Raw genomic sequence first — 57,671 nt, 5'->3', positions numbered from 1 at the left:
GAAAGGACTTCTCCCTGCTCAGTAATTTTCACTCCATCACCAATCGTTTCTGCTGGTTGTGAAAGCAAGCTTTTGTTTAGTGGGCCGCCTCCGCGACCTAGGGAACCTCCACGGCCATGGAAAAATTTCAATCCAATGTGATACTTGTTTGCCATCTCATGAATTTCAAGCTGCGCTTTATAGAGCTTCCAGTTAGCCGTTAACGTACCGCCATCTTTACTTCCGTCTGAATAACCAAGCATGATTTCCTGTTGGTTGTTCATCACATTCAAATGATTACGATACACAGGCATATTAAATAAAGTTTCCATAATTTTTGGACCAGCTGTTAAGTCTTCAATGGTTTCAAGTAATGGTGCTACATTTAATTGACTTTCCACAGTCCCATCCGTATGAAGTCTGTAAATTCCTGCTTCTTTTGCTAAAACTAGAATTTCAAGTAAGTCACTTGGAGATTTTGTCATACTGACAAGATAAACGGAAATCGAGCGTGCTCCAAATTCTTTCTGAGCATCTCTTATCATATTAAATACCTGAATCATTTGCTGCGTTTCCGGTGTATAATCTTCGTTTAATAGTAGAAGCGGCCGTGGGTCCATTAAAATATTTTCTAATATTTTCACCTTTTCATCCTCTGAAAGCTGTGCATAATCATCCGAAATTCGTACTTTTCGCAAGATTTCTGTAATAGCTGCCTCATGCTCGCCACTATGATTGCGAATATCAAGTGTTGCTAAATGGAAACCGAAGAGCTGTACTTGGCGTATCAACTTTTGGATTGTTTTTAACTCATGGGCTGCAGGATGATGGTTATTTAAACTTCTTTTAACTACAAATAAATCTTCTAATAATTCTTCTGAAGAACGATAACCTAAATCAGATTTACCAACTTGTTTTAAACGTTCGATGATAATAGCAAATTTACGGCGATACACTTCTGTTTTAATTGGCCATTTCTTATCCTCTGTTAAAAACTTGTTTTCTTCTTCCTCTAGTGTTTGGGTAAGTTCTAGACTGACTTCCACTCTAGTTGTGGAATGACTGTAGCGTTTCATTAGATCCACAAGGACATTTTTATATTTTTTTAAGACAAGCTTGCGCTGCTTATGTAAAGTCTCCCATGTGACCTCTGGAGTAACATTTGGATTACCATCCCTGTCGCCTCCAATCCATGATCCAAATTTAAGAAAATTAGGAACATCCCAATTTTTAGTAGAGTAGTTTTTTTCTAAACAATCTTCTACTTCCCGATGGATTTCTGGAAGGACTTCAAATAAAGTCTGATCAAAATAATACAGCCCGTTTCGTACCTCATCTAATACAGTCGGCTTATTATGGCGAAGTTCATCTGTCTGCCAAAGAATCGTAACTTCATTAAACAAACTCTCTTCTAGCTTTCGACGTTCTCTTTTTGTTAATAAAGGATGATCAAGCTTCTTTAAAATAACTGCAATACGTTGTTGAATTTCTAAAATTGAACGCTTCGCAGCCTCTGTAGGATGCGCCGTAATAACCAGCTCAAGTGACAATTTGTTTAAGACATCCTGAATCATATCTTCATCAATATTGTTTTCCTTAAGGGATAGAATCGCACTCTCGATAGAGTCGGGTTGAACGATTGTATCGTCTTCTAGGTGATATTGGTGTCTTCTACGTATACGATGATTTTGTTCAGCAATATTTATTAAATGGAAATACATTGAAAATGCGCGAATAACTTGTTTTCTCAATGGGCTGTTGAGGTTTGTTATCTCTTGTTTTAATTCTGAATATATTTCATGATCAAAATGGAACCTTAGCGTTTTACACATGAGCCTGATTTTTTCCACTTTATCTAACAATTCAGCCCCGCCATGATTGACAAGGATTTCACCAAGAATTTGACCAAGTAATTTAACATCGCGACGAAGTGGAAGACTGCTGTCATTCACCTTCAATTCTGTAGTCATACTTTCACCTTCCCTGTACTAGTTGATTGACTAAATTTTTTATTTATTAATATAACATATCTTTTGGGCTCATGTTAAAAGTTTTTTAAATAATAAAAAAAAACAATCCGAAATTTATCCGGATTGTTCATGTGAAATTTTTACCTTTGGTTGAATTCTTCGAGTTTTGAAGAGATGACGGTTGCCACTTCTTCTGTTGATTTTGGAATCGCATTTTTAAAAAGCGAATTAGCCAATGAACCTAGTGCCCCACTTGCATTTATTTCAAGAAATCCTATCAACAATGTTTTATTCTTATTTAATGCTTGAGCTTCAAAATATCCTTCACCTATATACTTTTCATTGGCACGCCTCAGTTCAAAGCTTACCTTTTTTGGTTCATTCCACTCTTTTATGTCTATAATTAGACTTACCTTTTTTTTCATTATTCCAAGGTCACTCTTAAATTCCCATGTTATTAAGCTGTCATTAATTTGCTCATGTTGTATATAACCAGGCACAAGTGGCGCCCAATTATTTGCATCCCTGATGAAGTCCCAAATCACGTTTATCGGGATAGCTAATTCTATTTGTTGCATTTCGCTAGGCATTTGGTATCCCTCTTTCTTTTTAAATGTAAAAGACCTTCAATCGGCTGAAGGTCTTTTTTAGATTTATATGATTAATAATGTCTTTATAGAAGAATGAAATTACTTTACTGAAATGTCCTTACCGTGCATATTCCATCAAGAATTTATGAAAGTTTTGATTATTATTAATTTTTTTATTATTCTACCGTAAGAGTAATAAATTGATTGATTATTAATTTGGTATCTTTTAAAATTTATAGATATATATAAAATTCAGATAAGAACTCATTATCCTTGGAGGTAACTAACTAGTGAAAGCCATTCAGTATTTATTATTTTTCTTAGGATTGACCTTCTTCGGTTTAGGGAATGCCATTGCCGTAAAGGTGAAATATGTTGGTTTACATCCCTGGGAGGTTTTAAATGTAGCCTTGTATCAGCATTTTGGACTTACCATAGGGACTTGGGGAGTTATATGCGGATTATTCCTAATTGTCATATCCTTTTTTACTGCTCGAAAGTATATTAGCATTGGAACTTTCCTAAATGCCCTATTAATTGGACCCATTATGGATTTTTTTCTATGGTTAAAAATTTTACCTGAGGCTACAAATTCCTGGATTGATTATCTCATTTTACTCGGTGCAATTGTCATTACGGGTATTGGCGGAGGAATGTATGTTGCGGCAGGTCTTGGTGCCGGACCACGGGATGGTTTTATGCTTTCAATTTCGAATAAAACAAAATTATCTGTTAGTCAAGCACGTATCCTTGTCGAAAGTTTTGTGTTGATCATTGGTTTTATATTAGGTGGACCAGTGTTTATAGCTACCTTCCTCTATACTTTTATCCAAAGTCCAGTTTTCCAGAAATCTTTAATGCTCTTTAATAGTTTGGTTGAAGTAATGAAGGATAAGAAAAAACAAATTAGAGAAGACGTGTATCTATAGAAACACCACTTCTCTAATTTTAACTAGATAACTTCCACTCTATCAGTAGTAAAATCTTGATAATAATTTTGGGAAACAAGATTATTGATACTTTCCTCATTTGCTTCCGCAAAATAGGATGATAATTTTCCTTCATAGACTAATTTTAATGAAGCTGATTCTTTTATATCATCTGGAGTAACAAGCGATAGCGGCTTTTGTTTATTGATTTTAACTCCTGACTCCTCAAGAAGTGCCGCTACGAAATGGGAACAAAAAAATGCATTTTTCCGATCTAACTCCAAATTGAACATGACGGCGAATAGACCTAAAAGATTGTAGCGATACTCCCCCTTATTTTTCTCAATCTCCTCAATTTTTCGACAAATTGCATCATATTGTTTTTCTGATATTGTACAACAATAAATAGCACAATCAGCATTCCGAAAAATTCCACCACGGATATTTTCTCTGACAAAACCAGCTAGGAAAGGATTGCGAGGTCTTTTTCTTCCAAAACTATAGACATCCCATAATTGGTCATCTAAGGCAATAGAAGCATGATTATGCGGCTTCTTCGTATATAGTTTAATAATCTTTGTTAAAACCGTCCCAGTATCAGTAAGAAGTACGTAAACCTTCCTCATCCTATATTCCCCCTTCATTTTTCTATAGGAAGGGATTCCTCTCGTTATATCCCTCAATAAATGTCTTTTACTTTATTTTAACGTGTATGTCTACGGGCTTACACAATCTCGAGAATTATTTTCAACTAAGACTTAAGACTTATCCGTAAACGGGATTTCTCTTTATGCTCATAAATTATAATTTACTAAATTAAATTCCTCATAGAAACTCATTTCTCCTGTTTTTTTATAAAAATTTCCCATTTTTAACAATTGAAGCATAAAATAATACATTCATGATGTAAGGGGTGTAAAAAATGGGATTATATATTAACAATGGCAAACATCTTAAAGTATATAAAAATAAAAAGAAAATAACTGAGCCAAACCAAAAGTTTGTTAGGAGGGATTATCTTACAGAAGTAATAGACGAACAGCAAAAGGCAAATGTTTCACTAATTATTTCCATAAATGAGATGAAACACCAATTTCTCAATCAAGAGGTTGTACAAGCAAACCACTGGGATAAAGTCACCAATCAATTAAATGAACTTAGAACAAGTAATTTACAACATAAGGAATATGAAGAATTAATTATCCATTTGTTAAAAACTCAAGAGGAATTACAAAAACAATTATCCGAAAAGATTAGTAAACAAGAAGAGTTTCAAACTGGGGTATTAAATCGATTGGATCAGCAAGAAGCATTGACAGAGAAAATTGCTCGTCAATTAAATCATATTCGCTCAATCCTTTTTGAACGGACTAACTACCTGGCAGAAAAAATTGATGAAGGATATAAACTTACTTCTTCATATGTTTATAATCTAATGACCGGATCAGACCAGCCTATTACCTTATATTTAATGAACAGTAAAAAAGGAGAAAAACAGAAATAGTTCCGGTGCCATTAAAACATGGCGCCGGTTTTTTCACTATGTAAAGCGTCTAACCTAAATGGATTTTACTTTTCCATAATTTTGGACAAAGTTTTTTAGTATCTCTTTTCCACATGTCGTTAATATCGATTCAGGGTGAAACTGAACACCTTCGAGTGGCAGCTCTTTATGACGTATCGCCATAATTTCCCCATTCTTTGTCCAAGCCGATATCTCAAAACAGTTTGGCAGTGTCTCCCTCTTCACAATTAATGAGTGATACCTCGTGGCTGGAAATGGATTCGGCAATCCTTTAAAAATTGTTTTTCCATCATGGTAGATATCAGAGGTTTTTCCATGCATTAATTGCTCAGCAGGTACAACGTCACCCTTGTAAGCTTGAGCTATCGATTGGTGCCCAAGACAAACTCCCAAAATCGGAATAACTCCTGAAAATTCCTTTATTGCCGCTAGGCTTATTCCCGCCTCATCAGGATTGCCTGGACCTGGTGAAATCATTAAAAACTCAGGATCTAACGTTCTTATTTCATCTAAGGTTGTTTGGTCGTTCCGTTGTACGACTAACTCCTCCCCCAGTTCCCCTAGGTATTGAACTAAGTTAAAGGTAAAAGAATCATAATTATCGACCATGAAAATCACAGTTGCTCACCTATTTCCCTTCAGACAATACATTTCTCTTCAATATCAGCTTTTTTCATCATACAGGAATATCAAAAACAAAAGAAGCCCTATCTAATGAGAAAAGGGCTTCCAATATAAATAAAGTCTGTTAGAAAACTTTTTGCTATGAAATTTTCTTTAATTCCTCAGATAACTTGAGGAAAGCTTCCTTATTTCTTTCTTGTAAGGAGAGGTCGATTTCCTTACGGAGCACATCTCTTCTAAATTCAATCAAGGCGTGGTTTAAAAACATTTCAGCAATTACAGAATCATTGTTTTCGTCTGTCTGTTGTGGTGAATTTAATAATCTCTTTTCCATGGAAATCAACTCCTTGAGCTTTTTCTTATTATACTGTTAGTTTTCTAAAAATTCAAATATTTTATTCGTTATAATAAAAAAAATTTTCTTGCCACTTTATTTAAGAGAAATTTAATAGTTTATTTAGGTTACTTTTATAACCTCTTATTAGACTAAACATCGTTTTCATTAATTCGGTGACAGGCACCACAAAAAGACACTGTCCACTCCAGGTGGACAGTGTCTTTTTGTGTTAGTGTATTTGGCTTTGGAATAGTGTGTTTCTGTTGTTGAATTTAGTGACCAGTTTTATTAGGAATAGGTTGCATATTAGTAAAACAGCGCCTATTAGGAATAATGTTAATGGGCTTAAGAAGAACATTCCACTTGCTTGGCTAATTACGATTCCAACGATTGGTAACACCAGGATTCCGCCAAATTGCTGGGCTTCTTGGAACGATTTGACCTTGGCTGAAATCAAGACATTCAAGATGATATTAAACAGAACTAATATTGGAATTACCCAAAACATTAAAATAATCCAGGTTGAGTTAAAATACAAGATCACTTCAAAGTGCGGATAAGTGATTACATTAACAATAATTAAATTAATGATAAATGCTGCAAAGGAAATACTTAAGGTTGGAATCAGGGATGCTACTACTTTTCCAATAAATAAGTCTTTAATTGAAATAGGCGCAAACAACAATGTTTCTAACGTATTTCTTTCCTTCTCACCTACAAAACTATTCGATGAAGTAACCATCGAATTAATAATGGCCAACATCAAGAAAAAGGGAATCATCATAAAGGTTAAGAAAAAATATACAAATTTATACCCAAGAGTTGGCAATGCTATTAGAGTATTTCTCATATCCTCATTAGGAAAATTTTCAATAAATGCATTTATTGGTTTTTCTATATCTTTTGCAGAATTCCCAACAATATCAAAGTGGATTCCGAAATAGGCAATACCCGCGGGAACTACAATACATAAGAGTAAGGCAACGATGATCATTGGAACCCAAACCTTTTTGGATGAAAAAGTAGCTTTCATATCTTTCCTTGCAATAGTTAAGATTAAATTTTTATTCAACTCCTTTTCCTCCCCGAATATTAAAATAAAGCGCCTCAAGACTTCTATTGGTTATCTCACAATTATGAACCCATGTTTCATTAAGAATACTAGCTAATAAAGGAGTAATCTCTTCTTTTGAGGCAAGGATAAATTCTAATTGATGGGTCCCTCTTCTACTGTATGTGTATCCCTTGTAAGTTTGGGTATTAAGCGGATTAAGCCCCGTTTCTACTAATAACTTAATTTCATTTAAATATTTATCCTCTAATTCCTTCTTTGCTCCTTTTTCAACTATCCTGCCCTCATTCAGGAACAAATAAGAATCACAGATTGTTTCTAGCTGATGGAGAACATGTGAGCAAATTAGGATGGTTACACCTTCTTCTTGATTCACTTTATGTAAATAGCGAATTACCTCATTTATTCCCTCAGGGTCTAAACCATTTGTCGGTTCATCTAAAAATAAAAGTCTAGGTTTATGTAATAAAGCCTTTGCAAGTGAGATTCTTTTTTTCATACCTGTAGAAAAGCTCCCAACTAATTGGTCCTTATAGGCAAGCATATCGAATTGCTCAAGCAAATGTGTGATTCGCTTCGTATCGTATTTTCCATATATTTTTGAAAAGAAGACAAGATTGTCCCATGCCGTCATATCATGATAAAGACTTGCACTTTCTGTAACAATTCCTACTCTTTTTCTAATCTCATCGCCCTGTTTTTTGGGGTCAAAACTCATCACCTTCATCATTCCAGTTGTTGGATCAATGACCCCATTTAATAGACGGATAATCGTTGTTTTCCCTGCCCCGTTTGGACCAAGCAGCCCATTAATACTTCCTTCTTTAATTGAAAAAGAGACATCTTTTAATATTTCACGCTGATTAAACTGTTTGCTTACTTTATTGACCTCAATGATATTTGCCAAAATTTCTCCCCCCATAAACCTTCATCCATCTGTATAACGATTGAAGATGGTTATTCGTTCACAAAATATTAATATTTTTTTGATTAACATGTTTAATAAAGTATGACCATATGTTCGAAAGGTTTTTATCTTAATATTGCCGAATAGAATGTAGAAATAAATATAGAGGAGAATCCAAATGTCCACAAAAAAAGGGAGTATTTTGGTTGTTGAGGATGAAGAAAAGATTGCAAGAGTATTAGAGCTTGAACTTGAATATGAAGGATATTCAGTAACAAAAGTAATCGACGGCCTTGAGGCTCTAAGAGCCTATCGTACCGGAAGTTGGGATTTAATCTTATTGGATGTCATGCTGCCAGGATTAAGCGGGATTGAACTTCTTCGTCGAATTCGAAAAAATGATCTCCATACTCCTGTCATACTTTTAACAGCAAAAAGCTCTGTTGAAGATAAAGTGTCCGGTCTAGACCTTGGGGCGAACGATTATATTACAAAGCCCTTTCAAATTGAAGAACTGTTAGCGAGAATACGTGCTGCCTTACGAATGAAGAAGGTGGAACAACCTCAGAATGAAAACGGTGACCTGCTGCGCTTTGCTGATTTAAGCATTGATCAAAAATCAAGAGAAGTGATACGGGCTGGAGAACCTATCGAATTGACTCCAAGAGAATTTGATTTACTAGTTTATCTTATGGTTCATAAACGTCAGGTTTTGAGCAGAGATCAAATTTTAGACGCAGTATGGGGTTATGACTTTTTTGGAGATACCAATGTAGTTGATGTTTATATCCGGTATGTTAGGAAAAAAATAGACCTGCCGCACTTACCCTCATTAATTCATACTGTTCGCGGTATTGGTTATGTCATGAAGGATGCCAAATGAAACTGAGAAATAAAATTAACCTTTATACAGCTTTTTTGTTTGCCCTGCTGCTGCTGATCTTAAATATTACTGTTTATTATACATTCAGCACGTTACTTCTCGACAGCGAGCTTACTACCGCACATAAGGAGATGGAGAAGATATCCGATAATTTCGGAGAATCTCTTGGAAAAATCCCCAATGATTCCCTACTTAGATCCTACGTTCCTATAAACGGTATGATACAAATTGTGACTGAGGATAACAACAATCCCCCTGCGTTTACTAGCGCTGGCGAGCAAAACCTTAGTAAGAGGAAATCAGTATTTTATAGAAGTGAAGTCAGCAAAACGATAGAATCCGAGAAACGTCACTATACCTTTGAATCAATGCCAATCATCATGCAAGACGGTAGTGTTGCCAATCTTCAGATAACCAAAAGTATGGAGACAGCAACGAAGATTTTATCTATTCTTCGTCTAGTCTTAATCTTGGTCACACTGCTTGCGCTGATTCCTGTCTTAGTTTCCAGCCGGTTACTTAGTAACTTTATTACAAAGCCCGTCACATCTATGATTAAAACAATGACAGAAATAAGGAAAAGCGGAACGTTTAAGCGTCTAAAGCTAGAAAGTAAATCGAAAGATGAGCTCTTTCAAATGGGTCAAACCTTTAACCATATGATTGATCTTTTAGAAATGAACTTTGAAAAACAGGAGCAGTTTGTTTCAAATGCATCACATGAACTTAAAACCCCTTTGACCATAATTGAAAGTTACGCAAGTCTATTAAAAAGAAGAGGCTTAAGGGAACCACAGCTATTCACAGAATCGATTGAAGCCATACACTCTGAAGCACTCCGTATGAAGGAAATGACCGAGCAGCTGTTGATGCTAGCAAGGCACCATGAACAGTGGAATATCGAGATTAACCAGGTAAATCTCAATCAGTTAATAGACCAAACTGTAAATGCATTCAGGAACGCTTACAATCGTGAAATTAAATTCGCTGCTGTGAATGAAGCTCCCTTATTCTTTGAAACTGATGAAAAAAAGCTCAAGCAGCTGTTGTTTATTTTTTTAGACAATGCACGGAAATATAGTGATGACATCATTTCAGTGGAACTAGGGAAAGAGAACAATGAAATTTATATCAAAATTATCGATCGTGGAATAGGCATCCAAGAAAGCGAACTCCCAAAGGTTTTTGATAGGTTTTATCGAGTAGATAAAGCTAGAAGCAGAAAACAAGGCGGTTCTGGTCTTGGGTTATCGATTGCCAAGGAAATTGCCGATGCAATTGGAATAGGAGTACAACTGGACAGTGCAGCTGGTATTGGAACTACTGCCACTCTTCTTATAAAAAAATTTGAAAAATTATAGGAATTCTCATCACTTTCTCATTTTAATATAAGAAAATAATTGTAGATAAGGTGGTGAATTTAAAATGAAAAAAATATCTTGGTTTTGGCTGGCGATTTGCTCTATAATCTTTGTAATTGTTGTTGTCAGCTTTCAGCAATTTGGAAAACTTACTCCGTCAGCGGACATGTTAACAGAAGAGGAAGCCGAGAAGCTCGTTAACGGGCGCTATCAAGGAAGGGTCTCATCAATAAAATTAGCCAATCAACAGTATCATATAGAACTTGAAAAACAAAATCATTTTTACACCATTAAGCTAGATTCCTCTAGTGGTAAAGTTTTATCTTTCACACAAACAGATACTGAAACATCAAAGCCAACGCCATCACAATCTCCCCCCAAAAAAGTTGAATTAACAGAAGAAAAAATAAAAGAAATTATCCGCTCTCTGGTTGTGAATGGAACAATTGCTTCATTAGAAAAAATAGATAACGGCTCTGATTCATTTTATAAGGCCATTGTGAATGACATAGAAAATCAGACAACGATTACAGTCGATGCTGTTTCAGGCACCGTCCTCTCTTCTACCTCAATATCAATTAATCAACCGCCTAAAACTTTGACAGAAAAAGAGGCTGTAGAAATTTCACGTACACAGGTTCAGGGCGAGGTTGATGATATTTGGCTTGAAACTGAAAATAATCAAACCTATTACCTTATAAAAATAGAAACAAACGATGATCGTGAAGCAACCGTTCAAATTCATGCTATTACAGGGGGTGTAATGTCAGTAGCCTGGGATGACCACGAAAATAAACAGAAGGAAAAAGACGATGATGATGACGAAGAGTGATAAGGCGCAGGAAACTATTATTTTTCTCATTGATTTCTAATGTTTCTATCCTTTTACTCTCATTTTTGGTGGATATACTGAAAGTGTAGAAAGGTAATAACAAAAAGGAGGAAAAGAAAATGAAAAATAAAGCTTTGATAGGTGTTGTGTCATCGTTACTAGTTTTGGGAGGAGCAATTGCAGTAGGTGCATCTAAAAATGATACTCGTCCGGATGATTCCGTTCATGTAGATGATAAAAATTCATTCATTAATCTTGGTACACAAAATCTACCTGAAATTAAACCAGGTCAGGAAATTGAGTTAGAAACAGAGCATGGTCAAACATTTTACAAAGTAGAATCATATGATGACGACAGTAATTCTTCATCTACCCAATCAACAAACACTTCCACGCTTTCCGTTGAAGAAGCAGCAAAAATCGCTACCAATGAAGTTAACGGCAAAATTACAGAGGTTGAAAAAGAAATGGAACATGGCAGACTTGAATATAAATTTGAGATTCAGTCAGATCGAGGCGAGGTTGACGTTCGAGTCGATGCTGAAACTGGGAAAATCACCAGAGTAAAGTTTGATGATGAGAGCAGAGATGATCGGTATGATGATGATGATGATGATGATGACGATGATGACAAGGGTAGAGGCAGTGATGACAGCGGGATCGATGGATAAATATAAGGAAGGACAATCGCCAAGTTGATTGTCCTTTTTTATGTCCAGATATATGTAATTTACACCTATTGGTAATATTATGCAAAGAAGAAATATATAATATGTTAATTACAACATTATACCTGTTTACACTATCCGAATTATGGCAAAAAAGTTAAATATGACAGACCATAGGAGGTAGTTTATTTGGGTGAGTTATTTTGTGGAATACCGTATATACGAATGGGTGCTGGTGAGCCTTTGGTTTTTATTCATGGACTTGGCGAAATAAAGGAAGGCTGGTCCAACCAGTTTGAGTTTGCAGAACAGTATGATCTGATTATTCCAGATTTAAGGGGACATGGAGAGTATATTACCAATGAGGAAATTTCCATTTCAAACTTTGCACTCGATGTTATTTGCTTGTTAAAGGGTCTTGGGATTCAAAGCGCTCACATCTGTGGGTTATCAATGGGCGGGATGGTTGCTCAAGAAATCTATCGTCAGGCACCAGGAATGTGTCGGTCCCTTATGCTCGTAAGTACTTTCCATTATGCACCAAAACATATCGGAGAGATATTTTTAAAATTTCGCAAGCTACGATCAGAATCATTTTCCATCGAGGAGCAAAAAAATATAGCAGCACGAGTTTGCCTCTACTCATGGACTGACGAAAACATTGAGAAGTTCAAAAAATTTTATCAGCCTAATCGTGAATATTACCTCCCTTCAATGAAAGCATGCCTTAAGGTAAATAATTTATGTTTGCTCCCAATGATAAAGGTTCCGACTTTAATTATTGGTGGTCAATATGATTCAGTCACACCTGTTTGGATACAATTATTAATGCATAAACAAATTAGGCACTCTGAATTTGTCATTTTTAGAAATACAGGACATATTGCTAAGCTCGAGGCAAAAGAAGCCTTTAACGAGGTGCTTCGTAACTTTTTAAATAAACATAAAAAAGCAAGTTAAGGGAAGGACCATCCTTCCCTTTCTCCCTAAACATTATATAAGCTTGCACTTACCTTTAGTACAAAAATTTACAGCGGATTTGAACGAGTTGAAGCCCACTCATCCACAACTACTGCGAACAATCCGGTTAATGCTAAGGAAACATGACCTGCTTCAACCAACTTGTACGTCTTATCCTCACTAGCAACTAAATCCATAATTGGCAAGCTTTGTTGTTCTAAAACTAAATTATCGTTTGATGAGGAAATAACAAATAAGTTCGATTTAATATTTTTTAAATCAGCATTTTTATTTCCAATCATTAATTCGCCTTTAACAAGCTTGTTCCCCTTAAAAAGGTCATTCGTTAATTGTCTAAATGCCTCACCCGCAAATGGAACCTGATCTGTAGTCCATTTATTCATTCGACGCCATTTATCCACATATCGAGGATCATTGGCTCGATTCAACAGCATTGTATAGTGACTAAAATAAATTGGAGCTGATACAGCTCGAAACATAGCTTCCACATAGGATGACGGAAGGTTTCCATAAACGTCAATTAAGCGATCAACATGAAAATCACCATTCCTTAGACCCTCTGCCCATTTATCTGGACCAACAAAAGCTGTAAAATCTATGGGAACAGTTGCAACAATCAAGTTTTTAATCGGTTCTTCAGCAATCGAAGCATATATCGAAGCAATAGTCCCGCCTAGGCAATAACCAACAAGTGTAATCTCTTCCGCACCAGAATGGCGGATAGCACGCTTAACTGCAGTCCTTAAATACTTTTGGATATATGTATCCAGACCCATATTTTTATCTTCATACCCTGGAGTACCCCAATCTAATAAATACACATCATACCCACGGTTTGTAAGTCCCTCAATCACGCTGGCCTTCGGGGCAATATCAAGAATGTATGGTTTATTAAATAAGGAATAGACGAAAAATAATGGAATTCCATATTTTTTTTGTTTTGCTGGATAATACCATAAAACTGATTTATTTTTTTTCCAAACATCTGTCCTAGGAGTATGACCTATTTTCGGTTCAGGTTCATTTAATAATTGAAAAACATGCTTCCAGCGTTTCAATTCTTTTTCAGATTCTAATGGTGGAAATAAATCCTTAAATGGTGTTTCAACTGCCACTTCTTTAGCCCCCCTTTATTACTTATTTTGTTGAGCCAGCTCCTGTTAAGTCGGGTTCTTTTTGATTGTCTTTTTCAACGTGGCTTTTAAGTATCTCTATTTCATCTTTAAGATTATTTAATTTATTTAGCTCGAACTTTATCTCTTGTAGTTCACTTTGCAGATCCTTTGAATCTGCTAGTTCCTTTTTCGTTTTTACTAACTCTGTTTTTAGTTGTTTTGTTAGTTTAATAATTTCCTTGGATACCTCTACAACAGTTTCAATTTCTTTACTTTGTGATTTCACTGAATCCTGTAAATCCCAAATGTGTGCCTCAAGGGATTCAATTTTTTCTTCCGTTTGAATTGTTAACGAAGCTACATTTGCCAAGTCATTTTTAGTTGGAATATTGAGTACACCTGCAAGTGCCTCTTGATTCTTTTTAAATGCTTCTAGGTATCGAGAGTGTGCCTCAGTCCCTACTTTTGACATTTTGACAAATTCATTGTTATTTGACAAAAGAAAAAGAAAATCATTTATTTGTTTTTCCCACATTTCACTATACCTTTTGAAAGAATCATATGGATCATACGGTCTTTTAGTCGACATCTGGTTCACCTCAAAAAAGTTATGATTATTTTGACTCCGTAGCATTCTTCATATATTGCTGAAAAGGTAAAAGTGCAGATTTTACTTGCTTTTCAAATAGATTAACGAATATTTTTTGATTTTCATATAAAATATTGGTTGTACTCTTCACACCTTCAATATATTTCTCTCGACTTTTCTTTCTAAAAGAAATATATTGTTCAACTGTGTCTAAATACTTGTCAAGGGCTTGTCCATTCGTTAATGTACGAATTGGTGTTGATAATAGAGATGTAGTTTTATTCTGAATGTCATCAACGACTTGGTTGATCTCTTCATAAGATTTAACAGGGAAAAAATGTTGAATGGTAGTCGTGGTCATGAGTAATTCCTCACGAGCATATTTTTCCCACTCAAGAAGCTCTCTCCTAAATTGCTCCGTAATGGCTTTGCTATTTTCCTGATTTCTTTTAATTCTCTCAACATATTGCTTAGTAGCATTTAAGAATAAATCATCATGATGGTTTAAGCGCCCTGCCCATTCATCCACTTCTTCATAAGCAGCTCTCCACATTAATTCAAAACTTGAAAGTTGATGATCCTTGATACCTTGATTTTCCACTTCTGATTCATTTCTAATAGCCATATTGTTTTCTCCTCCAAATGTTTATTCATTAAATAACTTCTTCAAATCCTTTAGTTCAGTCTTCAATGTTCTTATTTTATTGGCCTTTAAGTCCTTCACTTCATTTTCTAATAAACAAAGCATATCACTTAGAGATTTATTAAGTTTTTTTAACTCGGAATTGTCCTTATTCAAACCCAAATTTAGCATATAAAGTGTTTCTTCAAGATTATCTATCTTATCCTCACAATCAACTTTACTTTCTGCAAGATCAGCAAAATCATCTTTCGTTGGAATATCAAATACAGTTAACCAATTGTTTATTACCTTTTGTTGAATCACAACATGGTCTAAGTGGTTTTCAATTGCTTTTCCAAAAGCATGTGTAAAGGTTTGACAATTGGTATGTGCATGAATCCGCTTGTTCCACTCTTTTTCTAGATTTTTGTAATAAATCACAGGATCGTGATGACTGAATTTCATAAACACCCTCTCATCTAACCGGTTAGTATGTTGCTATATGAATAAAGAGATTGTCATTTTTAGTCAATCTAAAATGAATATTACTATAATTCAAATTATTATAATAAAATGCAAATTTGTAAACCCACCATTTTCGACAAATTTCACCATTTTGTTAAAAAACACTCTAAAAAATATATATTTTCCAATAAGGATTTACCGTTTTTTCTGATTCCTTTTTGTTCTTTAGTAATGTGAGGTTTCATATAAATGACAATATTAGTAATTAAGGAGTTGTTTAGCATGCCTATAACTAAGGCTAATGGAATTGATTTATATTATGAAGTTCATGGTGAGGGTGAACCCCTGCTATTAATTATGGGGTTATCACTTACTTCTAAATCTTGGTTTCGAACGATCCCGGCTCTAAGTGAACAATATAAGGTGATAGTATTTGATAATCGTGGTGTTGGTCTAAGTGGGAAGCCGAATTCTCCCTATTCGATCGAATTAATGGCCGATGATGCTAGAGCCGTTCTGGATGCCGCCGGAGTAGCGTCTGCTAATGTATATGGAATTTCAATGGGAGGAATGATTGCCCAAAGAATTGCATTGAAATATCCAGAGCGGATTAGGTCCCTAATCCTAGGCTGTACAACTTCAGGTGGGGAAAAACATGTTCAACCTAGTGCCGATGTCTCCATGCTGATGCTGTCTAGAGCATCTTCTATAGCCACACCGGAAGAAATGGCTTGGGCGACTGCGCCAATCCTCTACAGTCAATCTTTTATTGAAAATCATAGGGACCTAATAGCTGAAGATGTCCAAAGGAGAATTGAGATACCTGTCCTGCCATATGCCTATATGCTGCAGCTTCAAGCATGTCTTGCTCATGACACTTACAATGAAATCGACCAAATAAGAGTACCTGTCTTGGTGATTCATGGAGATGCGGATAAATTAGTTCCATATGAAAATGGTGTTACACTGGCTGAAAAAATACCAAATGCCGAATTCCTTACTATCAATGGCGCAGGTCACATTTATGTAACTGAAGCGAATGATTTAGTTACTAGTCGCGTACTTGAGTTTCTAAAAAATCAATAATAACAAAAAATGCCTAATCATTTGACTGGGCATTTTATATTATTATTGTACACTAGCACTTGTCCCGCCATCTACAACAAGAATATGACCGTAAACATAATTAGAAGCTAAAAATAATGCAGGTCCTTTCATATCATTGTCTGATCCAAATCGTCCTGCAGGTGTGGTTTTTGTCGAATGATTGTATAGTGTTCACAGAATTGTAGGAAATCTACAAAAAAAAAGAATCCACTAATATGGATTCCATATCTTATCTATTCAATTATTTATGGTTAAATCAATGGTTTTATAAGCTATGAAAAACGTAACTAATGAAAAAACAGCTTCCTTCAAACCGTATATGAAAATAGATGTGCTAAATATAAAAAAGTTAAAAAATAATACAATTTGTCCAATTGAAAAAGGGATTCGTTTACTAAATAAAATAGCCAAAACCTCTGTACCATCTAATGACCCTCCAAATCGGATAACTATGCCTACACCTAATCCTAAGATAATCCCTCCTATGATTATTACTAAAAATGGGTTATTGGTTATGGAAGGATATGGTTCTAGAACATAGGTACCCATTGAAAGCACAGAAATAGCAAAAAGGCTTAGAATAAGAAATCTTTTACCCAGATATGAATATCCTAATAAGAAAAAGGGTGTATTTAGTAGTAGGAGAGACAAACCAATCTCAATACTAGAAATATGCGAGAGTATAATACTTACTCCAACGATACCACCATCAATTACATTATTCTTCACTAAAAACATCTGTAATGAAATGGCAACAAGTGAAGCGCCGCAGAAGACGTATAATAATCTTTTATTTATAGATATATAGGCAGATCTGCTATAACTTAGATAATATTTAACTCTCTTCTTATACATATTCCGCCCCTTTTGCTTGAATGATATCTCCTTTGTATAGTTCATTATATTCTTCTTCATAAGAAAAATGCCCGACCAATTGGTCAGGCACTCTACTTGGTTTACTCTTTTTATGCTTTTATTTCAGCTCTTTATGTCGAAGTACTCTTCTTAGTACCTTACCTTCCCGATTTAAAAATAGAATATAAAAGTAACAGGAACATTGTGGTGGCAATCCCAAAACCGATTTCGATTACTGGCAGTTTATATAACATGATGGATGGTTGTCCTGATAATGAAGCACCAATAATAATTCCTACCAAAATAAGGCTAAAGGATAGTAATACAATACTGAAGGAGAGTCTGTTGCTTATCTTATTAAGTTTTTTAAGGAAAGGTTCTATTTCCGGTGTTGTTATTTCAATTTGCATTTTCCCATTTTTCATAACAGATGACAAATCCTTAATGGTTTTTGGGAATTCTTGAAGGATATCTCCGTATTCTGTAAAGTTTGACCATGCAAACTCAGCCACATTTTTCGGCTTAAAGCGATCCATAAGCAGTTGTCGTCCAAATGGTTCTGCTACTGCTAAAATACTAATTTCATGGTTAAGCTTTTCAACTGTGCCCTCCAATGTCAGCAACGTTTTTCCTAATATTGTTAAATCGGTTGGGATCAAAATCTTATGCCGATAGGCAACAGAAAAAAGTTCATTGACAGCAGTACCTACACTCATCTGACTAAAAGGAACATCCAGGTACTTTTCCCTAAGCTTTTCCACATCTCCATGTAATTGTTTTACATTCACATCATCTGGTACAAGCCCCATGCTTGTAATTGCCTTCACTACTTCTGGTGTGTTTTTACGCATTAATGCAATGACAAAGGAAGCAATATGAGTCCTCATTTCAGGAGTGATCCGCCCCACCATGCCAAAATCCATAAAGGCAATAACTTGACCTGGGAGTGCAACGATATTACCTGGATGGGGATCTCCATGGAAAAATCCATCGATTAGAATTTGATGAAATAAAGCATTTACTACTTTTTCACCTAATACTTTTGTGTCGTATCCCACTCGATGAAGTTTTTCTATTTCATTTAATTTAACTCCATCGATAAATTCCATCGTCAATATCTTTTTAGTAGTGTATTCCCAATAAACCTTTGGAATGTGGACTTTTGGATCACTATGGAATTGTTTAGCAATCTTTTCAGCGTTTCTGCCTTCATTTTCATAATCTAATTCTTCACGAAGTGACCTTGATAATTCTTCTACAATTGTACGAATTTGGTACCTTTCCACCCAATCGATTCTACTTTCTGCTAATCTAGCGAGGTCCTGAAGGATTTCTAAATCCGTTTCAATTACACTAATAATATTGGGTCGTTGAATTTTAACTGCTACACGTTCTCCAGTAAGCAATACGGCATAATGAACTTGACCAATGGATGCAGCAGCCAGCGGTGTTTCACAGAACTCTGCAAATGAATTTTTCAGAGAATCAGCCAATTCTTGTTCCAGTATTCTTTTAACTTCATCAAATGAAAAAAGGGAGACACGGTCTTGAAGCTTTACCAACTCATGAAGGATTTCAGCAGGAATAATATCGGGTCTCGTGCTGGCAATTTGACCAATTTTCACAAAGGTTGGACCAAGTTCCTCGAGAAACATTCTAATTCTTTCACCTGTTGTTCTGCTTTTCAGTGTTTTATTTCCTTCAACAAATACCTTCTTCGGTACCGCTAAAAGGTCTAGGAGCCCTAATTCTTTCATCACAAAACCAAATCCATACTTGGTAAAAGCATATACAATGTCACGGTAGCGTTGAATATGGCGAATTTTTTTCTTAATCATCTGCTCCCTCCTGTTGGGAGTAATTTTTATTTTATTTTTCCTCGATTCAAGATTCTCATTTTTTCCATGGATTTACAAGGTCATTCGACTAATGTTCGTTTAAAAAACAAAAAGACGCATCGTTATCCGATACGTCTAGTCACCATTATTATTTTTTTAACATTTTAAATACCTGTTCTACATCTTTGTCTCCGCGACCTGATAGGTTGACGACCAGGACATCATCTTTCGATAATTCTTTTGCTAGTTTTATAGCATAAGCAACGGCGTGTGAGCTCTCTAACGCTGGAATGATTCCCTCGGTTTTGCTGAGCTGCAGAAATGCCTCTAATGCTTCCTGCCCTGTAACCGTAACGTATTCCGCTCTTCCGCTCGTTTTCAAGTGGCTATGCTCTGGTCCAACACCCGGATAATCCAATCCGGCTGCAATCGAATAGGTCGGTTGTGGATCTCCATTTTCATCTAATAATGTTAAACATTTAAAGCCGTGGATGACGGCTGGAATTCCTTTTGTTAAGGTCGGTGCTTCCTCCGGCTCCACGCCAATTAAACGTACATATTTTTCATCTATATAGTGTGCAAAAGCACCAATGGCATTACTGCCGCCGCCTGCACAGGCAATTACCGCAGTTGGCAGCTTGCCTTCTTTTTCAATAATTTGGCGCTTTGATTCTTCACTAATAATGGCTTGGAAGTATTTAACCATGGATGGGTATGGATGAGGCCCCACTGCTGATCCTAATAAATAAAAGGTATTTTGATAGTTTTGAACTAAGTCTGCTAAAGCTTCATCTACTGCATCCTTTAATCGACCCTGCCCTTTCTCTACTGGGATAACTTTCGCCCCTAATAGTTCCATTCTAAAGACGTTAAGCGCCTGACGCTCAGTGTCAAGCTTACCCATATAAATAATACATTCCATTCCAAACATGGCACAGGCAGAAGCAGTTGCTACACCATGCTGACCTGCTCCTGTTTCGGCTATAATTCGTTTCGCACCCATTCTTTTCGCTAATAATATTTGACCAATTGCATTATTTATTTTGTGGGCCCCAGTATGGTTTAAATCTTCTCGTTTTAGATAGATTTTTGCTCCGCCCATTTGTTTCGTTAAATTTTCTGCATAGGTCAACGGGTTTTCACGCCCAACATATTCCTTAAGGTAATAGTTGAATTCCTCGATAAAATCCGGGTCATCTTTATACTTTAGGAATTGTGTTTCCATCTCATTTAGTACTAATTGAAGCTCCTCTGGAACAAAACTTCCTCCAAACTCACCAAAATAACCTTTATTTTCAACACTAACCTTTTCCATACTCAGCTCGTCTCCTTTTATACTTTTATTTGACTCAGGTAATATGGTTTTAAACAATTATAGATTAATATAATTGAATATTCAAATAATAAGAAAAATAAAAAAGAAGGATGAAAATTTTTCCCATCCCCGATGATGCTATTCATATCTTAGTGATTCAATTGGGTCTAATTTAGATGCCTTGTTTGCTGGCAGCAGTCCAAACACAACACCGATCACCATCGAAAAGACAACACCGCCTAACACTACCTGCCAAGATATCAAAGATGGCCATCCAGCAAAGAAACTTACAATACTTGCCGTTCCCCATCCAAGAAAAATTCCGAGTATCCCACCAATTAATGTTAGCGTCATCGATTCAATTAGGAATTGTGTTAAAACCTGTCCTCTCGTGGCACCCAGCGCCATTCGAATTCCGATCTCTCTTGTACGCTCAGTTACTGAAACGAGCATGATATTCATCACACCAATACCGCCCACGAACAGCGAGATACCTGCAATGCTGCCAATAATTAGCGTCATGATTCTTGTAATCTGCCCAATCCCAGCGGCTATTTCTTCCATATTGAGCACTTGATAGGAATCTTCTGTATTATGCATATTGTTTAATAGTCTGGCGGCCTTTTTACCTGCACTCTCAAGCTGGTCTGAAGTGTCTGCTTGAAGAGTTACCTGGGTAAAGTCACTACTGCCATAAATCGTTCGCCATGTTTGAAAGGGTAGATAAACCTCCATAGAACTAAAAGAAAGGAGACCTGTCGGTTTTTCTAATACACCAATGATTTCAATCGGCTGATTTGCCACTGTGATGACTTCTCCAACAGGATTTTTGCCCTTAAATAATTCCTCCTGGATAACATGACTTACTAGACCTACACGACGACCACCTAGAAAATCTGAAGTGGAAAAACTTCTCCCTTTTTCAACTTTCATTTCATTTAATTTAACATAAGCTTGATTAATACCTGTGGATGACACATCAGCGGTTTCCTGCTGAAATCTAACAGATGACATTTGTGTGCTAGATGCAACAATGCTTTTAATCTCTGGTATCTGCTCAAGAGCCCGAATATCCTCCTGTTTAAACGGGGCCTGCAAGAAAATATTTGGATTGGCACGAATTTCTTCATCAGAAGGCTGATACAACAGTTCTACCGTGTTTCCTGGACCGGTGATTTGAGTTTTAAGCATCGCCTCTCCGCCTTGCCCAATTGCCACTACAATGATTACGGCTCCAACTCCAATAATGATACCAAGCATCGTTAAAATACTTCGCATTTTATGCGCTTTTAATGAACTTAACGCCATCAAAAGATTTTCCATAAAACTCATTCAGACGCCCCCCTATTGGAAGCTGAAGGTAACTGAATCATGCCATCTCGAACAAATATAGTACGATTCGCATACGCGGCCACTTCAGATTCATGGGTAACAACGATTACCGTAACGCCTTCTTCCCCATTTAGTTCCCTGAATTGCTCCATAATTGCGGTGCTTGTCTTGGAATCTAGCGCTCCTGTGGGCTCGTCTGCAAGAATGATCTTTGGTTTATTCACAATCGCTCGAGCGATAGCGACACGCTGCTTTTGCCCTCCAGATAAGGCATTGGGTAAATGGTCCATTCGATCAGATAATCCTACTTTGTTTAACGCTTCTTCCGCTCTTAACTGACGTTCTACTTTGGAAACTCCTGCATAGATCATCGGAAGTTCCACATTTTTCAATGCTGATAAACGGGGTAATAAATGAAATTGCTGGAATACAAATCCAATCGATTGATTCCTAACCCGTGCAAGTTCATTTTCACTATAATGAGAAACATTTTCTCCGCTAAGGGTGTAGTTCCCAGAAGTTGGTTTATCCAAACAGCCTATCATATTCATTAAGGTCGATTTTCCTGAACCCGAGGGACCCATGATGGCAACGAATTCTCCTTGCTCTATTTTTAAACTAATATTATTTAATACATTAACGTTCTCTTTTCCAAGCAAATAAGTTTTGGTAATAGATTCTAGCTCGATCATTTCACGGTCACTTCCATGCCATCCTTGATTGAATCTGGTCCGTTAATGACAATGGTGTCTTCTTTTGTTATACCTTCTAAAATTTCAATTTTTGCTCCCGATGTGATGCCTGTTTTAACATTTTTCTTACTCGCAATGCCATCCTTAATGATAAAAACATATGGCTGGTCTCCATCATCGTATAGTGCATCAATTGAAAGGACATTTGCTTGTTTTTTGTCCGTTTCAATTTCCATGATAATTTGGAACCCTGGTTTTAATGCTTTACTATCACCTGTAATCTTCATCGTTACTGGATACTGTACAGCCTGACTTCCACTTTGGAGAGCAGTTTGATTTTGTTCAGGGAGTAGAGATATTTTCATTATTTCTCCCTGCCACTCTTGATCAGGTACAGCATCGGAACGGAGAATCACTTTCTGTCCGTTATTTACTTTCAATGTGTCATATTCTGACAACAGTCCTGTTACTATCATTGCATCGAGTTTACCAATATGTACGATAGGTTTAGACATGCTCGCTTCCATGGAAGATGAATCTGGCTTATTCACGGATAGGACGACACCATCTATTGTACTAATAATCTCTAATTCACTTTGACGTTTACTTATCATATCCTTTTGAAGTGTGGTTTGCTTCAGTTCTAAATTAGCAAGCTTCTTTTCCATCTCTAGCTGCTCATATTCAGGGGAAAGCTGTTTTTTTGCTTCCTCTTTACCCACCTGATCTGCAAGTGTCTTTTCTTTATCGTTTAAAAGCTTCAATTGTTTATCAAGTTGATTTATTTTCAAATTAGCAGATTCAATAGACAGCTTATTTTGCTCCATTTCCAGTTCTAACTGAGGATTTTGAAGCTTTGCTACTACCGTACCTTTCGTTACTTCCTGACCTTCTACCACAAGAAGCTCTTTAAGCTCCCCTTTTTCGGGAGACGCATAAATAATTTGTTCTTCTTCAAGCTTAACTGTACCTGGAATCATTAACATAGAGGAGATTTCCTCTTCCTTCATCTCAGTTGTTTCAACGGAAGGTCCTTTTGCAAAGACCTCCCGGTAAACACTGACGGAAATCATGATGATGACCAGGCTGATAACACTAATCATAATCCATGTTTTCTTTTTCATTATAACATCGACGCTCCTTGCAGCAGACTACCTATTAATGCAAAGCCAATTCCGATTATGAAGAAGACAATCGCTATCGTCCAAGCAAGGCCCTTTGATAATTGTGCTGTTTTATGGAGTCCGATAGCCGTTACGATCGTCGTCCAGATTGTGAAAACCTCAAATGAACCTAAGATACCCGCTTTATCTTGATTTAGTAAACCTGCTAAACTAGTAACATATATTTCTGGATTCCCGCCAATTGCATATCTAATCGCTGTATTTAGAATAACTCCTGCTGCACCTATCACCATGATATAAGTATTCATTGAAAATAATTGTTTAAATGTAACGGGAGAACTAGCAATCTTGGTAATAATTAATTGAATCGCACTGCTAATAAGCACACCGATAATTGGTGTTAAGATTCCTGTTACAGCAACCGTTACCTTCGTGATACCTAAAACCAGGTCTACTTGATCGTCTGGTATCCCTTGCCCAATTAAGGTTGAGGCATCCATTGATAACGCCATTAATGTCATTCCGACTGCGTATAGAATACTAATAATTAGCAGTGGCACCCAAATTTTTGGAGTCTGCTTAATCCTCTCAAATTGTTCACCCGGACTCGTAAACATCCCTAATAATGAAGGCTTTTGTTCTTTTGTAATGATTTCTGTTTGATTTTCCATTATTATCACACCCCAGTTTCCAATTATGTAAAATATTACTTTTAATTATACGATTAAATAGGAAGAAGGTTTCGTTATTAATTACTAAGTTTAAAATTTTCACCGACACATTCGCTACTATTTGCCCATTATCGGTAAATGAATAGGGCTGGTACTTGTCTGTCCAAAAACCATTTAGGTACCAGGCTTCAAAATCTATACCAAAAGTCTTAGTAGCCAGCTGATTAAAACTATCCCTTAATGGTTCGTTCTCTCGATATCCCTTTACAAACGTATACTTTTTCAATCATTTCCCCCCCTATATCCATGTCTGTCTAAATTTTAGCAAAGAATAATAAAAAAAAATTCTTTGAAAATGAATTACAATCATGAAAGTGATACTATTAATACTGACTTGAAAGGAGAGATATGCGTGAAAATCGTAGCACTTGTTGGTAGTAACCGGAAGGAATCATTTAATAAAAAATTAGCTATTTATATGCAAAATCGGTATCAGAAGACTGCAGAGATTGAAATTCTGCCTATTGAAAAACTACCGATGTATAACCAAGATGATGAGCTAACGCCGCCAGAAATCGTAATCGAGATTAAGAAAAAGGTGGCTGAAAGTGACGGTGTTCTTTTTGTTACACCTGAGTACAACCACTCTATTCCTGCCTTTTTAAAAAATGCAATTGATTGGTTTTCTCGTGTCGATAAAGTATTGGTAAACAAACCTGTTATGATCGTCGGCAGTTCCCCAGGGGCATTAGGAACCGTCCGTGCGCAAATGCACTTAAGACAGATATTAAATTCTCCTGGAATCTCTGCACTAACTTTACCGGGAAATGAAGTATTTATCGGAGCCATTCATGAAAAGCTCGATGAATCTGGAAAGCTGGTTCATGAGCCAACTGTTCAGTTCATCGATTCCGTTATGGATAACTTTTTAAAGTGGATAAGTAAACAAAGTTTATAAATACAAATACGCATGGAATACTTCATCCATGCGTTTTGCTTTGCTTTGAACTTTTTCTATTTAGAATGATTCATTTCTTTTTCTAATTGTTCTATTCGTGCGTCAATCGTTGTTTGATTATATGAACGATTTACTTGGTTTTCGAGACGGTCAATATAATTTTCAATTTCTTCGAAACGTGAGATTGATTTATCTGAGTAAGTGTTAGATTCTAATACTTGATCGATTCGATGGTTTGCTCTTGTTACGTTTTCACGTCCCATCAGCTCCATCCGACGAAGCTGCATATCTTTTAGTTTGTTCTTCATATCTCCATGCTTTCTTTCTAGTTCACCTAGCTGCCCTTTTACTTGCTCAAGGGATGCTCTTACTCTCTCTGAGCGATTAGAATAAAGTTGATGCTCGTCAGAGGCAAATTGATAAAGCTCTGTTTCACCAGCTTTTAAAGCAATTTCAGCTTGATACTTCCTTTTTTCAGCTAACTGCTCTGCATGGTACAGTTCTTTTGTAAACTCATCCTTAAGTGAAGATTGACGCTCCAAGAACTTTGCAACTTTTTCAGTTTCCTGTTCGCATTGGCGAAGGTATTGATTAAGTAATGCGATCGGATTTTGTTTTTCTTTTTTATCAAGTGCCTCGTTTAAGTCGGCAGTTACCGTATTTTTAATTCTTGTGAAAAGGTTTGTCATTTTATTTTCTCTCCTTCGATTAATAGTTTTTTATTTCATTCCATTGCTTTTCAAAATTTACAAATGGATCAGATTCTTGTTTGATTACGGTGTGTTTGCTGGAATTCCACTTTTTATAAACAAGGTAAAGAATGTAGGCAGCCACAACACCGATAATGGCAGGCGCATTAGAAATAGAAGCCATTAGAAAAATAACTCCTAAAATACCTAGTGCAATTTTTCCTCCGGTTGATTCTGCTTTTAAAAACTGTTTGTAAATGAAATATAAAATCGCCAAACTTATTAGTAACCCCACCATCGGACCAAGTGTAGATAATAAGATGATGGCTGCAATTCCACCTGCTAAAACTAAACCAAATTTTTTCATTTTGTTTTCCTCCTTTGCTTTCTTGATATCATCTTACCTTTTTTGATGGATTTAAATAATTGAGCCAGAGTTTGATTTTCAATTAGGGCTAGAGACGTAGGAAGGGTCAGTCCCCTATAGAGACTGACCCTTAAAACAGAAAAAACCCTAACACAATTTAGATGTTTCCGTATCCAAAAGGAAAAGAATCCATTTACGGGTTATAAATACGAACATTGGCATATTCGTTATGTAGGTAATATTTCAACTGCAATCCAAAATCGAGGTATTACGTTAGAAGAATATTAACATATGACTCTGTTTCAAAATAAATAAAAAGCTATTCTCTAATAGAAAAAGCCCCCAATAAGTAAACAGATTTTTAATATTTCAACTGTCTACTTTATTGGGAGCATATCAATTTTTCGATTAACTCTTCCATATTTTTTTGATTCCCTATCTTGGACCCATTCCGTAACTGAAACTGTACGTTGTTTTACTTGATTAAAATAAAATCCTACAAGCTGAAGGTAATCTCCTCTTTTTTCTTAAATTCCGGAAGCCACTCTCCATGTGCCTCTATTAAATCATCACAAAGGGAAACAATATCATCCAATGACAATTCTGCGGCCGTGTGGGGATCTAGCATCGCCGCCTGGTAAATATATTCTCGATTACCTGTAATGGCGGCTTCAATGGTTAGCAGCTGCGTATTAATATTAGTACGGTTTAATGCAGCAAGCTGCTCAGGGAGATCTCCAACATACGTTGGAGCTATGCCACTTCGATCCGCTATACACGTAACTTCCACACAGGCTTTTTCAGGTAAGTTGCTAATCAATCTTCCGGTATTTAGTATATTTCCATTAAATTTAAATGGGATATTCGTTTCAATGGCTTCAATGATACGTGAACCATATTCTTTTGAGCGTACATGGTCTAATGCCTTATTATTGACTAATTCCTCCCGCATGGTTTCCCACTTCTTGATTTGCTGTTCACAACGGCGCGGATATTCATCAAGGGGAATATTGTATTTTTCGATTAACTCCGGATATCTAGATTTGATAAAGTACGGATGATACTCGGCGTTATGCTCAGATGATTCGGTCACATAATAGCCAAACTTATCCATCAATTCAAATCTTACCATATCATGATGTTTTGTTTTTTGCTTTTCTCTTGCCCTTCTTTTAATTTCTGGATAGAGATCCTCACCATTTCTTGTTACTTCCAATAGCCATGCCATATGGTTAATTCCTGCAATCTTTTCTTGAACACCTTCAGAATCCATGCCCAATGATTTGAATAGTTCGTTTGTACAACTTTGAACGCTGTGACATAGGCCCACTGTTTTAATTGCTGTGAAACGATTCATCACGCCTGCTAATACCGCCATAGGGTTGGTGTAATTTAGAAAGAGGGCATTAGGGCAAACCTCTTCCATGTCCTTTGCAAAATCTAGCAGCACAGGAATGGTTCGGAGATTACGAAAGATACCGCCTATCCCTACCGTGTCAGCAATCGTCTGCCGTAAACCATATTTCTTAGGAATTTCAAAATCAATCACTGTGCTTGGCTTATAACCACCCACTTGAATGGCATTAATGACGTATTTTGCGTCCTTAAGCGCTTCCTTTCGATCTAAATAGGCTTTGATTTGTATATTTTTATTCAAGCTTTCTTTCAAGTTGGTCAACATATTCTCGGAATCTTTTAACCTTTGCACATCAATGTCATATAGTGCGAATTCAAATCCCTCTAACGCTGGAACAAGCATACAATCACCAAGAACATTTTTCGCAAATACCGTGCTACCTGCACCTAGAAATGTAATTTTTGACATTTTTATCCTCCTCATGAACCTTTTTTATTTATTATTTATAGCAACTAGGATCGACTTTTTAGAATAAAAATCCATGAAAAAATCGTCCCATTGCAGTGTTCCTAAAAACAGTTTGTTCTAGTTGAATACCAGCATTCATTAACATGAAGCCATAATCCGATTTAGGCTTTTCTAAAAATTAGAACTCCAGATTTCTCTGTCTCCATCCTATGTAACCCTTTGGATAGATCGGTTTTATGTTTTCGGATTAATTTGCCAGTACAGCTGTATGTCTCAATTGTTATATTGACAAGATCTTTTTCTAAATCTAGGATGAACTCCTCGTTTAAAGTGCCATTTACAATAATAAATTCCTCTGGAATATTGGTACCAGTCTTAATACAAACATCTGCGTAAATGGCGATTAGTCTGGTTGAGTCATTCACAGTTTCTACTATCGGGTAAAGTAATTCCGGTGCAGTAGGCTTTAAATCACCATTCAATAATACGTCTTGGTATTTTTTCGAAAACCCTAGCCAAAACTTTGCCATTTCAAAATGATCTTTATTTAATTTTTCAAAACGCATGGAAAATTGCGGTACACCAAAAATAACATTGATTAATTGCAGTGCCGCATTTTCAGTCGTATCTTCTGGACTCCACATAATCATATCGGAATGAACAGCAGTGTTTCCTGATAGTAAGCGTAGATCCATAATACCAACACGGTTTGTAATTGCATCATTCGGGCAATCTCCTACCCTGAAAATATTTCCATATTTTCTCATATATGGTCCGATATATCTTTGTCTGAATTCAACCATAATGGTTGGCTTAATTAATTTTAAACTTTCCATAATATCAGTAAATAGACGATCCACCGCTTCCTGTACGGATTCATAATCCCGTTCTGGATCAAATTGAATTGCTTGGCCCTTCGCTCGATTTAAATCAAATAAATCAATAAAATCAAATTTAAATCCGTCTAGATCCCACTCTTTCAGAGCTTTTTCGTAAGTAGATATCAAATATTCCCTGACTTCTGGGTAACGTGGATCCAAAACTCCCGCCTGGAGATTATCATTGAAATATAAAATTTTACTTCGGAAGCGCTCCCACGTCTTTGAATAGATTCCCACAAATGGTACACTATACCACAATAAATATTTCATCCCCAAATCATGTACTCTCTCAACATGTTCCCTCATGCCCACGATTCTTTTAGGAGACACTTCCCAATCTCCACAATAAGCATAACCACGATGATCATCTTCTGTCTGCCAGCCATCGTCAACGATAACAGCCCCACAACCTAACTGTTTCGCAATCTCACATTGTTTCTCGATTTCATCATCAGTTATGTCCTGATGGAAGCTATACCATGTCGAATACATAGGAAGCTTCGCAGTTTCTGGAACAAAGGATGGCCCATATCCATCCATTTCCTCATACCACACGGAAATATCTTGGATTGCTTGATAATAAGGAATATCCCTCATATCGACTCGAATCACTCCATCATAGGATGATCGAACTTTGGATGGCTCTGTAAATAATGTGATTTGCGCTTTCATCGATCCAGTTTCTTCGTGGACGCCCAAATTAAAATTAACAGTATCCATCGCATTGGAATATGCTACAGCCAGCCTGTTTTGTCCTTCTTGATTATAGAAACAGCCAACCGGGGCTAATACTGTTGCTTTAGAAGAAAAACCTCCATCCCAATCCACACCGAAACTTTTACTACGGGAGGATCCTGGATGCCAATATGATTGAATATCAACAATTGGGTGATGCCAAACTAAATTAACTTTTGGGAATTGAATGGGTTGTTCTGATCCTATATGGATATGAACAAATAAAACTCCATTTTCTTCTCTTTGGTCAATTTTGACTTTGACACTATCTTCATGAATGGCCTCAATGTTTACCTTTTGTGTGATCATAGCCTCTCCTCCTCTTTTTCTTTTTTAGAATATTGAATTATAGAGCAACACCTTTTAAGCGAGCAAAATTATTTTTTGTAAACAATACGATGACTAGTGCAATACCACTACCACCAAACATGAAAAATAGACCTGGATATATTAAAAAAAGAAGTGACATCAGAATGAGAGTGATGATGATCATGATCGTTTTTATCGGATTTGTTATGCCTATTAATGTGGCATATTTAAAATAATGAAATGTTTTTACTTCAAAATGATTAAATGTCTGAATAATATAGAGTAAATTCACTACATAAAATAAAAGCATTGACAAACTCAAAAGGTAAAGAATCCTACTTACCAAGGTGTCATACATTTGAAAAAAATAAAGATCCGTCATAAGTATCGAGCCTATTAAAACGATGACAAAACCCATTTTGTTCGATTTTTTAAAATTAGATTGATAGGAATTCCAAAAAGTTGCTACCATTTTTGTATCCTTTTTGTTGATCCAATCCATTATTAATTGGAACATAGCAACAGTCGATGGGAATAATCCAAACACCCCAAAACCAATCAATGTAAATCCAATCCACAATAAATTAAGAAATAACAATTTCATGATCCATTCTAATAAATGATAAATCCTTGCGATCACGGCCCACTTCCTCCTTTCTGTCTTCCTTGATCAGGTAGGAAATAAACATTATTTGATACCTGTATTTTGAACGCCATCCAGGATAAAGCGCTGTGCTATAAAAAATACGATAACGGGAGGAATACAAATTAATAGAGTCGAAGCCATGATAGAAGTCATATCAACTCCAAACATCCCTTTGAATTGCATGAGTCCCAACGTTAAAGTGTATTTACTTTGATCGTTCAGAAAAATTAATGGTCCTAAATAATCATTCCATGAGCCTAACATTTGAAACACACCGACAACCACCAATACTGGAGCCATTAACGGAATGAATATCCGAGAAAAAATTTGAAAATGGTTCGCCCCGTCTATGATCGCTGCTTCTTCCATTTCTTTAGGAACTCCTAATAAAAATTGGCGAAGTAAAAAAATGAAATAGGGTGATCCAAAAAAGGTAGGAACAATCAGTGGTTTTAAAGTATTAATCCAGCCCAACTGATTAAATTCCATATATAAGGGAATCGCAGTTACATCCCAGGGAATCATCATTCCTGCAAGTAAAATTAGAAAAAGAATGTCCCTTCCTTTAAAATTGAATCTGGCAAATCCATAAGCTACTAAAGAAGATGATAATAGTTGTCCGATGATGCCTAATCCTGTAACAATCAATGAATTTTTCAGAAATGTTGTAAAAGGTAAAACCGTCCAGGCTTTATAAAAATTACTAAATTCAAACTGAGACGGAATTAGTTTCGGAGGAAAAACAAATGTCTCAGCAGGGGTTTTTACAGCTGTAATGAACATCCAAAGAAATGGTGCGATAAAAAATAAACAAAAAATAATCAGTATTGTATGTACAATAACCTTCGTTGTTATACTTCTCGTAATCATCATATTCCTCCTTTCCTATTTTTGTTTCTTTTTCATTTCATTTTCATAGTAAACCCAAGTATTAGATGTTTTGAAAACCAGTAATGTCAGAGCCAAAATAATTAAGAACATAAACCAAGCATTTGCGGATGCATAACCCATTTTAAAATACTTGAAAGCATTTTCATAAACATACATCGCATAGAAATACGTCTTTCTTAAAGGTCCTCCACCTGTTAGAACAAGCGCGAGTGTTAACTGTTGAAATGCTGAAATGATAGCAGTAATGACATTAAACAGAATGGTTGGACTCAGCATCGGAAGTGTTATTTTACCGAACTTGTGCCATTTACTTGCACCATCTATATCTGCAGCTTCATATAGGTCTTTCGGTATATTTTTTAAACCGGCTAAGAATATCAGCATCATAGTCCCTTGCCCCCAAATACCTGCAAACACGATGGCAAAAAGTGACCAGGTTGGATCATTTAGCCAGTTTGGTCCATTAATGCCTATTAATGATAGTAGATAGTTTAGTAAACCGTATTCTCCGTCGTACATCCATGACCAAATCATTGAAAGGGCTACTCCCGAAACAACCGTAGGAAGATAGAATATCGTTCTATAGCCTGAAAGCCATTTTACTTTTTGATTTAATAATATAGCTAGCAAGAGAGCAATACCGATGTTTAACGGTACTAAAATAGCAGCAAACTTAAAAGTAACTCCTAAAGATTGCCAAAACACTGGATCATTTGTAAACATATCAACATAATTTTTGAAACCAATAAACGTTGGAGTTCCAACAACAGGCCAATCAAAAAAGCTTATGATAAGAGAAAAAATCAAGGGTCCGAACGTAAAACAGAAGAAACCAATGATCCAAGGAGAAATGAAAAGAAAGGGAGTAAGGTCTCCCCATCTAATCTTTGATAGAATGGATATGCGTTCGGGAACCGTTTGAGTTATTTTATTTTCAGTTTTTATAATCATGAAATGATCCCCTTCTTTCTCTTAAACTATTTTTTCAATGCAGGCTCTGTTAATTTAACCGCTTCATCCAAGGCTTTTTCTGATGAACTTTGCCCTAATAATACACTACTAATGGCAAAATCTAGGTTTTTGTCAACTTCTGTCCATTTGCTTGTAAGTAAAAAGCCTGGAGTATCTGATGATCTTTCAAGCATAGAATAGAATGGACTTAATAACTGATCATTTTTATAATTTTGTTCGGAAACCACACTCTTAAGTACTGGCATATCAGCCTTTCTCATTTTTGCTGCTTCTGCTGATACAAAATATTTGATAAATTTCCAAGCCATGTCTTTTTCTTTAGAGTCTTTGGCCATTGCAATTCCTGCAGAATGGATAACACCTTTTGAAGGTTGTCCATGAAAGGATGGAATTTCTGCAGTTCCAAAATCCATGCCAGCCTTATTAAAATCTTCTAAAGGCCAAATGCCGTTCTCGATCATAGCGATTTTCCCTGATTTGAAACTTTCAGTGACTTTATCAGACACAATAGCACTATTTTCATCAATCATATGTTGAAAGTCTTTAAGGATTTCTTGTGTTTTTGAACTATTCATATATCCATCTACCTTTTTGCCATCAGGACTAATGAAACTACTACCATTACTCCATACAAATTCTTGGAATGCATATGAATTATTTTTGGAAGAGAGAACAAACCCATATTGTTTCTTTTCAGGATTGGATAACTTTTTCGCTGCATCACTGAACTGCTCCCAAGTCCAACCTGAAGTCGGAAGAGGTACCCCTGCTTCTTGGAAAAGTTTTTTATTGTAGTAAATGACGCGAGTGGTAAACCCAACTGGAAATCCATAGGTTGCATTTTTGAATTTGTGATAGTTTAGAATATTTGTATAAAAATCATCAAAAGTAGTTTTAAAACTACTGTCTTTATTTACGTAGTCATCAAGTGGCTCCAGAGATTTATAGTAATCTGGATAATTCCACATATACATGACATCAGGGGGATTTTTTGCTCCGAAAGAAGCAGCCAGCTTATCCTCAAACCCGTCAGCATATGCTTCAACTTGCACTTTCACTCCTGGATTCGCCATTTCAAACTTCTTAGCAATATCTTGTTGGTATTTGAGACTCTCTCCAGTATCCCATGTAGCAAAGCGTAATACTTTCTCTCCACTTTTACCTTGACTAGAAGATTTCTCACTGTTCCCGCAAGCAGAAAGCACCATTGCTATAGAAAGAGCCAGAATTAATAATAACGACAATCTTTTTTTCAACATAAAATCCCCCTATCACTTTTTAATAAGAATCATTTTGTTTTTTCTTAATCATTCTTGATATCCCGCTATAAGAAAGCGGTATCATCTTTCCTTAAAATTTTTAGTTTCCCTCACCTCCACAACTTTTTCTAATGATCAAACTAGTCGGGACAACTACTTTTAATGGAAGTTTTCTCCCATTCATACGTTCGACTAGAAGATTTACTGCTGCTTTCCCCATTTCCTCAGTATGAACTTTAACAGTGGATAATGGAGGAGAAACAAATTCACATAATTCAATCCCATCAAATCCAAAGATGGCGACATCATCAGGTACTTTTAATCCTGCATCTGATAAAGCTTTCATCGCACCAATGGCCATAGGATCACTTCCAATGAAAAAGGCGGTAGGGAGATTCCCAGACTTGATCACTTCCTCCATTAGCATTAAACCATCCTTCGTTGTCCATTTTCCTATATAAGTATATTCCGGGTTGTATAGCCCCCGGTCAGTTAGCACTTTTTCATATGTTCTTTTTCGTATATCTCGTATCTCTAATTCCCCTGATAATCCACCAATGGTATATGATTGCCCACCAATATAACCGATTTTCTTGTGTCCTAAATCCAATAAGTATTGAATAACATTCGAAGTGGCTTTTTCAAAATCTATCACAACTGAATCATAAAGTTGTTCATTAGGAGATACATCGACAAACACTAAATGTTTCACTTGCTTTACTTGATTTTCTACCTCTCCTTGACCTATAACTCCAACTACTATTAATCCATCCAATCCTTCGAGATCCTTTTTATTAAAAGGAGGTCTCAATATTTTTGATATATCAATTCCCAATTCAAACATCCTTTTTTCAATTCCATTACGGATGGCCGAAAAATAAGGATCATCATATTCTGATTCCTGTGAAAGATACATCAATAGTCCAATTTTTTCGTAATTCTTAGAATCGTTTATCTTTTTTTCTATATTTCGTTGCCTTTTAGGTATGTAATCTAACTCTTCCGCAGCTTGAAGGATTTTTTTCCGAGTCTCCTCTGTAACAGATAAAGTTTTATCGTCATTTAACACTCTTGATACGGTCGTTTTTGATATCTGTGCCTTTTGGGCAATTTCATTTAAAGTTACCAATATGATTACCTCTTCTTCTATTTTCAGTAAATAAAATCCATAATTTAGTGATTTTTTACTTAAATATAATATATCAGAGGTAAAAAATAAGCGCAATAGTAATTTTCATAATTTTTAATTTAATTACTCACCACTATTCACTCATATTGAAATTCAAGGATTCGAAGATTTTAATAACTTTTAACATTCACCCATTTTTTTATTACGATAAAAAGAGCACATAAAGTTCAGTAAACAAGTCGATTAATTCAGTAAAATAAAAAGTATACCCCCTAAATAAAATTTGCTGAATAAACATTCAGCCTCTTCAACTGTAATTGCATTAATCTCATTGCTCTTGGGGTCTGAGTTTTTAAGGTAGATGCATGAAGTTTTTATGACAAATAAATTTCATCCTATCTAGGCGGTTTTTCCTATAGAAAGTTTGTTTTTTATTCATAATTAGTTTAAAAACACACTTACCCTATGAGGTATAATTAGTACAACGACTAATGAAGGAGGTAAACTGCTCAATGCACAAAAAGAAACATTTCGTACTTATCCTTTCCTTATTGATGTTAGTCATCATAGGGGCTGGATGTACCCTTAATGTGGAGAAAAGTGCTTTAAAAGATGAACAAGGAAATACTGTAAGTTTAGATAACAAAGAAAAACCAACATTAGTCTTTTTCTTCACAGGAGTTGGCTGAGACTACTGTAAATCGCAGCTGGTCCAGCTGCAGAGTAATAAGGACTTATTTGCTGGTTTTAAAGGAGATATATACGCCTTAAGTGCAGATCCAGTAGAGAAGCATAAAAAGTTGAAAGCCGAACTAGGTCTCGAGTTTCCTATATTATCTGATAAATACCTGAAAGAGATTGAAGAAGCAGGACTTAAAGACCCAGAGGGACCTAAATCTTTAAGAGGTTTTGCTATTTATAATAATAACGGAGAAATTATTGAGTCTATTCAATTAGATTCTTTTGGTGATGAAATAGCCAATATTATTTCAAACGCTGCTGAAAAAACAGCGAATTAATACTAGTTTTATAATTGTATGGGATTTTTACAAGGTGGTAATAAAATGAAACGATTATCGTACTTTTTAGCATTAATTTTTGTAATGCTCCTTACCTCATGCGGAGTTAGTTCTGAAGGATATAGCAATGTAACTGCAGAGGAAGCCAAGCAATTAATTGACAACAAGGAAGTAGTTGTATTGGATGTTCGAACCCCTGAAGAGTTTGAAGAAGGCCACATCCCTAATTCAATATTGGTACCAGTACAAAAATTAGAGTTCAGATTGAATGAATTAGGAAAAGAAGAACATTATCTAGTGGTTTGCCGCAGCGGAAATCGCTCTACTCAAGCAGGTGAAATATTAATAAATAATAAATTTACTAATATTTATAACATGACCGGCGGTATGAATAACTGGCCTTATGAAATTGAGTAATAGAAAATATATCTACTTTCAACTAATCAATAAGTCAATTTCTATTAAAAACAGAGTTTTAATGAATAACACCCCTCATCATATAGTGAGGGGTGTTACTTTTGTGTCTATGGTAAGTATTCTATTTGACTTAGTTACCTCTAAAGTAGATGATAGTTCCTAGCAATCTCTATCCATTCATGCCTCTTCTGTGTTTCCAACTTTTCACCAATTTTTTGGCGGTAATTTTCGACTGTCCTATGAGATATTGCTAATTTATTAGCAATATCCTTTAGTGTATATCCCATAACAGTAAGAATAAACACTTCTTTTTCACGCTTTGTAATCGGTAGGTCGAGATTTTGAGAGGTTGTAGCAGTTCCAAGCAAACTGCTATTAAATACTTTATGATTAGCAAGGATTTGATCGAGTGATTGAACCAGAGCATCGCGTCTTAACTGTTTAATTAAATAACCATCAGCCCCATTTTCATATGCTCTTTTCTGAAAGCTTATATCCTCAAACATAGAAAAAATAACAATCTTTGCGTCAGGTAGCTGTTTACGCATTTTTTCAAGCGTTAATAATCCATCTAAACCACCAGACATAGACACGTCAAGTAACACCAAATCAGCAGGAAATGATTCGGCAATTCTAATAGCTTCATAACCATCGGATGCAAATTCTGTTGCATCTATACAATAAGCTTGCTGTAATATCATGGAAAGACCGTCACGAACAATCTCATGGTCATCAACAATTAAAAGGTTCAAATACGTCCTCTCCTTCACTTTTCTTGATGGATACAAACCCCTCTACCTTAGTAGGACCGCCTATCTTGCTTATCCACCTGATATCTCCTCCCATCATCAAGCACCTTTCAAACATATGCCTAAGACCTAGCCCTTTCTTGGGATTATTTGTCTGAACATCAAAACCTTTCCCATTATCCTGTATAACAAAAAATACATACTGAAAGGATGACTTTAATTGTATCGTTAACTTAGAAGCATGGCCATGACAAATGGCATTGCGTACTGCTTCTTGAAGAATACGAAAAAGATGAAGTTCTCTTTCAAGCTCAAAACATTCCTCTTTATTGAATTCGATATTAACTTGTATCTCTACTTGATAGAGCTCTTCCCAGTCACGAACAGCTTCTAAAACTGCCTCCTTTAAACCTAAGTGATATACAATTTCTGGTCTTAAGTTTTTGGTTAAGCGCTTAATATCTGATAAAGTGCGCTCCATAACATTTACCATGTTAGCAAGATGACTATCGTAGTTACTATTGGTAACTAAGTGTCTAATTCCTTCTAGTCCAAGAAAAATACTGTATACACTTTGCCCGATATGATCATGGAGTTCTCGAGCAATTTTCCTGCGCTCATATTCTTGTGCCAACATCGTTTCTTGAACTAGGAGTTCATGAAATTTAATTTTTTCCAAACTTTCATTATCAACTGGACGTTTTAATCGAAGAATAAAATATATATCATTATTAACTTTTATTTTTTTAAGTGACATCTCAAATTCTTCTTCTATACCAGAATAAACCGCCATATGGGAATGAAAAAATGGAACCGGATCATCAGCTGTTAAAATACAGCGGTTTTCATTTTTATCTATTTCCCTTTGCTGGCAATAGGTACAATATGGAACCTTCGCACCCATGTTCCATCCAGTCAATGCACGTGCTACTTCATTCATGTACTGAATTATTCTATTTTTGTCCATGATGATGATACCTTCTGAGAGATGATTAATAATTTCGTCGAAAGTGGTTGATAGAATATTCATTACTATTTCCCCCTGCAAAGCATTATTGTCATCTCTATTGTATCTTGTTTTTACTACTATACTTCCTATTGAATAAGTAACATTAAGTGAATTCTTTTGTTAATGGTTGTTAAAAACAAGTTTCCTTAACACACATCAATTTAAATAAAAGAAGCCTGAACATTTTCTGTCCAAACTTCTGTACACATTTTATAAAAAGGCAATTGGTACTGCTGCTGATAACAGCAGGAATCGAAGAATAAATCCTCCAACTAGTACGGATGATTCGGTAACAAGGGTACCAGCAATATCGTGAGTTCCAGCTGCTGAAACTTGGATACCAGCTTCTGAATGTTCCATTTTCCTAGAGTTTAACAACTCCAATGATTCAACGATTATTGGCAGCAGTAATCCTACCGCAATAAGACCTATCCAGAATAATAAACTAAACTCCCCTGATAGTAAGGAAGAAACAGACTCAGCAGCTGCTTCGTTTGACGTTGATGTAATTAAAAACATCGTAAAAATAAGGAATGCCTCTGTAGCCAATAATGATAAGTGAATCTTTTTAACCGACAACACCTGGTGTACCTCATGTTTATTGAAAAACGAAGATACTAGTATAGTTCCTGCGATACCAGTTGAAAGTGCTGAAACTACAAATAGAATCGGTAGAATGGCTGTATTCCAAAGTGGTACAGTCGCAATAACCCCAATTAAAAAACCAGTATACATGGCTGTTGCTACGGCAAAAACGATACCGACATATTCGACTATTTTATTTGCCTTTTTCTTTAAAAGCTCCATTAATGCTATATAAGCGGCAGCCATCATAAATATACTAATAAAGTAAGTACCAATTGTCATAACAGAATTGAAATTTGTAAATAAGTAAATGAACCTTAACGGATTTTTAAGCCCCGCTTCCGCATCCACAATTAACAAAAGTAATCCAATTCCCATCAATACAGGACTTATTAATCTTCCCGTAACCCTCATAGTAACGGCATTTGGATATTTGCGGGACACAAAAGATGAAGTTAAAAATGCTCCTGCACTTAAACCCGCTAAGAATAAATATGCGGCTATGATTGTTCCCCAAACCATTCTCCTCACCTCACATAATAAATTTTCGATTTACCTAGATCTGGTCTTAATGGTTGTGCATTATGTTTGATAATTGCTTTAGATACTTCGCTGTTAGGGTCATCCAAGTCACCAAATATCCTTGCGTTACTTATACAAGTGGTAACGCAAGCCGGCTGCTTACCGTCAGCTACCAACTCCGCACAGAATCGGCACTTCTCTACTACTCCAGTTAAATGGTCCTGGGTTCTTGCCTGATATGGGCAAGCAACCATACAGTATTTACATCCTATACATTTTTCCGCATCCACTAGAACAATACCGTCTTCAGTAGTATATGTTGCTTTCGTAGGACAAACACTTTCACACGGTGCATCCTCACAATGTTGACATTGAACGGGGATTATTTCATTTTTTACATTTGGAAAAACCCCTGTCTCTTTTTCATGAAATTTGATAAAACTTACCTCTACCGGAAGTTCATTTTGCATTTGACAGCTAACTCGACAGGCATAGCAGCCGACGCATTTTCTCGTATCAATCATCATTCCATAACGTGCCATCAGCCCTTCACCTTCCTAACCTTAACTATGACCTCCTGAATATTTCCAGAACCGCTCCATGCTTCAAAATCAAATGGCACATGCTCCATATAGCCAAATCCCACGCCCTTAGCCGTCTTTTGATAATTGGATGTAATTCCGTAATGACTTGGTACAAAAATAGCTTCTGGATGGACTTTTTCTGTCACTTTTACATGAACCGTACTGGTTGCCTCGCTGGATTTCACCTCTACAAGGTCACCGTCCTTAATACCTAGTTCTCTTGCTCGAGCAGGATTCATCCAAATTCTTTCTAAATCATAATCCTTTGTGATTTGCATTAAAATCGGAATATTAGCGGTTTGTGTATGGCTGTGAATCGCTTGCTTCCCAGTAATGAGTCGGAAAGAATCTTGCTTCGGACTTACTTTCGGTTCTACCCATTTAACTACAGGTGAGAACCCTGCCTCTTTAAACTTATCACTATAAAACTCTACCTTTTTACTTGGAGTTTTTAATTCAGGCATTACTCCAAGCTCGATTGCTTTATCCGGGAACATGATGGTTCCTTTTTTTCGAAGTTCTTTATAAGTAACTCCTGTAGGTGCCAACATCGCTTCATTCAATTCATCAAGGGTGAAATTAAAATACTGGCCCACTCCACAAGCTTCAGCTAATTCTTTATAGATTACATCAATTGGTTTTGTTTTTGGATGGACCTTATCCACAATCTTCTGGCGAAGCGCAATTCCTGGTGTCTTACCAGAAAGCTCTTCAATTAACTCATCTCTTTCAATATAAGAAACATCTGGCAGGATATAATCTGCTAATAAAGCTGTTTCAGACATTTGAACATCAATCGCCACAACGAGATCTAATTTTGATAAAGCTTCCTTCATGTACTTTGGATTTCCATATCCAAGTGCGGCATTGGAATGATAAAAAATGGCCGCTTTCATCTTTCCTTCCATTGCCTCCTTAGCCACAATGGTAGCCACACCGTTATTGTAATAAGCAAGCGGGAACTCCTCGTATCCTGCTTTCTTAAAATCTGGCTCCTGTGGATTAGGATGTTTCTTCGAATCAAGATTACCTAACTTAGGTTTCCCTCCAAAAATGCTGCCTCCCTTTTGCTGCAGGTTACCAAGCATTGCATTAAATAAGGCAACCGCACGGCCCGTTTCTGTACTATTTTCATAGTTACAACCGAAAGCCCCGCGCCATGACTGTTCGATTAATGATTTCGGTTTGGCTTTCCCCATATCAATAGCAATTCTTGTAATGACATCGGCACTTATTCCTGTTAATTCTTCTGCCCATACAGGTGTATATTTATCAAGTTCGTTTGCGTATTCCTCAAAACCAATGGAATAATTGTTAAGGAACTCGATATCATGCAGGTTCTCTTTTACCAACACATGTGACATAGCAAGGACTAGGGCAAGATCTGTACCTGGACGAATGGCAAGCCATTCTGTTGCAAGATTACCCGTATTATTTAAACGAGGATCAACAATAACAATCTTTGCCCCACTATCTTTTGCTTCAGCAAGGGATTGAACAGAACTAGGACGGATAGCATCCCCATAACTCCTGCCAATAAACATAATGTATTTTGATGAACTAATATCTGCACTTGTAGCAGTTGTCCCTAACGTATGTAGAAATCCTGCATCACGCGAGTTAGAACATACTACATGGTGAGTATAGTAATTAGGGGATCCAAGTGCTTGAATAAATCTAGGTGAATAAAATTTACCAGTTGCTCGTGGGTCTTCTGTTAAAGAAATAGCACGAGGTCCATGCTCTTCAATAATTTTATTGAGTCTTTCAGCGATTTCTTTGTATGCCTGCTCCCAAGAGATTGGTTCGAATTTTCCCTCCCCAACCCTTTTTAATGGCTCAGTTATCCGATCTTGCGAATACACTAGGGTTGCATAACCATGACCTCTAGCACAAAGTTTTCCCTTTGAATAAGGATGATCTGGGTGACCAGATAATTTCCATAGACGCCCATTTTTTACATGTCCGATAATTCCACACTTACTTGAACAGCCATTGCAGGTGCTTGGTATTTCTTTAATTTCCGTAGATTCACTTGCTTTTACATATTGATTGGACCACTCATTAAAACTGGCTGTACCAGCTGTTGCTAATACCGCTGTTGCTGTAGATGCTTTTATAAAGCTTCTCCGTGATATTTTTGAATCAAGCATTCCGCCTTGCCCTCCTTTGTATATTTCATATTTAGAAACTATTTATTTGCCGGTAATCTCTTCAGAGTATCTAGGATATACTCAAGATACCTGGTAACCTGTAGATAAAACTGATTTCCTGACTGTTCTCTTAATCTATCTTCAAAATCACCAAGCCAATCAAAGTGATCAGCCAAAAACTGAAATGCTAATTCCTTATTACCATGTGAGATAAAGTATCCTAATAGTTCAAGAAGGATACTTATATGATCCGGCATATTCCTATATTCCTCAGGTATTTCAATATCAAATTTCTCTAATATATAATGGATATGCAGTGCAGAGTCACCAAACAAATATCCCTTGCTCCTCGCAAATGGGAGATGACAGATTCGATCAGCCGTCCATTCTTTATAAATCGATTCAACCGGGAGAACCTTTCCCCCTAGACTCTCTAAATAGATTTCTTGCAAATACTGTAAATCTTTCGGTAATTCCGTAATTTCTATTAGACTATCAGCTTCAGTTATTATGGATTCACATACTTTTAGTTCATTAAATAGTCTGTAACTACTAATATCCTCCCAGATCTCAATGTCAGGATATTTGTAAAGGTCCGCCATGATATATAAAAGCTGGGAAACTGCTTGCCCTTGATCTATGTTTGTATTCAATGTTCCACCCCTCTTATTCATCATAAGAATAATTACTACATCATAACTATAGGGAAAGAAACATTGTGAAACAATAAACAAACAGTGAATTTTAAGCTTAAAAGTGATGAGGGATTTCCCCTATGTTTACTAACTAATAAAATAATTTGTGTGCATTTACAGTAATAAAGCAGCTAAAGAGCCTGTTAAAAAGAGGTTTGACAACTTTTATATATGAACAATTTGTTATATTTCTTTGGTAATTTAGAGAACTTGAATGTATTTCAGATCGATAGAGGTAAAATAAAGGAAGATTACGATAAGAGGGTGACAAAAGATGTCGCTTTTAGCCAATTGGCTTGAAAGTCTTAGCTACGAATTGAATGCTACCAACCAATGCCTAAGAAAAATTAGTCCCTATAGCACCTGTACAGTGTGTTTTGATACTTGTAAGACACAAGCAATTACCTATGTAAAGAATGGTTTAGAAATTAACTCTCAACTCTGTAACGGCTGCAGCAGCTGTCTAACTAATTGTCCAGTTCAAGCAATTGAAGGTCAATCTCCTACTAGGAAGGTTTTAGAAGATATTTTATATCTCGATGAGGGGGCACTGCCAACAGAAAATGAATTGCTATATTTATATAAAAATGGAGTCCGAAAAATTTCAAAAACTACATTAGAGGAGAACCTTGAACAGATTATAGCGGGTACAAATGAAATACTAAATCAAATGGAAATGGAACCAATTATTATAGGTGAATTTGTTGAAAATGCGCACTCCACTGAAAAAAAACTGTCAAGGAGAGACTTCTTTAATAAGCTTTCATCTGATAGTAAAAAAATAGTTCTTTCATCTGCCACCCCAATAAAATGGCGCTTCAATCAAAGTAATTTTAACCGGGCAAAGATGTTTGAAGGCTGGTCCTTTTACTCTATTCTTTTAGATAAAGAGTCTTGCACTTTATGCGAGACCTGTTTTCGCTTATGTCCTGCTGGAGTATTCCTAATTGATGGAGACCATCTTACAATCGATAATGGAAAATGTGTAGGATGTACTCTCTGCTCTAATGTGTGCAGGCATAACTCTATAAAAATTGATTCAGAGATAGGCAAGACTAAAATCTACAGTTACCCTATTGTTAAAAAAATATGTAAGAATTGTGGGGGTACTTTCAACTCCTGTGAAGATGAACAACACTGCTTCACCTGTAAGTCTAGTAAAGAAAACAGTATATTGAACTTCCTATAGTCCCTCTAAACTAGTTTTTACTTGATTGCGAGATTATACCGAGCCTTTAGTATTGTTTTTCTTAAAAGGTTCATAAATTCACAACAATACAAAAATACCCCACAGGGTTTATATTGTATAATATAAGCAGGTGGCAAAAAGGTTGTTCTTTTTCTACTTAGTTAAATTTTATATATTGTTATGAAGTTCCGTAATAATTCGCACAATCAGCGTCGAATCGATGTCCTACACAGTTTACGGTAAATCACTGTTCCAGTCTTAGTTCATCTTTTACGGTTTTATTATAGTAAAAACACATGCCATTTCCCATCAGGAGATAACACATCAATATCAAAGCTCTCTTCTTGATTTACTCACCTATTTCAACTCCCTTATTACATTGTTTACTATTCACAATATTTAACATCTACTTTAATTCATCTATATTCACCTGCTTGGTTGCAAAATAAAAAATCATCATTAATGACAGCTCTATTACGCAAATATAACTGAACTACCATTTTTATTGATAATTCAAAACTTTCCTTACCAAAACAATAAAAAATAGCTAGGCTCAGAGCCTAGCTATTACTATTAGGTAGCTTTTATTGTTGATTTGTTTAAAATAATGTTACCACCTTTTTCATTTGTTCTTGATTGAACATCTCATCAAATTCTAATTTTCTTTTGCCGTACTGGATCCGAAGACCTCTTTCTAATAAACCGTCTTTAAACCAATTAACATTAATGATAGTTTGGTAACGGAATTTATCTATAAAATTAAGATTCTTTCTTAAAAATAGAACTCTTTTGTTAGTAGGGATTAAGTATCCTTTAACTTTTTTCTTGCTTGATTTATCAAACTCACAGAAAATAAAGGTTAAAGATCTTGGCGTAATCATTTGCCAAGATTGATGGGCATGTGGAGGTACCCCTTATAGTAATAACCTTTATATTTCTGGAGAATTATTCATATACTAGACTCATTCTCTCCTCTTCGATTTCAACTTTACTAATCTCCATTGGAGAAATTTGATCTTTAGAATACGCCTTTAAACGAATTTGAAAATGGAAATTTTCATTTTTCAGCTTATATTGCTTAAGCACATCGGGTTCGCAGCTGGCAGAACCAAGACCGTGCCTAAAAATTCGTAGCTTGATTCTTCCCATGTTAATGGAACAGTAATTTCGTTTGAAAATTGATTATGTTTATATCATTTTTCTTTTACTCATCTAACATCGTCATCAAAGGCAAAACTCCATTGATCGTTTAGGTTCGTCCATGTTTTTCGAGTAAAGTTTGGTCTTGGATATTCCTTGGAATAGATGTCACTTTACAGTCCTCTTATTTATAAAGTTATTTAGGATATTTACATTATTAGCAAGACTTTCATAAGGATCACGCTCAAACTCTTCTTGCTCAACAGTAAACCACTCAATATTAAATTCATTTCCTAATTTAATCAGTGCTTCAAAATCTATTTGACCATTACCAATTTCTGTTCCCATTTTTTTACCGTTTACAATTTTCAAATCTTTCATATGCAAGGACACAACTCGGTCTTTATATTTTTCAATGATGACAAAAGGATCCTGGTTAGCAAAGGCTGCCCAATAACAATCTAGTTCAACTTTTACATGTTCTGGATTAGTATTTTCAAAAAGTAGATCAAATACTGTCTTGTCTCCTATTCTGTCAAACTCAAAATCATGGTTGTGATAACCAAATAGAAAGCCAGAGCTTTTGCACGTTTCACCAATATGATTCAATGTTTCAGCTGCCTTCTTATAATCATCTTCTGACAATCTCATTTCTTTTGGGAGACCCGGACATATGAGTAAATTGTTTTCAAGTGTGTGATGATAGTCAAACGTTTTTAATAATTCATCACCCAAGAGTTGATTGATTCCAACATGTGCCCCAGCAGTTTTCATACCATTTGAGTCCATTACCCGTTTCACTTCTTGAGCAGGCGTTTGAAAAAAACCTGCAAATTGAATTGCACCATATCCAAGGTCAGCAACTTTTTGGACCGTTCCCAAAAAGTCTTTTTCAGCATCTTGCCATACCGAAAACAATTGCAAGCCAATAATACTCATTAGCATACCTCCAAAATTTCATTGATTACGATCGGCTCTGTTTAACATCACCGCTCTTATTTTATGGGGTTGGGTTCGAATTAAACTTCTACACTAGCTGTGGTTAATTGAGCTATTTCAATTCTTCGACCTTGTTCATTTGATAAACTAGCAGCTTGATTTATTAATGTTAAGGTAAGAAAATCATTTTCATCAAGAGTTGGTTTAGTATTTTCAAGAATGTCAGATACCCATTGATTAAGTGGCATTGCCAGTGGTTCAGGTAATTGCTCAGGAACTTTCCAACCTTCCCCTAATTTTTTACTTTTCAAACGAATATTTTGATCCTCAATTAGCAAAGTCCCTTCTGTTCCATATAATTCAAGTTGGAAAGGAGAGCCATTTGATAGAAAACCAGTTTCAAGTGTCCCAAGTACACCTGATTCATATTCAACAATGACAACTGCATTATCATCTACGTCATATCCTAACGTTTTTTGTAATCTTGCAGTCACAGCCTTTGCAGATCCTGCTAAACGATTTGTTAAATAAATCGGGTGTGCTCCAAGGTCAATTAAGGCACCGCCGCCACACACCTCTTTATTAAAAAAGTGTTTTGGCAGCCATCCATTTGGATGTCCTTCATAAGGAACAGCACCATTATGTGACAATCGACAACGAATAGAAGTAAGTTTTCCAAGCAATCCTTTATCAAGTACATCTTGAGCATACAAATAATAATTTTCCGTTAAACGAGGTAAAGAGACCATTAACTTAACTCCGTTTTCCTTTATAACAGAAAAAATATTTTCACAATCCCCATACGTAATCGCTAACACTTTTTCTGTGAAAATATGTTTTTTATGTTTTGCAGCAAGTATAATAATTTCCTTATGAAGATTTGTAGGTGCATCTATAATTACAGCATCTATTTCGGGATCTTCTAACACCTTTACTAAATCTTTTTCAAAAGGGACTCTAAGCTTTTGGGCCCACTCATTTCCGCGTTCAGCAATTTCATCCCAAACTACTTTAATCGTTATGTTTTCATTTTGCTTCGCTTGATGAGCATAATCATCCGCATGTACATGCCATTTACTTAACAAGGCGACATTTATCATAAGTGAATAACTCCTTATTCAAATTAGAATTTTTTTTCGCATATGGTAAGGCTTGGTTGTAAAAAACAATTTATGTGTATAGGTTTTTAGCTGTCAATCGAAACATCTATACTGTCAATGTCTCCACATTTCTTAAAATAGTTTGTTTAAACTCCACTAATGCTTCGTCTGTATCAATTGTATACCCACATTCTAGACCTACATATCCATCAAAACCTGTTTCTTTTATGGCATTTAAGATGTTGATATAGTTCAACTCACCTGTACCTGGCTGATTTCTACCAGGATTATCAGCGATATGATAATGACTAATTCTATCAATATAGTTTTTTGCATTTCGGATGACATTGCCTTCTGAGATTTGTTGATGATAAACGTCAAATACCAGCTTTACATTTGGACTATTTACTTGATCTATGACGGAAACTGCCTCATCCGAATATTGAAGAAAGTGTCCTTTATGGTCAACTAAACCATTTAGTGGTTCAACTTCTAAGATAATTCCAGCTTTTTCACAAAGAGGTGCGCACTGCTTTAAGGTTTCAACCATCGCTTGTTGTTGTGTTTTACGAGGAATACCATCGATTACATTTCCTGTTTGAGTAATAATCGACTTTGTTCCTAGTATATTACAAGCCTGGATTGTTTGCTTCAGGCCATCTATATATTCTGCGCGTCTCGTTTCATCTACTAAATTAAAGAATTTTGTGCAAGTAGCAATAATTCCTACCCCAATTCGTTCTTGTTCCTTAGCAACCTCTTTAATATTTAAATCCCACCAGCCATAATACTCTAGACCGTTAAATCCATGTTCTTTTATTTTTTCAAGATGATAAATAACATCTTTTCCTTTGTAAGCTCCTATGCAAAGAGAGTATTTCATGTATGTGACAACTCCTTCAAATTAATTGGTTTTCCAATTTCCGCAGACTTATTTGCTGCTAACGTTACATTATGAGTAATCAGCGCATCTCGATAATCAGATAAAATCTTTGAAGAATCTCCTGTAAGAACTGCGTTAATGAAGACTTCATCTTCTACAAAATATGGACTAACTGTTTCTTTATACTCTGTTACAGTATCAGCTTTGATATCTTTCAGACCTGCACTGCTGATTTCGAGTATTCCCTGATCTGTATATAAATCTAGACCAACTTTATGCCCTACCGGAGATATACACGTATTAGAGATCGTGGCAATACTGCCATTTTCTAATTTCATTGTTACAGTCCCAACATCAGCAACTGTTGTACCTTCTACCTTTTCATGCATAACTCGCTGACTGTATGCAGCAAAAACTTCAACGACCTCACCACTAAGATATCGCAATAAATCAACAATATGAGTGGTTTGTTCAACGAACTGACCACCTGATTCAGTTAGAACTCTCCACCATGGTACCATAGGCATACCACCCATCCAATATCCTAACGACATTCCTAGTTTTCGTTCATTTAGTAAATCAAGTGCCCTTCTTGTTGCTTCCTGATATCGCCAATGAAAACCTACAGAGGTAATAATCTTTTTTTGTTCGATCTTTTTAAGAATTTCTGTCGGTCGATTGTCAATTCCAAGTGGCTTTTCAACAAGAAATGGGATCCCTCTTTCAATCACTGCGTTCTCCGCTTCTCCATGTGCCATTGGCGGGACACATATGTAAACTGCATCAAGCTGACGATCATCTAACATTTCATTTACATCGGTGTAAGCTTTTGCACTCGTCCATGCTTGAGCCTCCTTTTGGGCTTTCTCGAAATTAATATCAAAAAATGCTGTTACATCTGCTTCCTGAATTTTCGCTAAATTATTTAAATGCGCCTTTGCTATACCACCAGTACCGATAAAACCGACTTTTAAAGTCAAAAGAATCTCCTCCTAATTAATGATAAAATCCATCAAACCATTTTCTTCGAATTCTGTGCTTCCTCCTTCCTAGTGAAGCAAAAGAGTAACCCCTAATCTTTTATCGCACCTGCTGCAATCCCTGAAATAAACTGGCGACTGACAAACATAAATATTATTATTAATGGAAGAGTAGCTAATAACGTACCCGCCATTACTAATCCGTAGTCTGTGTTGTAAATTCCATTTAGTTGAGATAATGTTACTTGTAATGTGTATTTAGCTGGATCATTTAAAACAACTAACGGCCATAAATAATCATTCCATACACTTATAAACGAGAATATTCCTAAGAAAGCAAAAGCAGGTCTTAAAATCGGTAAGCCTATGTTCCAATAAAGTCTAAAATGATTACACCCATCTAATCTGCCGGCATCTAGCAGGCTATCGTGAATCGCTTCTTCAGAATATTGTTTCATCCAAAATATTCCAAATGCATTTGCTAAGCCAGGGATTATGAGAGCTGGAAACGTGTTTACCCAACCCATCTTTGAAATCATAATGTATGATGGAACAAACGAAAGTTGTGATGGAATCATCATCGTAATCAATAGTAAGGTAAAGAGAATCTTTTTCCCTGGAAACTGAAACTTTGCAAATGTAAACCCTGCGAGTGAACAAAAGAATAAAATGGCGACAGCTGATGTAGTAGATACAAATAATGTGTTTAAAAAGGATTTAAAAAAATCTACATTTTGCAGAACATTATTGATATTCGTAAAAAACTCATTCCCAAAGATTAACTTAGGTGGGAACTTTAATATGTCGCTTGTCTTATTCGTAGACATAACTATTAACCAATAAAATGGAAAAATTGAAATAAATACTCCTATCAATAATAGGAAGTGTAATGCTATATTTTTGAGTCTTGAAAACTTTCCATTCATTCATAATCACCTCTCTAACTTTACTTTGCTCCAGTTTTTTGAACGATTTTCCAATTAAGTAATGAAAACAGAGCAATTATGCCAAATAGTACCCAAGATACAGCCGATGCATATCCATATTGATTGTCAACAAATGCCTGTTTATACATATACATCGTAATTGTTACACCTGCACCACCTACACCACCAGAATTTCCGAGTAAAACCTGTGGTTCGGTAAATAGCTGCATCGAACCAATCGTAGTCATTAAAACTGTAAATAGAATAATAGGTCTTAAGAGTGGAATTGTAATATGAAAAAACATTTGAACAAGATTAGCACCATCTATTTTCGCTGCCTCATATAAAGTGTTTGGGATGCTTTGTAATCCAGCTAAATAAATAATTGCGTTATAGCCTGTCCATCGCCAAATCACCATAGATGCAATAACAACTTTAATTAATATGCCTGAGTTTAACCATTCAACTGGATTTAAGCCAATCATCGTAAATACATAGTTTAGAAGTCCAAAGTGGTTTCCAAAGATCGATTTAAAAATAATCGTAACTGCTACAATTGATGTAACATTCGTCACAAAAAATGCTGTACGATAAAATCCTTTGAATTTCAACAATGGTGTATTAAGTAGAAAGGCAATAACTAATGCTCCGAACAGCATTGGGATTGTTGATAGGAACCATATGGCAAATGTATTTCCTACAGACTGCCAAAAGGTTGTATCTGTTAATAAATATGTAAACTGCTTAAGACCAACAAACTCCATCTTTCCTAGTCCAGACCATTTATGGAAAGACAAATACAACGAAAAGAAAATCGGGAACAACCCAAAGATTAAAAATAAGATGTAGAAAGGTGATATAAAAAGATAGAGAGCTCGATTTTTATAGACTTTACGCCATAAACTTCCTTTACCAACTGGTTTCATATACTGGACGTTATTTGTTACTTCTTGGGTATTAGTAGCATTCATTTAGTACCTCCTCAATTTACATATGGTCAAGGAAAGTACTAGGTTCAGACATTAATAGCCACTTCACCTAGTACTATACTTTTTTAGTTTTGATTAACGTGAAAGTTTTTTTTCAACCTGTTTTTGAACGTCGTTCCAAGCCTTTTCAGAATCAAGATTTTGATTTGCAACATTCGTTAATTGATCTGAGAACAATGAATTAACGGTATCGTAATTAGCACCAAAATAAAGTGGTTTTACATTTTTGGCTGCTTGACTAAAGATTTCGGTCGTATTTTGATTTCCAAAAAACTCTTCTTTACTACTCATTATTGGATCACTGTAAACACTAGGTGTAGATGGAAATAAATCCATTGTTTTATATGATTGTAGTTGATTTTTTGGGTTCATCAACCAGCTAATAACCTTGTAAGCTTCCTTCGGATGTTTTGAACTTTTTGGTATCCCCAAGAAAGACCCTCCGTGATTCCCATCTCCGCCTGGTGCACGAGCGATACGCCATTTACCTGCAGTATCCGGTGCAGCATCCTCCAAGACTTTTTTCATCCATACAGCACCTATAAATGAGGCAATTTCTCCGTTATTCATTGATGCATTCCATTCTGTTCCATCTACTAAATTGGCACTTAAGCCCTTTTCATTTACTTTCCATGCAATATCCCAGGCCTTTTTGACATTTCCACCATCACCAATAAATTTTTCAGATTTATCAAAGTAGACGCTGTCACTTTGGCCTAAATATTGAGTAAATACCCTATTAATACTATCGAACATCTTAACTCCTGTTGCAGCTTTTACTTTTTCACCAGCTTCTATGTAATCTTCCCAAGTAGTAAGTTGAGCAGAAACTTCTGCTGGGTCTGTAGGTAACCCTGCCTTCTTAAAAATATCTTCTCTATAGAATAAAGCAGTTGGGCCAATATCAATTGGTAATGCGATTAACTTTTTATTATCTGGTGTTACTGCATAATTCCATTTCCAGTCTAAATATTGGTTTTTTATGTCACTAGCACCTAGATCAAGTAAATTTACAAATTGATCAGCATGTGGAATGTACCTAGCAGCCCCGTTCATTCCAACAATATCAGGTGCCCCAGATCCACCTGCAGCTAATGCTGCATCTACCTTTGTTTCATATGAATTACCATCAATTTTTTGAGCTACGAGGTTTATGTTTGGAAATTGTTCCTTTGCTTTTGCCAATAAATTATCATCGAGCGAACGATTCCAATACCAAAGGGTAACCGTTACCTTTCCATCACTATCCTTTCCACCTGAACTAGACTGCGAGGTACTACTGCAGCCAACCATCAAAAAAACAAATGATAACACTAAAAGAAAGCTGAATTCTTTTCTTAACATTTCCATGTCCCCCTATTTAAATGTAATAATTACTTACTACTCGAATATCAGACTACCTAATCACCCCTTTAATAGAAGAAAATGCCAACCACTTTTGTATGCGTTTTCAAAGAATTGTTCAATAATTCGAGATCACCTCGGTAATAAGTGAAAAATTGAATATTATTAATCTTGTCTATGCAACAAAAGGCAAAAATGAACATAAGATTGGACAATTTGAACACGTTAACTAAAGTGGAGATTACCTTGGCTATTTGTAAAATTTGTATTATTATGAATATTATTATAGTATTTATCTAATCTAAGCATCAAGAGGCTATATTGAACATAAAATTGGACAATTTGAACATGAAAGGACGATTTCTCATGAAAGAATTACCAATGCGTTTTGTTACTTCTATGGATTTGATCCCGTTACAAGTTTATTCCGTAGGTTCCGACCATCAGAGAGCGACCCACCGACCTGTAGGTTTTTCTGCAACTCAAGTTTTCATAACTCTTAGTGGTAGTGGGAGATTTCGTATTAACGAGAATAATGACCTAGTTGTAAAAAAAAATCAGGCATTGATCATTTATGAAGGAGTCCCACACGAATATTTTCCGATAACAGAAGAACCTTGGATTGTTGGTTGGATCTCTTTTCGAGGAGCATCTGTTTCAACTATGCTTACTAGTATGAACTTTCATAATGGTGAGCTATTACTTTTTAATCATTTTGAGCAACTATGGAAATTAGTTGAACAAATTTGGCTTTTAGCTAAGACTAATAGCACCGAGGAACTATGGGAAATTTCTAAGTTACTCTATTCATTTCTATTAGAATTAAGAAAGCAGACAACTTCTTTTTCCCGTCAAACTCCAAAAGTAAATGACGCTATCCCTTGTAAAGCAATTCTCGATCATGTTACTAATATTTTAAGAGAACATTACACACAACCTCTTCAATTATCAGAAGTGATAAAATCTTCAGGCTACTCGCATCAACATATTAATCGGCTCTCTCGTCAATTCTATGGCGTCACCCTAAACCAATACTTACAAAATCTACGTATTTTACATGCAGTTGATTTAATTGAACGCAATAAACATATTACTCTAAGTGAGATAGCTGAAGATCTCGGCATGGACAAGAGATATTTTACTAGATTTTTCAAAAAAAATATGGGGATATCAACCGGAGAATTCAAGCGTGTGGCACAAACCCTACCAGAGCAGGAAAGGGCGGCAAGGATGTTAGCAGGGGAACTTTTACCTGGTGAGGGGGTTTTGGGAAAAACCTGATCATTAAGCATATAGCCAATATAATCTCGATACAATTCAGTTATCACCTCATCGTTAGTGACATCCCCACCTAAGTAATCATTGAGATAATGAAAGTGTTCATAATAACCTTGGATTGTTGTATTTGCTAAACCCTATGTCTGCTTAATAGTCATAAATCACTCAAACATTTCAAACAAGGTCATCTTTTGTTCTGTTTTTTAAAGCGGTTAATATTCTGTGTACTTCTTGATCCTTTTCGTTGAGTTTTCCTAACTGTTTGCATAAAAAAATCCACCCTTTCATTCATAATTTGGTGTATTTGACACAATAGTACCCCTAAAATCAGTCGCACTATTACTTCCTAATTTTTAGAAAAAATACTGGTGACATTTCACTCGTAAATCACAGTATAAACTGTTTATAATATACATACAAAAAACAGCTTAAACACTTGATATCACTTAGTTTGGTTGGCGGGACTGCGTGGGAATCGAAACCACCAGACCTGGTACGCAGATCTCAAGCAGTTTTGAAGTTATTGGGAAGGTGTTATTTAAAGTGATTTTTAGTTTTCATTAGTGATTCTGAATCCTTGATTTTAAAGGGTTTATGGTCTAATAAATGTTATTTAATTACTTCTCTTTATCATTAATTATTTTTAGTATGTTACCAAAGTGTGACCAATTTTATCAATGTAAACGGATCAATTATTACTCCTCATTTTTATATTACCGACTACTCAGTAAACCTATTTCTCAAGGTTTACTGAGTTTTACTTTTTTCTGTGTTCAGCTAATCTTCACTTCTTAGAATACTTTAATGATTTAGTAGGAAAAACGTAATGAACACTTCTAGAAGCTTTCAAATCATCATAACTAATTATATTTTTCCTTGGGTCAGGAACTTTACATTCTGCGATATAGAAGTGTACCCCTTTTGGGGAATTTAGAACCTTGAGGTAAACTAAAACAGAGGAAGAATTAATACAAGCAATAGAGACATTTATGTATGACTACAATTATAAAAGATTCCAAAAACGACTAAACCACCGTGCTCCTGTTGAATATCGGATCACGATGGCTGCATAGTCTTTTTTAGAACTGTTTACTTGACGGGTGTAAGTCCACTTATGCTAGTCTTTTTATGTAATCAAACTGTAACATTAATCAAATTTACATTTCTGTTTTGCCAGATATAAATGTATAAGATTCAGAGATAAACAGAATGAATCAAATACATTTAGGAGCGTGCAAAACCTATTAAGAAACTAATTGGAACTATGACATTAGCGACGTTATTACTAATTGGCAATCCGACTTTTGCGTATACAGTTGAAGTTGGGGACACAATGAGTGAAATTGCAGAGGAGAATGGTTTAACCTTGCAAGAACTCTCAAAGGCTAACTCACAAATCCAAAAAATCAATTTGATTTATGTTGGTCAGAAACTTAATACTATTGCTTCTTCTGAAATCATATAAAAAATGGTTGGTACATAATCGTTTTATATTATGTATCACCCTTTTACTTCTTGTTCAACAAAAGCACCCGTTACTTGAATAAGAAATTAAAAAAGTTGCTTCTTCAATTGCCCAAAAATGCCCCAATAAACTTCCATATCTGATACCTCTAAGTTGCTTGTCTTATCTTCACCACCTAAAAACAAAAGCACCTTGTATCCAACACAATTGCTATGTACTAAGGACTGGCTATTTTCTTTTTTCCATTCATAAAAAAATCAATTGCTAAAGCTGCATCTGGGTATTTAACAAGTTCCTCTTCGTGGAAAGAGAGAAAAGTTGAAGGAATTTCAAGTGCTTCACCAGTACCAGGTTCAAGCATCAATATCATCGGTTCACCCTCAATTCTCCTTGTAAAATCTAATGCAAAGTGTCTTCCTAGCCAATCGTAAGAAAAGCAGAAAATTTTATTTGTATAGGATGGAAATGTTTCAAATACGATGTTATTCCACTTATCTAGTTCATTTGTTTTATGTACACTATACAAGCCTTCTTTAAAAGTTTGACCTTGAAACGCCTTCATAAATGTTACTGCACCGAACGACTGATTCAATATAGCTAGGTGACTTTCTTTAAGTTCTGTATCAAAATCTTTGAATTTTACATCAAATGTTGAACAAAATTTATCGAACATTTAAAGCCTCCAAAAGAGATTTTATTCCTTTTATTGTACCATTTCTTGTTAAACCAACCTGCTTCGTTACTTGAATAAAAAAAGGCCTTACTCCTTATTAAAGTAAAGCACCCGTTCAATAACAATTAGTTAGTAAATATATCTAAAAGTCTCATATTTTCCATACTTGATAACAGTTTGTAATTCTTCTCCACCGTTTTTATCATTTAACAAAGCATCCATCTTATCTTCGGTAATATTGTAATGCCTCTTATCCAGAAAGCCTACACTTCGGATTGTTGGATGGTCTAAAATTGGTGATAAGTCACCATCTAACACATTAGTATCAACAAATCTAAAGTCAATAAGGTTAGGAAATTGATTTAAAAAATTCAAATTCTCAAGATTACCGCAAGAATTAAGGCATAGGACCCGAAGATTTTTCAGAGAGAATAATTCTTCATTTGGTACAAATTTCTTTGATTGTTTAATATGTAAATGTTCTAGTGTTTCCGCTAAGCTAGACAAACCAAAATCGTTTTGTAATTTAGTACAATAATGTACTTCTAAACGCTTTAATTTATTCATTTTTTCTATCCCAAGGAAATCTTGTATATTGGACCAGATTAATTCTAGATAGAGGAGATTTTCAGGAATACCAACAAAGTTGCCCATCTTATTCTTTTTATGATGCCAAAGAGTTAAATATTCAATGTTTTCAAGCTGCATCTCATTTAATTTATCTTCTTTTAAGTTTAAGTAAGCTTTTAGATTATCTGGTATTTGTTCAAACCAAATCGTATTATTTCTCCAGTTATCCATTTGTATCGCCCCTCAATCCGCCCTTATTTATTTGATTTTATCATTTCGACTTATTAAACTAAACTGCTTATTTAGTTGAACAACAAAAAAAACGATGCTTTCTAAAAGCATCGCTACCCTTTACTTTAAGTGCAAATTCACATTCTTATTGAAATGTAATAGTTGAAAAAAACTAACATTGAAGGCTTAGCCTTTTTTATTTCACCATTTAGAAAAAAACCTTTATTACTTTTTATTCCCTCTTTTTTCTTCCAACCTTTCAAAATCTGCAACTGCAAGACCAACCCTAATTAACACCATTAGCATAACACCCATTCCGACAACTAGATAAATCATAGTAAACCACTTACTTAAATCCGTTTGTGGTATCAAACCTGTGCTTACACTAGTTGGTATCAAACTAGTAAAAGCAAAGTAAAACGAATCAAATAAAGTCCAACCTTCTACTCCTTTATAAAACATTGTGCCTGAAAGTATTATGAGTGCTAAAGTTGCAAGAAGTGATCTAAATAATGGTTCTTTCATGATTCGAAAAACAGCCACCAGTAATCTTTTTAAAGTTAAAAAAAATGAAATCATCTTACATACCCTCACTGTACCCACTTAAGTTGTTCTTTTATTTCTATCATAATTATATTCTTATTAGGCTTGTTAAACAAACCTGCTTCGTTAGCACAATAAGAAAAAGGCTGCCGCAGCAACCTGATCTTAAAGTAGTCGAGTAGAAGGGAGCCTTTCTACCTTGCGGTAAATTGGACTCCACCCTCCGGGTAGAAAGGTCGCCTGATTGGCGACTCAAACCCCCACAGAACCCGGCGTGCGGATTTCCCGCACCGGGCTCTTCAGAAATTGCTTCACAGTTTTGCGTACATTTTCAATTCAGAAAATGGAATTGAGAGTTTAGGACGCTCTAGAGGGAATATCAATTTAATATAATTAAACTTTTCCCATGTTACATAGCTCTTTTGACTTCTACTACTCAACATTTTCTTCCAGTATCGTTCCGTAATTTTATAGATTTTAGTTATTGACCTAAGATTACCAGCCATTCCGTAGTAATTATAATGACCCCTAAGAATTTGATTTATCTTTTCAGCTTGGTGTTTTATTGGCCAATGTCTGATAGTACGAAGTACTTCTTGAATTTTGTTTAAGCTTCGTTTAAATCTGGTCTTTTCGGTTTTCCT

At 35.7% G+C, this 57,671-nt stretch carries 61 protein-coding genes and 2 pseudogenes (1 of these 63 running past the window's edge); 16 read left to right on the top strand and 47 right to left on the bottom strand.

Annotation, left to right across the window (positions count from 1 at the left end; translation table 11 throughout):
• Both ppc and TR08_RS05540 read right to left on the bottom strand, forming a co-directional pair.
• Positions 1-1,949, bottom strand: partial view of a phosphoenolpyruvate carboxylase gene (gene ppc / locus TR08_RS05545; protein WP_045516425.1) — the 5' portion only. The gene continues 814 nt to the left of window position 1, outside the view; only the first 1,949 of its 2,763 coding nucleotides appear in the window; its start codon is at positions 1,947-1,949; its stop codon lies off the left edge, out of view.
• Positions 1,950-2,089: 140 nt separating this feature from the next.
• On the bottom strand, positions 2,090-2,539 hold the full coding sequence (locus TR08_RS05540) for a CoxG family protein (RefSeq protein WP_045516424.1): 450 nt from the start codon (positions 2,537-2,539) through the stop codon (positions 2,090-2,092).
• A 290-nt stretch (positions 2,540-2,829) separates the two neighbouring features.
• Between TR08_RS05540 and TR08_RS05535 the strand changes: the two genes are divergently transcribed.
• A complete protein-coding gene (locus TR08_RS05535; RefSeq protein ID WP_045516422.1) occupies positions 2,830-3,468 on the top strand; it encodes a YczE/YyaS/YitT family protein in 639 nt (212 codons plus the stop codon).
• Positions 3,469-3,491: 23 nt separating this feature from the next.
• On the opposite strand, the gene TR08_RS05530 is transcribed toward TR08_RS05535, so the two are convergent.
• Positions 3,492-4,094: a hypothetical protein gene (locus tag TR08_RS05530; protein WP_045516420.1), complete on the bottom strand. Its 603-nt coding sequence runs from the start codon at positions 4,092-4,094 to the stop codon at positions 3,492-3,494.
• Positions 4,095-4,390: 296 nt separating this feature from the next.
• Between TR08_RS05530 and TR08_RS05525 the strand changes: the two genes are divergently transcribed.
• Entirely contained in the window at positions 4,391-4,972 is a 582-nt protein-coding gene (locus TR08_RS05525; protein WP_045516418.1) for a hypothetical protein, read from the top strand.
• Between the two features lie 54 nt (positions 4,973-5,026).
• Here TR08_RS05525 and pabA read toward each other — a convergent pair whose 3' ends face one another.
• From pabA to TR08_RS05505, 4 genes are all read right to left on the bottom strand, one after another.
• Positions 5,027-5,611 (bottom strand): aminodeoxychorismate/anthranilate synthase component II, encoded by a 585-nt coding sequence (gene pabA / locus TR08_RS05520; RefSeq protein WP_045516416.1) that lies wholly within the window; start codon positions 5,609-5,611, stop codon positions 5,027-5,029.
• A 145-nt stretch (positions 5,612-5,756) separates the two neighbouring features.
• Positions 5,757-5,951, bottom strand: a complete 195-nt coding sequence (locus TR08_RS05515) for an IDEAL domain-containing protein (RefSeq protein ID WP_045516414.1) — start codon at positions 5,949-5,951, stop codon at positions 5,757-5,759.
• Positions 5,952-6,183: 232 nt separating this feature from the next.
• Positions 6,184-7,026 carry an ABC transporter permease subunit gene (locus TR08_RS05510; RefSeq protein WP_045516412.1) on the bottom strand — a complete coding sequence of 281 codons (843 nt, stop codon included), beginning with the start codon at positions 7,024-7,026 and terminating at the stop codon, positions 6,184-6,186.
• Positions 7,019-7,933 carry an ABC transporter ATP-binding protein gene (locus TR08_RS05505; RefSeq protein ID WP_193747683.1) on the bottom strand — a complete coding sequence of 305 codons (915 nt, stop codon included), beginning with the start codon at positions 7,931-7,933 and terminating at the stop codon, positions 7,019-7,021. Before TR08_RS05505 ends, TR08_RS05510 begins: the two co-directional genes overlap by 8 nt.
• Positions 7,934-8,111: 178 nt before the next feature.
• On the opposite strand from TR08_RS05505, the gene TR08_RS05500 reads away from it, so the two are divergent.
• From TR08_RS05500 to TR08_RS05480, 5 genes are all read left to right on the top strand, one after another.
• On the top strand, positions 8,112-8,816 hold the full coding sequence (locus tag TR08_RS05500) for a response regulator transcription factor (protein WP_045516410.1): 705 nt from the start codon (positions 8,112-8,114) through the stop codon (positions 8,814-8,816).
• On the top strand, positions 8,813-10,177 hold the full coding sequence (locus TR08_RS05495; protein ID WP_045516408.1) for a HAMP domain-containing sensor histidine kinase: 1,365 nt from the start codon (positions 8,813-8,815) through the stop codon (positions 10,175-10,177). The genes TR08_RS05500 and TR08_RS05495 overlap by 4 nt, the downstream gene beginning before the upstream one ends.
• A gap of 64 nt (positions 10,178-10,241) precedes the next feature.
• Positions 10,242-11,009: a PepSY domain-containing protein gene (locus TR08_RS30185; RefSeq protein ID WP_052427353.1), complete on the top strand. Its 768-nt coding sequence runs from the start codon at positions 10,242-10,244 to the stop codon at positions 11,007-11,009.
• A 119-nt stretch (positions 11,010-11,128) separates the two neighbouring features.
• On the top strand, positions 11,129-11,680 hold the full coding sequence (locus TR08_RS30180) for a PepSY domain-containing protein (protein WP_052427352.1): 552 nt from the start codon (positions 11,129-11,131) through the stop codon (positions 11,678-11,680).
• A 186-nt stretch (positions 11,681-11,866) separates the two neighbouring features.
• Positions 11,867-12,637: an alpha/beta fold hydrolase gene (locus TR08_RS05480; RefSeq protein WP_081954358.1), complete on the top strand. Its 771-nt coding sequence runs from the start codon at positions 11,867-11,869 to the stop codon at positions 12,635-12,637.
• A gap of 68 nt (positions 12,638-12,705) precedes the next feature.
• Here TR08_RS05480 and TR08_RS05475 read toward each other — a convergent pair whose 3' ends face one another.
• From TR08_RS05475 to TR08_RS05460, 4 genes are read right to left on the bottom strand one after another with little or no spacing between them, the layout of a single operon-like run.
• Positions 12,706-13,773 carry an alpha/beta fold hydrolase gene (locus TR08_RS05475; RefSeq protein WP_052427351.1) on the bottom strand — a complete coding sequence of 356 codons (1,068 nt, stop codon included), beginning with the start codon at positions 13,771-13,773 and terminating at the stop codon, positions 12,706-12,708.
• Positions 13,774-13,795: 22 nt separating this feature from the next.
• On the bottom strand, positions 13,796-14,362 hold the full coding sequence (locus tag TR08_RS05470; protein WP_045516407.1) for a poly(R)-hydroxyalkanoic acid synthase subunit PhaR: 567 nt from the start codon (positions 14,360-14,362) through the stop codon (positions 13,796-13,798).
• Positions 14,363-14,387: 25 nt separating this feature from the next.
• Positions 14,388-14,987: a hypothetical protein gene (locus tag TR08_RS05465; protein ID WP_045516406.1), complete on the bottom strand. Its 600-nt coding sequence runs from the start codon at positions 14,985-14,987 to the stop codon at positions 14,388-14,390.
• A 21-nt stretch (positions 14,988-15,008) separates the two neighbouring features.
• Positions 15,009-15,449: a hypothetical protein gene (locus TR08_RS05460; RefSeq protein WP_045516405.1), complete on the bottom strand. Its 441-nt coding sequence runs from the start codon at positions 15,447-15,449 to the stop codon at positions 15,009-15,011.
• A 282-nt stretch (positions 15,450-15,731) separates the two neighbouring features.
• Between TR08_RS05460 and TR08_RS05455 the strand changes: the two genes are divergently transcribed.
• The gene (locus TR08_RS05455) at positions 15,732-16,535 is read left to right on the top strand and encodes an alpha/beta fold hydrolase (protein WP_052427350.1); all 804 of its coding nucleotides are present in this window, start codon (positions 15,732-15,734) and stop codon (positions 16,533-16,535) included.
• 258 nt (positions 16,536-16,793) lie between these two features.
• Here the strand turns inward: TR08_RS05455 and TR08_RS05450 are convergent, their stop codons facing one another.
• The 8 genes from TR08_RS05450 to TR08_RS05415 form a co-directional block, all read right to left on the bottom strand.
• Positions 16,794-17,411: a YitT family protein gene (locus tag TR08_RS05450; protein WP_045516404.1), complete on the bottom strand. Its 618-nt coding sequence runs from the start codon at positions 17,409-17,411 to the stop codon at positions 16,794-16,796.
• A 158-nt stretch (positions 17,412-17,569) separates the two neighbouring features.
• Positions 17,570-19,249: an ABC1 kinase family protein gene (locus TR08_RS05445; RefSeq protein ID WP_045516402.1), complete on the bottom strand. Its 1,680-nt coding sequence runs from the start codon at positions 19,247-19,249 to the stop codon at positions 17,570-17,572.
• A gap of 148 nt (positions 19,250-19,397) precedes the next feature.
• Positions 19,398-20,564, bottom strand: coding sequence for a tryptophan synthase subunit beta (gene trpB / locus TR08_RS05440; protein ID WP_045516401.1), 1,167 nt, complete (start codon positions 20,562-20,564; stop codon positions 19,398-19,400).
• 138 nt (positions 20,565-20,702) lie between these two features.
• Entirely contained in the window at positions 20,703-21,896 is a 1,194-nt protein-coding gene (locus TR08_RS05435) for an ABC transporter permease (protein ID WP_045516400.1), read from the bottom strand.
• Entirely contained in the window at positions 21,893-22,588 is a 696-nt protein-coding gene (locus TR08_RS05430; protein WP_045516398.1) for an ABC transporter ATP-binding protein, read from the bottom strand. Before TR08_RS05430 ends, TR08_RS05435 begins: the two co-directional genes overlap by 4 nt.
• Positions 22,585-23,712 carry an efflux RND transporter periplasmic adaptor subunit gene (locus tag TR08_RS05425; protein WP_045516397.1) on the bottom strand — a complete coding sequence of 376 codons (1,128 nt, stop codon included), beginning with the start codon at positions 23,710-23,712 and terminating at the stop codon, positions 22,585-22,587. The genes TR08_RS05430 and TR08_RS05425 overlap by 4 nt, the downstream gene beginning before the upstream one ends.
• A complete protein-coding gene (locus tag TR08_RS05420; protein WP_045516396.1) occupies positions 23,712-24,383 on the bottom strand; it encodes a Yip1 family protein in 672 nt (223 codons plus the stop codon). The genes TR08_RS05425 and TR08_RS05420 overlap by 1 nt, the downstream gene beginning before the upstream one ends.
• Positions 24,310-24,669, bottom strand: coding sequence for a hypothetical protein (locus TR08_RS05415; RefSeq protein WP_045516395.1), 360 nt, complete (start codon positions 24,667-24,669; stop codon positions 24,310-24,312). The genes TR08_RS05420 and TR08_RS05415 overlap by 74 nt, the downstream gene beginning before the upstream one ends.
• Before the next feature lie 126 nt (positions 24,670-24,795).
• On the opposite strand from TR08_RS05415, the gene TR08_RS05410 reads away from it, so the two are divergent.
• Positions 24,796-25,341 carry an NADPH-dependent FMN reductase gene (locus TR08_RS05410; protein ID WP_045516393.1) on the top strand — a complete coding sequence of 182 codons (546 nt, stop codon included), beginning with the start codon at positions 24,796-24,798 and terminating at the stop codon, positions 25,339-25,341.
• Between the two features lie 56 nt (positions 25,342-25,397).
• Here TR08_RS05410 and TR08_RS05405 read toward each other — a convergent pair whose 3' ends face one another.
• The 9 genes from TR08_RS05405 to TR08_RS05365 form a co-directional block, all read right to left on the bottom strand.
• Positions 25,398-26,030, bottom strand: coding sequence for a PspA/IM30 family protein (locus TR08_RS05405; RefSeq protein ID WP_045516391.1), 633 nt, complete (start codon positions 26,028-26,030; stop codon positions 25,398-25,400).
• A 19-nt stretch (positions 26,031-26,049) separates the two neighbouring features.
• Positions 26,050-26,397 carry a lmo0954 family membrane protein gene (locus TR08_RS05400; protein WP_045516389.1) on the bottom strand — a complete coding sequence of 116 codons (348 nt, stop codon included), beginning with the start codon at positions 26,395-26,397 and terminating at the stop codon, positions 26,050-26,052.
• Positions 26,398-26,893: 496 nt separating this feature from the next.
• Positions 26,894-28,222: an alpha-glucosidase/alpha-galactosidase gene (locus tag TR08_RS05395; RefSeq protein ID WP_045516387.1), complete on the bottom strand. Its 1,329-nt coding sequence runs from the start codon at positions 28,220-28,222 to the stop codon at positions 26,894-26,896.
• Positions 28,223-28,383: 161 nt separating this feature from the next.
• On the bottom strand, positions 28,384-30,147 hold the full coding sequence (locus TR08_RS05390) for a glycoside hydrolase family 36 protein (protein WP_045516385.1): 1,764 nt from the start codon (positions 30,145-30,147) through the stop codon (positions 28,384-28,386).
• A gap of 37 nt (positions 30,148-30,184) precedes the next feature.
• On the bottom strand, positions 30,185-30,787 hold the full coding sequence (locus TR08_RS05385; RefSeq protein ID WP_045516383.1) for a YesL family protein: 603 nt from the start codon (positions 30,785-30,787) through the stop codon (positions 30,185-30,187).
• Between the two features lie 48 nt (positions 30,788-30,835).
• Positions 30,836-31,663, bottom strand: coding sequence for a carbohydrate ABC transporter permease (locus tag TR08_RS05380; RefSeq protein WP_045516381.1), 828 nt, complete (start codon positions 31,661-31,663; stop codon positions 30,836-30,838).
• A gap of 15 nt (positions 31,664-31,678) precedes the next feature.
• Positions 31,679-32,635, bottom strand: a complete 957-nt coding sequence (locus TR08_RS05375) for a carbohydrate ABC transporter permease (RefSeq protein WP_045516380.1) — start codon at positions 32,633-32,635, stop codon at positions 31,679-31,681.
• A 26-nt stretch (positions 32,636-32,661) separates the two neighbouring features.
• Positions 32,662-33,912, bottom strand: a complete 1,251-nt coding sequence (locus tag TR08_RS05370) for an ABC transporter substrate-binding protein (RefSeq protein ID WP_045516448.1) — start codon at positions 33,910-33,912, stop codon at positions 32,662-32,664.
• 103 nt (positions 33,913-34,015) lie between these two features.
• Entirely contained in the window at positions 34,016-35,044 is a 1,029-nt protein-coding gene (locus tag TR08_RS05365; RefSeq protein WP_045516379.1) for a LacI family DNA-binding transcriptional regulator, read from the bottom strand.
• A gap of 512 nt (positions 35,045-35,556) precedes the next feature.
• On the opposite strand from TR08_RS05365, the gene TR08_RS32385 reads away from it, so the two are divergent.
• The 3 genes and pseudogenes from TR08_RS32385 (at position 35,557) to TR08_RS05355 (ending at position 36,480) form a co-directional block, all read left to right on the top strand.
• A complete protein-coding gene (locus TR08_RS32385; protein ID WP_193747682.1) occupies positions 35,557-35,733 on the top strand; it encodes a hypothetical protein in 177 nt (58 codons plus the stop codon).
• Positions 35,734-35,748: 15 nt separating this feature from the next.
• Positions 35,749-36,063 (top strand): annotated as a pseudogene (locus TR08_RS05360) (redoxin domain-containing protein); the annotation flags it as partial.
• Between the two features lie 45 nt (positions 36,064-36,108).
• Positions 36,109-36,480: a rhodanese-like domain-containing protein gene (locus tag TR08_RS05355; protein ID WP_045516376.1), complete on the top strand. Its 372-nt coding sequence runs from the start codon at positions 36,109-36,111 to the stop codon at positions 36,478-36,480.
• A 140-nt stretch (positions 36,481-36,620) separates the two neighbouring features.
• Here the strand turns inward: TR08_RS05355 and TR08_RS05350 are convergent, their stop codons facing one another.
• The 6 genes from TR08_RS05350 to TR08_RS30175 all read right to left on the bottom strand — a co-directional run bounded on the left by TR08_RS05350 (position 36,621) and on the right by TR08_RS30175 (position 42,735).
• A complete protein-coding gene (locus TR08_RS05350; protein ID WP_045516375.1) occupies positions 36,621-37,232 on the bottom strand; it encodes a response regulator transcription factor in 612 nt (203 codons plus the stop codon).
• Positions 37,213-38,259: a sensor histidine kinase gene (locus tag TR08_RS05345; protein WP_045516373.1), complete on the bottom strand. Its 1,047-nt coding sequence runs from the start codon at positions 38,257-38,259 to the stop codon at positions 37,213-37,215. The genes TR08_RS05350 and TR08_RS05345 overlap by 20 nt, the downstream gene beginning before the upstream one ends.
• A gap of 189 nt (positions 38,260-38,448) precedes the next feature.
• Positions 38,449-39,345: an NrfD/PsrC family molybdoenzyme membrane anchor subunit gene (nrfD, locus tag TR08_RS05340; protein WP_045516372.1), complete on the bottom strand. Its 897-nt coding sequence runs from the start codon at positions 39,343-39,345 to the stop codon at positions 38,449-38,451.
• 5 nt (positions 39,346-39,350) lie between these two features.
• On the bottom strand, positions 39,351-39,887 hold the full coding sequence (locus TR08_RS05335; RefSeq protein WP_045516371.1) for a 4Fe-4S dicluster domain-containing protein: 537 nt from the start codon (positions 39,885-39,887) through the stop codon (positions 39,351-39,353).
• The gene (locus TR08_RS05330) at positions 39,887-42,082 is read right to left on the bottom strand and encodes a molybdopterin-dependent oxidoreductase (RefSeq protein ID WP_045516370.1); all 2,196 of its coding nucleotides are present in this window, start codon (positions 42,080-42,082) and stop codon (positions 39,887-39,889) included. The genes TR08_RS05335 and TR08_RS05330 overlap by 1 nt, the downstream gene beginning before the upstream one ends.
• A 38-nt stretch (positions 42,083-42,120) precedes the next feature.
• Positions 42,121-42,735, bottom strand: a complete 615-nt coding sequence (locus TR08_RS30175; protein WP_052427349.1) for a TorD/DmsD family molecular chaperone — start codon at positions 42,733-42,735, stop codon at positions 42,121-42,123.
• Positions 42,736-43,051: 316 nt separating this feature from the next.
• On the opposite strand from TR08_RS30175, the gene TR08_RS05320 reads away from it, so the two are divergent.
• Positions 43,052-43,966 carry a 4Fe-4S binding protein gene (locus tag TR08_RS05320; RefSeq protein WP_045516369.1) on the top strand — a complete coding sequence of 305 codons (915 nt, stop codon included), beginning with the start codon at positions 43,052-43,054 and terminating at the stop codon, positions 43,964-43,966.
• Between the two features lie 599 nt (positions 43,967-44,565).
• On the opposite strand, the gene TR08_RS33855 is transcribed toward TR08_RS05320, so the two are convergent.
• The 8 genes from TR08_RS33855 to TR08_RS05280 all read right to left on the bottom strand — a co-directional run bounded on the left by TR08_RS33855 (position 44,566) and on the right by TR08_RS05280 (position 52,267).
• Positions 44,566-44,847, bottom strand: a complete 282-nt coding sequence (locus tag TR08_RS33855) for a PH domain-containing protein (protein WP_045516367.1) — start codon at positions 44,845-44,847, stop codon at positions 44,566-44,568.
• 427 nt (positions 44,848-45,274) lie between these two features.
• Positions 45,275-46,045 carry a sugar phosphate isomerase/epimerase family protein gene (locus TR08_RS05310; protein WP_045516366.1) on the bottom strand — a complete coding sequence of 257 codons (771 nt, stop codon included), beginning with the start codon at positions 46,043-46,045 and terminating at the stop codon, positions 45,275-45,277.
• A gap of 80 nt (positions 46,046-46,125) precedes the next feature.
• Complete coding sequence (locus TR08_RS05305; RefSeq protein ID WP_045516364.1) at positions 46,126-47,145, bottom strand: Gfo/Idh/MocA family protein; 1,020 nt, start codon at positions 47,143-47,145, stop codon at positions 46,126-46,128.
• A 106-nt stretch (positions 47,146-47,251) separates the two neighbouring features.
• The gene (locus TR08_RS05300; protein ID WP_045516362.1) at positions 47,252-48,028 is read right to left on the bottom strand and encodes a hydroxypyruvate isomerase family protein; all 777 of its coding nucleotides are present in this window, start codon (positions 48,026-48,028) and stop codon (positions 47,252-47,254) included.
• On the bottom strand, positions 48,025-49,008 hold the full coding sequence (locus TR08_RS05295; protein WP_045516360.1) for a Gfo/Idh/MocA family protein: 984 nt from the start codon (positions 49,006-49,008) through the stop codon (positions 48,025-48,027). Before TR08_RS05295 ends, TR08_RS05300 begins: the two co-directional genes overlap by 4 nt.
• A gap of 92 nt (positions 49,009-49,100) precedes the next feature.
• Positions 49,101-49,934: a carbohydrate ABC transporter permease gene (locus TR08_RS05290; protein WP_045516358.1), complete on the bottom strand. Its 834-nt coding sequence runs from the start codon at positions 49,932-49,934 to the stop codon at positions 49,101-49,103.
• A 20-nt stretch (positions 49,935-49,954) separates the two neighbouring features.
• Positions 49,955-50,860 (bottom strand): carbohydrate ABC transporter permease, encoded by a 906-nt coding sequence (locus TR08_RS05285; protein WP_045516444.1) that lies wholly within the window; start codon positions 50,858-50,860, stop codon positions 49,955-49,957.
• A gap of 138 nt (positions 50,861-50,998) precedes the next feature.
• Entirely contained in the window at positions 50,999-52,267 is a 1,269-nt protein-coding gene (locus TR08_RS05280; protein ID WP_045516356.1) for an ABC transporter substrate-binding protein, read from the bottom strand.
• 366 nt (positions 52,268-52,633) lie between these two features.
• On the opposite strand from TR08_RS05280, the gene TR08_RS30170 reads away from it, so the two are divergent.
• The 3 genes and pseudogenes from TR08_RS30170 (at position 52,634) to TR08_RS05270 (ending at position 55,010) form a co-directional block, all read left to right on the top strand.
• Positions 52,634-53,548, top strand: a complete 915-nt coding sequence (locus TR08_RS30170) for an AraC family transcriptional regulator (RefSeq protein ID WP_193747681.1) — start codon at positions 52,634-52,636, stop codon at positions 53,546-53,548.
• Between the two features lie 959 nt (positions 53,549-54,507).
• Positions 54,508-54,618 (top strand): annotated as a pseudogene (locus tag TR08_RS33850) (IS3 family transposase); the annotation flags it as partial.
• Between the two features lie 260 nt (positions 54,619-54,878).
• Positions 54,879-55,010, top strand: a complete 132-nt coding sequence (locus TR08_RS05270) for a LysM peptidoglycan-binding domain-containing protein (RefSeq protein WP_238579087.1) — start codon at positions 54,879-54,881, stop codon at positions 55,008-55,010.
• An 86-nt stretch (positions 55,011-55,096) separates the two neighbouring features.
• On the opposite strand, the gene TR08_RS33845 is transcribed toward TR08_RS05270, so the two are convergent.
• The 5 genes from TR08_RS33845 to TR08_RS05250 form a co-directional block, all read right to left on the bottom strand.
• Positions 55,097-55,201: a hypothetical protein gene (locus TR08_RS33845; RefSeq protein ID WP_081954354.1), complete on the bottom strand. Its 105-nt coding sequence runs from the start codon at positions 55,199-55,201 to the stop codon at positions 55,097-55,099.
• A 26-nt stretch (positions 55,202-55,227) separates the two neighbouring features.
• The gene (locus tag TR08_RS30165) at positions 55,228-55,683 is read right to left on the bottom strand and encodes a hypothetical protein (protein WP_052427346.1); all 456 of its coding nucleotides are present in this window, start codon (positions 55,681-55,683) and stop codon (positions 55,228-55,230) included.
• A 129-nt stretch (positions 55,684-55,812) separates the two neighbouring features.
• Positions 55,813-56,484: a hypothetical protein gene (locus TR08_RS05260; protein ID WP_045516355.1), complete on the bottom strand. Its 672-nt coding sequence runs from the start codon at positions 56,482-56,484 to the stop codon at positions 55,813-55,815.
• A gap of 225 nt (positions 56,485-56,709) precedes the next feature.
• Positions 56,710-57,063 (bottom strand): potassium channel family protein, encoded by a 354-nt coding sequence (locus TR08_RS05255; protein ID WP_045516353.1) that lies wholly within the window; start codon positions 57,061-57,063, stop codon positions 56,710-56,712.
• Positions 57,064-57,338: 275 nt separating this feature from the next.
• The coding region (locus TR08_RS05250; protein WP_045516351.1) for a group II intron maturase-specific domain-containing protein at positions 57,339-57,671 on the bottom strand (333 nt) is incomplete at its 5' end.

The sequence above is a fragment of the Neobacillus niacini genome (genome assembly GCF_000759675.1).
Lineage (GTDB): Bacteria > Bacillota > Bacilli > Bacillales > Cytobacillaceae > Neobacillus > Neobacillus niacini_A.
This window is presented reverse-complemented; position numbering and strand designations above follow the sequence as displayed.

Excerpts from the sequence above, each read along its gene's own strand:
- TR08_RS05540 (WP_045516424.1), bottom strand. The coding sequence starts at position 2,539 with ATGCCTAGCGAAATGCAACAAATAGAATTAGCTATCCCGATAAACGTG.
- TR08_RS05530 (WP_045516420.1), bottom strand. The coding sequence starts at position 4,094 with ATGAGGAAGGTTTACGTACTTCTTACTGATACTGGGACGGTTTTAACA.
- TR08_RS05525 (WP_045516418.1), top strand. The coding sequence starts at position 4,391 with ATGGGATTATATATTAACAATGGCAAACATCTTAAAGTATATAAAAAT.
- TR08_RS05515 (WP_045516414.1), bottom strand. The coding sequence starts at position 5,951 with ATGGAAAAGAGATTATTAAATTCACCACAACAGACAGACGAAAACAAT.
- TR08_RS05500 (WP_045516410.1), top strand. The coding sequence starts at position 8,112 with ATGTCCACAAAAAAAGGGAGTATTTTGGTTGTTGAGGATGAAGAAAAG.
- TR08_RS05495 (WP_045516408.1), top strand. The coding sequence starts at position 8,813 with ATGAAACTGAGAAATAAAATTAACCTTTATACAGCTTTTTTGTTTGCC.
- TR08_RS30185 (WP_052427353.1), top strand. The coding sequence starts at position 10,242 with ATGAAAAAAATATCTTGGTTTTGGCTGGCGATTTGCTCTATAATCTTT.
- TR08_RS30180 (WP_052427352.1), top strand. The coding sequence starts at position 11,129 with ATGAAAAATAAAGCTTTGATAGGTGTTGTGTCATCGTTACTAGTTTTG.
- TR08_RS05470 (WP_045516407.1), bottom strand. The coding sequence starts at position 14,362 with ATGTCGACTAAAAGACCGTATGATCCATATGATTCTTTCAAAAGGTAT.
- TR08_RS05465 (WP_045516406.1), bottom strand. The coding sequence starts at position 14,987 with ATGGCTATTAGAAATGAATCAGAAGTGGAAAATCAAGGTATCAAGGAT.
- TR08_RS05460 (WP_045516405.1), bottom strand. The coding sequence starts at position 15,449 with ATGAAATTCAGTCATCACGATCCTGTGATTTATTACAAAAATCTAGAA.
- TR08_RS05455 (WP_052427350.1), top strand. The coding sequence starts at position 15,732 with ATGCCTATAACTAAGGCTAATGGAATTGATTTATATTATGAAGTTCAT.
- TR08_RS05450 (WP_045516404.1), bottom strand. The coding sequence starts at position 17,411 with ATGTATAAGAAGAGAGTTAAATATTATCTAAGTTATAGCAGATCTGCC.
- TR08_RS05445 (WP_045516402.1), bottom strand. The coding sequence starts at position 19,249 with ATGATTAAGAAAAAAATTCGCCATATTCAACGCTACCGTGACATTGTA.
- trpB (WP_045516401.1), bottom strand. The coding sequence starts at position 20,564 with ATGGAAAAGGTTAGTGTTGAAAATAAAGGTTATTTTGGTGAGTTTGGA.
- TR08_RS05435 (WP_045516400.1), bottom strand. The coding sequence starts at position 21,896 with ATGAGTTTTATGGAAAATCTTTTGATGGCGTTAAGTTCATTAAAAGCG.
- TR08_RS05430 (WP_045516398.1), bottom strand. The coding sequence starts at position 22,588 with ATGATCGAGCTAGAATCTATTACCAAAACTTATTTGCTTGGAAAAGAG.
- TR08_RS05425 (WP_045516397.1), bottom strand. The coding sequence starts at position 23,712 with ATGAAAAAGAAAACATGGATTATGATTAGTGTTATCAGCCTGGTCATC.
- TR08_RS05420 (WP_045516396.1), bottom strand. The coding sequence starts at position 24,383 with ATGGAAAATCAAACAGAAATCATTACAAAAGAACAAAAGCCTTCATTA.
- TR08_RS05405 (WP_045516391.1), bottom strand. The coding sequence starts at position 26,030 with ATGACAAACCTTTTCACAAGAATTAAAAATACGGTAACTGCCGACTTA.
- TR08_RS05400 (WP_045516389.1), bottom strand. The coding sequence starts at position 26,397 with ATGAAAAAATTTGGTTTAGTTTTAGCAGGTGGAATTGCAGCCATCATC.
- TR08_RS05395 (WP_045516387.1), bottom strand. The coding sequence starts at position 28,222 with ATGTCAAAAATTACATTTCTAGGTGCAGGTAGCACGGTATTTGCGAAA.
- TR08_RS05390 (WP_045516385.1), bottom strand. The coding sequence starts at position 30,147 with ATGATCACACAAAAGGTAAACATTGAGGCCATTCATGAAGATAGTGTC.
- TR08_RS05380 (WP_045516381.1), bottom strand. The coding sequence starts at position 31,663 with ATGATTACGAGAAGTATAACAACGAAGGTTATTGTACATACAATACTG.
- TR08_RS05375 (WP_045516380.1), bottom strand. The coding sequence starts at position 32,635 with ATGATTATAAAAACTGAAAATAAAATAACTCAAACGGTTCCCGAACGC.
- TR08_RS32385 (WP_193747682.1), top strand. The coding sequence starts at position 35,557 with ATGCACAAAAAGAAACATTTCGTACTTATCCTTTCCTTATTGATGTTA.
- TR08_RS05355 (WP_045516376.1), top strand. The coding sequence starts at position 36,109 with ATGAAACGATTATCGTACTTTTTAGCATTAATTTTTGTAATGCTCCTT.
- TR08_RS05345 (WP_045516373.1), bottom strand. The coding sequence starts at position 38,259 with ATGAATATTCTATCAACCACTTTCGACGAAATTATTAATCATCTCTCA.
- nrfD (WP_045516372.1), bottom strand. The coding sequence starts at position 39,345 with ATGGTTTGGGGAACAATCATAGCCGCATATTTATTCTTAGCGGGTTTA.
- TR08_RS05335 (WP_045516371.1), bottom strand. The coding sequence starts at position 39,887 with ATGGCACGTTATGGAATGATGATTGATACGAGAAAATGCGTCGGCTGC.
- TR08_RS05330 (WP_045516370.1), bottom strand. The coding sequence starts at position 42,082 with ATGCTTGATTCAAAAATATCACGGAGAAGCTTTATAAAAGCATCTACA.
- TR08_RS05320 (WP_045516369.1), top strand. The coding sequence starts at position 43,052 with ATGTCGCTTTTAGCCAATTGGCTTGAAAGTCTTAGCTACGAATTGAAT.
- TR08_RS33855 (WP_045516367.1), bottom strand. The coding sequence starts at position 44,847 with ATGATTACGCCAAGATCTTTAACCTTTATTTTCTGTGAGTTTGATAAA.
- TR08_RS05310 (WP_045516366.1), bottom strand. The coding sequence starts at position 46,045 with ATGAGTATTATTGGCTTGCAATTGTTTTCGGTATGGCAAGATGCTGAA.
- TR08_RS05305 (WP_045516364.1), bottom strand. The coding sequence starts at position 47,145 with ATGATAAATGTCGCCTTGTTAAGTAAATGGCATGTACATGCGGATGAT.
- TR08_RS05300 (WP_045516362.1), bottom strand. The coding sequence starts at position 48,028 with ATGAAATACTCTCTTTGCATAGGAGCTTACAAAGGAAAAGATGTTATT.
- TR08_RS05290 (WP_045516358.1), bottom strand. The coding sequence starts at position 49,934 with ATGAATGGAAAGTTTTCAAGACTCAAAAATATAGCATTACACTTCCTA.
- TR08_RS05285 (WP_045516444.1), bottom strand. The coding sequence starts at position 50,860 with ATGAAACCAGTTGGTAAAGGAAGTTTATGGCGTAAAGTCTATAAAAAT.
- TR08_RS05280 (WP_045516356.1), bottom strand. The coding sequence starts at position 52,267 with ATGTTAAGAAAAGAATTCAGCTTTCTTTTAGTGTTATCATTTGTTTTT.
- TR08_RS30170 (WP_193747681.1), top strand. The coding sequence starts at position 52,634 with ATGAAAGAATTACCAATGCGTTTTGTTACTTCTATGGATTTGATCCCG.
- TR08_RS05270 (WP_238579087.1), top strand. The coding sequence starts at position 54,879 with ATGAGTGAAATTGCAGAGGAGAATGGTTTAACCTTGCAAGAACTCTCA.
- TR08_RS30165 (WP_052427346.1), bottom strand. The coding sequence starts at position 55,683 with ATGTTCGATAAATTTTGTTCAACATTTGATGTAAAATTCAAAGATTTT.
- TR08_RS05260 (WP_045516355.1), bottom strand. The coding sequence starts at position 56,484 with ATGGATAACTGGAGAAATAATACGATTTGGTTTGAACAAATACCAGAT.
- TR08_RS05255 (WP_045516353.1), bottom strand. The coding sequence starts at position 57,063 with ATGATTTCATTTTTTTTAACTTTAAAAAGATTACTGGTGGCTGTTTTT.